Source organism: Acinetobacter sp. ANC 4558, from assembly GCF_002135375.1.
Taxonomy (GTDB): domain Bacteria; phylum Pseudomonadota; class Gammaproteobacteria; order Pseudomonadales; family Moraxellaceae; genus Acinetobacter.
On sequence record NZ_NEGH01000010.1, the window covers coordinates 115,343 to 165,297 of the forward strand.

Consider the following 49,955-nt stretch of genomic DNA (forward strand, 5'->3'; position numbering starts at 1 on the left):
AGAAACTAAAATACATTGTGTATTTATGTCTAAATATTAAATGAGACGCTTATGGATGAGTATAAAATGCAAAAAATAGCTTCCACCCCTAGAAATGTATCACAAAAGAAAGTCATTCTTGCAGGAACTGTAGGAAATGCAGTCGAATGGTTTGATTGGACAATATATGCAACTTTTGCAGTATTTTTTGCCAAACAGTTTTTCCCATCAGAAGATCCAACAGCTTCATTACTTGCAACGTTTGCAATATTTGCAGTTGGTTTTTTTATGCGCCCTTTGGGTGGTGTTGTGCTTGGGATATTTTCTGATCGTTTCGGCAGAAAAGCAGCACTGGCGGCAACGATTATTATGATGGCGGGCGGATCATTAATGATTGGTCTTTCTCCAACTTATGAAACGATTGGAATTTTTGCACCAATTATTCTGGTATTAGCACGATTATTACAAGGTTTATCTTTAGGTGGCGAGTTTGCTTCAGCAGCGACTTACTTATCTGAAATGGCGCCTAAAAATAAGCGTGGTTTTTATTCTAGTTTCATGTTTTTTAGTTCTGCAATTGGTATTTTACTCGCATCTAGCTTGGCATGGGCACTGACTACGATTTTGAGTGAAACTCAAATGAGTGAGTATGGTTGGAGAATTCCATTTATTCTTGGTGCTATTGGTGGTTTGGTTGGAATGTGGATTCGTAAGTCTGTTCCAGACAGCGAAATGACCCATCAAAAAGAAAAAGTGAAAAATCCACTGGCTGTATTGATAAAGAAACATCCAAAAGAAACGTTACGTATTGTCGGTATTTCAATTCTAACAACCTTCGCATTTTATATTTTTGTGGTGTATGTCCCGACCTATGCAATTAAAGTTTTAGGTGCAGATCCAAAAACGACCTTTGCGGCAAATACGATCGGGTTGATTATTTTCATGTTATGTCAGCCTTTATTTGGTTGGTGTTCAGATAAATTTGGTCGTAAACCACAACTGATTGTATTTGCTTTAGGTTATTTGATCTTTTTCTACCCAGTTATTAAGTGGATGGATGGTTCATTTACATCAATATTATTGGTTGAAATGTTTGGTTTAATTTTATACGCACTTTATACCTCAATTGGCCCTGCTGTAATGTCGGAACAATTTCCAACAGAAGTCCGTGCAGTCGGTATTGGTGCTCCATATAACTTAATGGTAGCGCTGTTAGGCGGAACAACACCATATGTATTGACATGGCTTCAAAGCATAGGTAAGCAAGACTATTTCTATTTCATGGTGTTAGTCGGTGCGGTGATTACCTTAATTACATTTATCAAGATGCCTGAAACGGCTGGGAAAGGATTGGAAGATATAAAATGAATATAATGAACTTATCTGCGCTTGAAATTGCACAAAAAATTGCAAATAAAGAGATAACTTCAGTTGATGTTGTACAATTTTATATTGATCGAATTCATGCATTGAGTCATTTGAATAGTATTTCTGAACTTTTTGAAACTGAGGCACTAGAACAAGCTCGACAAAAAGACCTCCAGATGGAATCTGGTATTTGTTTGAGCCCTTTTCATGGAATTCCTATTTTATTGAAAGATAATTTGGATGTGAAAGGGCACATCACACATGCAGGAACCGTATATTTAAATGATATTGCACAACAAAGCTGTGAACTTGTTCTGCAATTAGAGTGCTTAGGATTTGTCATTTTAGGGAAAACTAAAATGACAGAACTCGCATTTGGATTATCTGGACAAAATCCAATGCAAGGCACACCAATGAATCCATGGTCAGCGCAACAATTATCGCCAGGAGGTTCTTCTTCTGGTTCTGCTGTAGCTGTTGCAGCGGGCTTAAGTCCGCTTGCAATTGGTGGTGATACAGGTGGATCGATTCGAACACCTGCAGCGTTGAATGGCATTTTTGGATTTAAGCCATCCAGTCATAAAATTGCCGATCAAGGTGCGGTACCACTATCTGCATCTTTAGATACACTTGGTCCATTCTCACGCTTTGCAGAAGATATCACGGTACTTTATCAACTGTTAAGTGCAAGCTCATGTGAATCTGAGCAGGAAACTGATGTAATTTATTACTTAGATGAGGCTTCATTTCCTTTCCCACTTGAAGCACAAATCTTAGCAATTTGGAGAAATTTTTTACATCGATTGGAAGTACAAGGATTTAAATTACTGCCATGGGCAGTTCCAAAAAGTTTTGATTTTCAGGATTTATCCGATCGTACTTCAGATATTATTGCCTATGAAAGCTATTTATATCACGGAGAAAAAGCAGAAGACCTGCAAGCCACCATGTGGGAATTGGTACGTCAGCGTGTTTTGAGAGGTAAAGAGATCAGTCAAAGAGACTATGAAACATTGATTCAAGAGCGTGAAAAATTTCAACTGTTATTTAAACAGTCCCTGCATGGGCGAAGCCTATTATTTCCAGTCAGTCCATTTTTTGCACTTGTTTCGAGTCAAGAAGATACAGAGTTTACGCATGTTGGTGAGTATACTCGACCTTTTAATTATTTAGATGCACCCAGCTATGCTTTTCCTGTGGGTTCCAGTCAAGTCGGTTTGCCTATGGGTTTACAGCTTGTTTCTCATCAAGGGAATGATTGTGCCGTGGTTAATACAGTGCAAAAAATTGCACAGTCTATGACTATTCAAGCACCTGTTGCACCACTGTGTATTCATGAAGTTTGAAGGTAGGGATATCCAACTTGAAGTTCAACAAGTCATTTGCATGAAGATGTAATTTTAATTTGTTTGGCTTAATCGTTTAAAAAATGCGAAAGAACTCGAAGTCTTTCGCATTTTTAATTTAGATTTTAAATAATTAAAAGCCTAAAAATGAATGATATTATGCTTTAGAGATCAATCTTTTTATTCCAAGATTGCCTAAAATACCTACCTGTAAACAGAGGAAACTCAATAATAAAAGCTGCCAGAGTTGCTGTGGAATTTGTTTAAAGACATCTAAAAATAATGCAATAAATGCAACAATGAGTAAGGCTAAAATTGTTGAATGGATATATTTGTTGGATACGGCTTTTTGAGCCAGAAAGTAACCAATAATAGCAAATCCAATGAAAAATAGAGGCGTGATTAAACGCTCAAGCTGTTGTTTTTCTAAAAATTGATAACCAATCATGGTAATTAAAAATACAACTAAAATCATAGCAAAAAGTAAACTAATACCAAACGCAAAATATTTAAAACTCATAAGTCAGCATCATTATTTAGTTGATTGAAAGGAATATCGATGTAATGGCCCTCTTATAAAAGGAGGGCTATCTTTTATACTTTAAGTTGTTCTTTTAAAGCATAAAGTTGTTCAAGCGCTTGGCGCGGAGTGAGGTTATCTACATCAATAGATTGTAGTAATTCTAAAGCTGGAGATGTTTTTTCTATTTCAATAATACGTTCAAGGACTTCAGCTTGTTGCTCTTCTGCGAATAAATCATTTTGAACGGCTAGATTTATTCCTTTGTTTTGCTGGTTCTCTAAAATCTTTAAGCGATTTTGAGCCTCTTTAATGACATTGGCAGGTATTCCAGCAAGTTTAGCAACTTGTAAACCATGACTCTGACTGGCTGGTCCTGATTGGACTTTATGCAATAAAATTAAATTGCCATTCATTTCTTTGGCAGTCACATGATAGTTATCAATACCAGATTCTTTACTTAATTCAGTTAATTCAAAGTAATGTGTTGCAAATAAACATAAACATTTAATGCGTTTGGCTAAATCTAAAACACAAGCCCAAGCTAAAGATAGACCATCATAAGTACTAGTTCCACGCCCAACCTCATCCATTAAAACTAAAGATTGATTGGTCGCATGATGTAAAATTTGCGATGTTTCTGTCATTTCAACCATAAAAGTTGATTTACCAGTAGATAAATCATCTGCAGATCCAATACGGGTGAATATTCGATCAATTGGTCCTAATGTTACTGCTTGTGCAGGGACAAAACTTCCACAATATGCCAGTAAAGTAATTAAAGCTGTTTGGCGCATGAAGGTCGATTTACCCCCCATATTGGGACCCGTAATAATAGCCAAACGATGATTAAAACTGAGTGAGGTATTATTGGGAGTAAATGCAGTTTTGCTTAATAATTCGACGACTGGATGGCGACCAGCTTGAATTTGAATTCCCATTTCAGGGCTGAATTCTGGTCGAGTCCAGTTTTTTTGGCGAGCTTGAAAGGCAAAATTGGCAATTAAGTCGATTTGAGCGACTGAGCTGCTCATCATTTGAAGTTGTGCAATATCTTCACGTAATTCTTCAAGAAGCATTTCAAAAAGCATTTTTTCACGTGCTAGTGCGCGAGACTCACTGGAAAGTACTTTATCTTCAAATAATTTAAGTTCAGGTGTGATGTAACGTTCAGCATTTTTTAAGGTTTGACGACGAATATAATGTTCAGGTGCTTGAGAGGCTTGACCACGGGTCAGTTCAATATAATATCCACTGACACGATTATAACCAATTTTTAAATTATTGATGCCAGTGGTTTCACGCTCTTTTATTTCTAAATCAATTAAGAATTGCCCAGCATGATCCCGTATTTTTCGCAATTCATCCAATTCAGAATCAAAACCTTCTGCAATTACATTGCCATCTCGGAGTAAAACAGGTGGATTTTCAACGATGGCAGATAAGAGTCTTTGATGAAGTCCACCAAAGTCACCTAATTCATCATTAAGTTGATGGATTAATCCAGTTGTTTTATCCTTTAGAATGGGCTGAATCGCGTGCCGTAAAAATGGAATTTGTGCACAGGCTTGTCGAAGTTGCACTAAGTCTCGTGGGCGAGCGCTGCCTAATGCGATACGACTTAAAACACGTTCAATATCGCTTATTTCTTTTAATACGAGTCGTACAGGTGATTCATGGTAGCCTGCAATTAAAAGTTGGATTGCATCTAAGCGTGCATCTAAAATTGCGGTATCACGTAAAGGCTGCATTAATGTTCGGCTGAGTAAACGACCTCCCATTGCCGTTTGGCAGTCATTAATCAGTTGAAATAGTGATGTTCCATGTTCAAATAGCGGAACAATTAATTCTAAATTACGACGCGTGACAGGATCTAAGGCAATAAAGTCACTACTTTGTTCTAATTGAATAGATCGAATATGAGGCAAAGCAGTTTTTTGGGTTTCTTTTGCATAGTGAATTAAAGAAGCTGCTGCCGCTTTTGCAAGGGGGAGATGATCTATACCAAAACCAGAAAGCGTTGCTACAGACAATTGATCACATAAGGTTTTTTGTGCATTATTTAAGTTAAAATCGACATTGGGACGTTTTGTTATAGGACATTCGATTTGTTTTTTAATGCTTTCAATAATATTTTGATCGACAATATCTTCATCAATTAAGAGTTCACTTGGCATGATTCGAGCCAGTTCAATCATGAGCTGTTCTGGCTGGTATTCTTGTTGTTGAACTTTGAAAATACCAGCACTTAAATCTAATAACGCAATACCAATTTGATTTTGCTGAATACAAATCGCAACGAGATTTGAACTTTGATGCGCATTAAGTAAAGCATCATCGGTAAGTGTTCCTGGTGTGATAATTCGAACAACGCCGCGTTCAACAGGTCCTTTCCCTGTAACTTCTCCAAGCTGTTCACAGATAACAACAGTTTCTCCTTTTTTGACTAAACGAGCCAAATAGCCTTCAGCAGCATGAAAAGGGACACCAGCCATCGGGATAGGGTCACCATTGGCTTTCCCGCGATGCGTTAAAGTAATCCCTAAAAGTTTAGCCGCTTTGTGTGCATCTTCAAAAAATAGCTCATAAAAGTCACCCATACGATAAAACATTAAAGAATGTGGATGTTGAACTTTTACAGACATGTACTGTTGCATCATTGGGGTAAGCGTTGAAAAATCAGTCATGTGCGCAGCAAAGTTCATGTATGGAGAATCCTATAAAAATCAGCTTGATCAAGATTGAAAAAAGAAATGGGCATGCAATGCAAATATAGCATTCAATTAATTGCCGAATGATTTTAACAAAATAAAAAATAATGAGTTTGAAAAAATGCTAAATTTAATCATTTAATTGTTCTATATAGCATGAAATGATACATAGATACTATGTGCGTTATTAAAATGATGATACATGGATATAACACTTTTGAATTATTTTATCTTAACAGCTGATAGATCACGCGCAATGTAGTGTGTACAACATTACGCATGATTTGAGTATTATTTTTTAATGGTTGGATTAGTTATCGATTGTTGATTAAGCTCTGTTAGATGAAGTCGTAAAATTCTACGTAATTCTAATACCGCTTCAGGTGTTTCTTGAATGGAGTGTCCACCATGAATAATCTTTTCAGATAATGCGCCATCTAAATGAGCGCTGCTATAGGGCACTATTCCATCATTAATGATTTCAGGATCTGTACTATTGGTAATATTTCCCATAATACTGTGAAATTTAAGACCTTTACGAGGTTGAATATCTTTTGTTATTGCTGTGAAATCAGAATTTTTACTTAAATCACTGGGTCCATTTTGTATCAGTCCATATCCAACATCTTTACTAAAATCTTTAATATTAATTTCACCTTGTAACGTATCGGCAAACGCATTGAGGAAGGCAACAGGAAGACGAATCACTTTTCGTAATGCACGAGTGAACCAACGGTCTGCATAAGCCGTTCCTCTATGAGGCGCCGATAGAAATACAGCACGGCTAAAGTAAGGCAAAGGTTCAATTTCAAGTCTGGCTTGGAACAAAGAATCCGTTTCAATTTGCACTGTACGTTTTTTACTACTCGTCAGCTCCATTGCTTTATGTTTAAGATCTGCTTGACTCACCAGTAAACGAGAAATAATGCCGCCCATACTATGACCAACAAGAACGGCATCTTTATAGGCCGAGTCTTTTGCGTCGACCAGTTCAAAACCTTGTTGAATGATGGCATTAATTTGATAACGGCTTTCTAATATGGGCATATTGGTCGAATAAAATACTTGCCAAATTTGATAATGATCACGTAAAACACTATCGCCCATAATATCATTGGTTAATCGAATCCATGCTTCTGGACTGCTGGCTAAACCATGAATTAAAACAATGACTTTTTTATTGGGATTATAGGGCTCTAGCATATAAAGATGTGGCATAGTTAAATTTTCATCTCGATCGATGAGCGTTAAATATGCTGCTTTATTGAGATTATTTTCTGCAAGCCATAGTCCATAGGGTGCAGAAAAATTTGCTGCAAGCGGGTAGGTTTTACCTTCAATTTTGGTTTGATCATATAAATAGGGATTAAATATTTTTAATTGAAATTCAGTTTGATTCAGAATATCTTTTTGCGATGAAGGTTGAGTCGGTTCAGCCGTAATTGTGGTTGCTAAGTATCGAGCAGGATGTAAATTGGGGTTACCACCTTCAGGGTACTTATAATGTAATGGGTCCACAATATATTTAGTTTTATCGCCTAAATCATTTTTAGTTTCATCTGATAAAACAATGAGAAATTCTGAGCCAAATCCATCACGACGAATGATTGAGCGTAAGCCTGAAAAGTTCATATTGTAGCTAGGCGTCAGTTGTTCAATGGAATCCCCAGTTTTACTTTTTAGCATATGGGAGTGTTCATAATTGACTTTATACGTACTATCGCCAATTTTGAGTTCATGAATTGATTCTTTGGTGCTATGTCTCATCGTATAGACTTGAACTAATTCAGCGATCGCTTGATTGTAGAAATCGCGAATTTGAACTTGTCTGTTATCAAAGATACGATCTTCGGGTTGACGTTCAGTTTTAAATAAATAGGCATAACTATATCGAATACTTTGATCAAGCATCGCGAGTTCTTCATCTAGGCATTTTTCATAAATTTCTTTTTCAGCTGCTTGTTTTTCTAAAGATTTATGATGACTCAAAATGCTAGTTTTACAGTTTGATGAAGCTTTAAGCGCTTGTGCTTTTGCAAGATATAATTCACTTGCGGTAGAAAGCATCATTTCGTTGGGGATTTCAGAGATACCTTTAATTTCATCAACACAAGATTTAGGCTGATCTGAACAAATCTTAGCATCTTTACCTGCCATAGAAAGAACGTTTAAACTTGCTTCACTGAGCTTATTACGTGAAATAATGCTCTCACGTTCATTGGCAATACTGACATTGAAAGCTTGTTGCTTTACGCTAACGACCTGACATCCTGCGCTGAAAATAATCGTGCCAAAAAGACTAAATAATGTTAGTTTTTTTATGGAATTCATTATGAATTTATCTAGATGACTGCTTCAATCCATAATACGATGATTCTTTTAATTTTCAATTATAAAAATAAAAAAAAGATCGATAAACGATCTTTTTTTTGAACACTATTCTCGTTATTTAGGCGCTAAAACTTGCCAAACATTCCAACGATTTTGAGTTTGTACCTCTTTAATCAAACGATCGGCAACTTGTGCTTCTTGAGGAAATTTGATTTTGTAATTATTGAGCATTTGAATGGCATTTTTCTTTTGTTCTAAGGCTAAATAATTATTGACTGAAACTAAATATGCCTCTTGAACGCCACCACTCATTGCTTTATCTAAGTATTGAATCGCTTCACGTTGACCGCCGCCTTCGGAAAGTCCAAAACCAAACCAAAAGTTCGTTTCAGGATCATTTCTATCTATTTTTAATAGGCGTTGCGCATAAGTCAAAGATTTCGTGGTATAAGCGGCACCTAAATCTAAGTTTCGGCCTAATACACTGGCTTTGAATGCGCGTATTAATACATCATAAGATGCATTATTGTTTGCGGCTAACTCATCAAGTTGAGTACTCACTTGTCTGAGTTTTCTTTCTAATCCACGACGTTCTTGGCGATTAGTATAACGAGGCGGATAGTGGCGTGCTTGACCTTCTAAAGTTTGCAAGAGCTCATCAATCTCTGTCACATCCAATTCATTGGCAGTGGCTAAAACAGCATATTTCATTGAACGAGTTTTGCTATTAACTGTTGGAATAATTAATAGATTTTTATCTAATGTAATTTTCTGCGATGGATTACTTGGATTTGCAACTATCATTTTCGCAACAGGCTGTATTGACGCTTTTAGAAGATTGGCTTCAAATACTGGTGGTGCACTGTAGTCGAATGGGTTATATGCGTAAAATGGTGCTGAAAGATCTGGTTCTGTAAATATAATAGAGTCTTTGGTGATTACGGCAGGCGTATTATCTGGAGCTTTAGTCGCACATGCAGTTAAAACAGAAACGCTAAGTAAGGCTATTGCCAAAGGCTTAAGCATAGTAATGATCTTCCAATAATTTTTTCTTGAATATAGGGTTTTGCACATTAGCCAGTCTAAAAAATGTCTGACTAACATGCAAGTAATAGGATGTTAAATCACGTGAAAATCTTTCACGCTTTAGATTGCTGACTTTGCGCTTCGCATTCACGTCTGACATCTTCAATAATTTTTAATTCTTCTTGGCTAAATGGATGTTCATTTAACACTTGCTGCGTAAATGTCGGATCTAATAACGACAAACGCTGACATAAATTATTCATACGTTTTTCATTATATTGAATTCGATCGAGTAAGACACGCATACCTTCAAGCATCGGATCAGATTGATCTTGTGTTGCTGCATAGGGTTGGAAGCCAATACTTTCAGCATAATCTCGACGACGTGATTCTTCATCATCTTTCGGTTTATCTTTAGTAATGAAACGCGCAGGATTACCAACAGCTGTGGTGTTAGCAGGCACGCCTTTGGTGATGACAGCATTTGAACCTACTTTGGAGTTTTTTCCAATCGTAAAAGGTCCTAATATTTTGGCACCAGCACCAATAACAACGCCATCTTCAAGTGTTGGATGACGTTTGCCTTTATTCCATGTTGTACCTCCTAAGGTGACACCATGGTAAAGCGTAACATCATCACCAATTTCAGCAGTTTCTCCAATCACGACACCCATACCATGATCAATGAAAAAACGTCTACCAATTTTTGCACCAGGATGTATTTCAATGCCTGTTGCAAAACGGCTGAAAGAGGATAATAAGCGTGCAGAGCCTTTACAGTCTTTTTTCCATAACTCATGCGCCACACGATGCATAAGTAATGCGTGAATGCCTGGATATGTAGTTAAGACTTCAAGAGTATTTCGTGCAGCGGGATCGCGCGCGAAGACAGCTTGGATATCTTCTTTGAGCTGTTTAAGCATTATTGATGATCCTTTTCCTGACCAATTTTTTCAGTTTTTTTCCACGTACCGTTATTGAGCGCTTGTACACGACTAAAAATTCCGCGGAGTAAATGATATTCCATACGATCTAATTGTATACGTCCAAAAAGGCGACGCAAGCGTAATGGTAATAATCTTGGATTTCTAGGATCTAAAAACTCAATTTCGGCTAACATTTTTTCAATATGCGGATAAAATTGTTCCATTTGTTCGTGAGTAACAAGTGGTTCATCCCATTGCATATCTTCAGTTTCAGTGACATGCATATTGGCATTAGAATCAGTTTCTTTACCAATAATGTCAATAGCTGACATGCGTAATTCATAACAAATCACTTGAATAGCTTGAGCAACATTGAGTACACCGTAAAGATCATTGACTGGAATGGTCAGATGATAATTCGCCAAAGCCAATTCTTCATTGGTTAAACCACGATCTTCACGACCAAATACAATTGCAATTTCTTGTTGATGATTTACCACAGCATCTAAGGCTTTTACAGCAGCAGGGCGGACATCTAATAATGGCCAAGGAATGGTTCTGCTTCGTGCACTGGTTCCAAAAACCAGATGACAGTCTTTAATTGCTGCTTCAAGGGTTTCAACGATTTGAATATTTTCAATTAAATCTGTTGCACCTGCTGCTAATGCATCAATATCTGGATGTGGATAAGTTTTTGGGGCAACGAGTGTTAATTGAGATAACCCCATGGTCTTCATCGCACGTAATGCACTACCAATATTGGCAGGTAAGGTGGTATTCACCATGACAATACGCACATGGGAGAGATGTGCAGATACAGCTGCATTGTCAACTTGACTCATAATGGATCCAAAAATAATTTTTAATTAGGAATATTGATTGATATCCGCTTGATAGAGGTCCATGGCATCATCCATAGAAACACCTTCAGGCGGAGGTGGAATATAGGTCGGCTTAGCTTCGTCATAGCTGACTGCTTTAGCGGCTTTGGATTTTACGTGATATTCGACATGAATAGACTCTTTTCCAAAATAATCGCGTAATTTAGAAAGAACTTCATCGAGTGGTGCAATTTTCCAAGCTATACCTAACTGTATTTCTGCTGATGCATAAGGGAAGTCGACACTAAGGAGAACTGGAATATGCGTGCTCATATCAACATTCGTATAGGGCTGAAGAATTTTTACTAAATCTTTACTTAATGTTTTACTTAGATGTTCAGTGGTCAGTTTAATACGAATACTATTGGCTCTTTTTTGACGTATTTCATTGATACTAAATGCTTTTGTTAAACGACCTGAAGGGCGGTCAAAACCTTCTCGTTCATAAATCTCACCTTCAAGAACAATGACTTCTTCATTTTTGATGATATCTTTGAACCGTTGAAAGCGTTCATGATTAGATGAGACTTCAATACGTGCAGTACCATCATCTAACGTGATCATCATGCGATTGGGGAAGTTTGCAACATCAACGACTAATCCAGCAAATACAGTGGTCACCCCACGACGTGTTGGTGTTAATTCATTAATACGCTGCGAAATAAAAAATTTTAATTCAGGGCGATAAACATCAATTGGATGACCTGTTAAATATAAGCCTAAGGTATCCTTTTCACCTTTTAATCGAACTTCATCTGACCATGGTTTTACAGGTTTTGCAGGTTTACGCTGGACCTCTGCAACTTCACCAAACAAATCCATGATGCCTGTTTCACGGTTTTGACGCGCTTGATCTGCAGCTTGTACCGCTTCAGGAAGTTGTAGCATTAAACTTGAACGTTCAATGCCTAAGCAATCCAGTGCGCCCGCACGAATTAAAGCTTCAAGTGTTCTTTTATTAATTTTCTTCAAATCAATACGATGGCAAAAATCAAATAAGTCTTGATATGGTCCATCTTGAATACGTGAATCAATTACAGATTGCATGGCTGCTTCACCCACGCCTTTAATTGCACCTAAACCATAGACAATGGTGTGAGGATTACTGGCATGGAAATGATATAAGGACATATTGACAGATGGGGGTAAGACTTCAAGTTTATTGTTACGACAGTCGTCAATCAAAAATACAACATTATCGGTATTCTGCATTTCCGATGACATTACTGCAGATAAAAATTCAGCAGGATAATGTGCTTTGAGCCATGCAGTTTGATAAGCAACAAGAGCATATGCAGCAGCATGGGATTTGTTGAATCCATAGCCTGCGAATTTTTCCATATAGTCAAAGATATGATTGGCAGTATCTGTGTCAATATCTTTGTGAGCTGCACCTTCAATAAAGATCTGGCGCTGTTTCACCATTTCTTCGGGCTTTTTCTTCCCCATCGCACGACGAAGTAAGTCTGCGCCCCCTAAGGTATAGCCCGCACAGAATTGTGCAGATTGCATGACTTGCTCTTGATATACCATAATGCCATAGGTTGGCTCTAATACTTTTTCAAGCAATGGGTGTAAATATTCAAACTCTCCACCATGCATACGATGGATAAAGTCTGGAATAAGGTCCATTGGACCTGGGCGATATAATGATACAAAGGCAATAATTTCTTCAAATTTACTTGGGCGAGCTTCTTTAAGCATCTTTTTCATGCCCACGGATTCAAACTGAAATACCGCAGTCGTATTTGCTGTTGCAAATATTTCATAGGCTTTAGGGTCATCTAAAGGAATATATGAAATATTAATTGCTTCTTTTGTATCTGGGCGTGCATTGATATGTTGAATGGCATCTTCAATAACGGTTAAATTTCGAAGACCTAAAAAGTCAAATTTAACTAATCCAGCAGATTCAACATCATCTTTATCAAATTGAGCAACGCGTGATGTGCCATCAGCCTCACAAAGTACTGCAGAATAGTCTGTAAGTTTGGTCGGTGCAATGACTACACCACCAGCATGTCGACCTGTATTACGTGTAATCCCTTCAAGTTTCAGGGCCATTTCCCAAATCTCAGCAGCATCATCATGATCTGGATTGGATGGGTTGGTAACAATGTCTTTAAGCTGAGGTTCTGCTTCAATCGATTCTTCTAAGCTCAATCCCAAAGGTTTCGTTGGGATCATTTTTGAAATACGATCTGCTAAACCATAGGATTTACCTAATACACGAGCAACATCTCGAATGGCACCTTTTGCTGCCATGGTACCAAAGGTTGCAATTTGTGAAACTGCTTCTCGACCATAAGTGCGTGCAACATAATCAATCACACGATCTCGACCCGCGATACAAAAATCGACATCAAAATCGGGCATAGATACACGTTCAGGATTTAGAAAACGTTCGAAAAGTAAATCGTATCGTAAGGGATCAAGGTCGGTAATTTTTAAACTATAGGCAACTAATGAACCCGCACCTGAACCACGCCCAGGTCCGACAGGCACCTCATTATTTTTTGACCACTGAATGAAATCCATGACAATCAGGAAATAGCCAGGAAATCCCATATCTAAAATAATTTTAATTTCAAATGCTAAACGTTCATCATAGGGTTGGCGAATTTCAGACCAGTTTTCACTGCGCTGCGCAACAGGGAAAAGAAATGCTAATCGTTCTTCTAAACCTTCTTTGCATAGATGTGCAAAGTAAGTTTCAATGGTGTGCCCATCTGGAATTGGATAATCGGGTAAATCGTGAAAGCCTAAACGTAGTGTGACATTACAGCGCTGGGCGATATAAAATGTATTTTCAATCGCTGTTGGAATATCTTTAAATAATTCAGACATTTCTTCTGCAGATTTGAAATATTGTTCAGGACTATAGCTTTTAGGGCGACGGTTATCACCCAGTACATAACCATCTGCAATACAGACACGCGCTTCGTGGGCTTCATAATCATCACGGACTAAAAAGTGTACATCGTTATGGGCAACGACCCCAATATTATATTTTGTAGCCAGTTTTACTGCTTCAAAAATAAAATCTTCCTCACCAGGGCGATCTGTCCGAGTTAAGGCTAAATAAACGCGATTTCCGAATTTCTCGATCCATTCCTCAAGCAAAGGTTCTGCTTTTTGCGGGTTGGATGTACAGAGCATTTTACCGACATCACTTTGCATTCCTAACAAAACGATTAAATCTTCATGTTGTTTTAGAATCCATTCTTTTTGCACACATGGAATATCAAGTTGTTGTCCACTGATATAGCCTTCAGAGACTAATTCAGTTAAATTTCGCCAGCCTTGATTACTCATAGCAAGTAAACTAATACGGTGCTCAGCATCATTGAGACGAATAGCTGATCCTAAAATAGGTTTAATCCCTTTATCTAAGCATTTTGTATAGAATTTTACCGCAGCATGTAGATTTGATAAATCTGTGAGCGCTAAAGCAGGCATCGCATCATTCGCAGCAGCTTTAATTAAACTCGGTATCCTTACGATAGATTCCGTAATTGAAAATTCTGAGTGAATACCAAGATGTACAAAGTGCATAAATGAGTTCCTGAGATAACTATTGTTATTTTAGCATGCTCTACGTCAAGTCATCGGCTAAAATTTGGCTGATCCAATCTAAATGTTGGTTTGACAACAAAAAGAATCATCAGCCTGATTCAAAGAGGGCAGTTATGCCTGATGATTTTTCTTATTTTCAGCATAAGGCTTATGCTCAAGTTCTTTGGCGAGGAAATAATTTAAGAAGGTACGAATGACAGCAATAATTGCAAGTTTAATTAAACTATCTAAATCTGGATCTACTGTTGTTGCTAAAATATCTGCAGCCAATTGAAACTCTAAAGCAGTTGCTAGCCAGTCTCCAAAACAATAACGAGCAGAGCGGCTTGATTTAAAACGAAAAAGTACAATCAATGTTTTGATTAACCCAATCATCACACAAATGATCGAGATAGCTTCTAATGATAATTGGAAAACGTGAACAAACGAAATTAATAATTCACGAAAAAAACTGATATCTAACATTATAGGTCCCAATCATAAAATTTAAATTTCGCTGACTTTGGCAATCATGCAATTGAATGAATAAATTCTTAAATAATTTTAGCGTAGATTGTTCATAAAGTACTTTCTTAATATTTATTGCGGTTGTTTGTACGTGTTTTTGCACTCACATTCAATACATAAAAAAGAATCTGAGAATTATCCTGCGAATAACGAAGAGAATACAAGGATAAATCTTGTTTAAAAATAAAAATAATGTTTTATAGGTATTATTTTAGAGGCTAAAGTCTGTTGATTGAATGTTTAAATAAAAAACCGAGTCATTTAAAACTCGGTTTTTACTGAGATGATTAATGATGTTATCTCAAACGTGATAACCACTCACCAATCATTTGCACAATTTGAACTAGAATTAACAATACAATGACGGTTAAAATAACGACGCTAGTATCAAAACGCTGATAACCATAAGAAATTGCTAAATCCCCAATACCGCCAGCACCAACGGCACCCGCCATTGCAGTTGCACCAATTAAGCTAATGGTCGCAGTGGTTAAGTTGAGAATGAGAGAGCTACGCGCTTCAGGAATAATAAACTTAAAAATAATTTGTAGCGGTGTCGCTCCCATTGCCTGAGCAGACTCAATAATTCCTTCATTAACTTCAAGTAGTGATGTTTCAACGAGACGACCAATATATGGTCCTACATAAATCGTTAATGGAACAATGGCTGCCCATGTACCAATGGATGTGCCAACAATGAATTTAGTCAACGGAATGACAGCAATCAATAAAATAATAAATGGCAATGAGCGCAGAGCATTTACAATCGGGTTCAATCCATAATAAATCACTTTATTGGGTAAAATGCCTTGTGGACGAGTCACCACTAAGGTTACACCTTGTATAATTCCCCAAATGCAGCCAAACAACATCGCAAAAAAGACCATATTGAATGTTTCTTGCAATGCAGTCACAAACTGATCCATCGATAAGGCACTGTTCCAAAATGATGAGGTCACCTGAGTCAGCCATTGGACAATTAAATCTCTCATTGCTGTGCTACTCCTGACTGTTCAACTGAAACACCATGATCTTTTAAAAACTTAATGGCATTTTGTAGGGTAGGAGCATCGCCTAATAATTGAATGAACATTTGACCAATAACCGTACCATTTATTTCAGTCATATTTGCAAACAGAATATTTAAACTGATATCAAACTGTTTAATCACAGCTTGAATAACCGTTTCTTGTGCAGAGTTTCCTAAAAATTTTAAGCAATAGATGCTGTTATGGTTTTGATTTTCCAAGTTGTTCAAAATATTGAGTGGTAATTGTTGTTGTAGTACCGTTTGAATGAATGTTTTTGTCGTTGGGTGCTGGGGTTGACTGAAAATTTCAAGCGTTGAGCCTGCTTCAATGACCTGACCTTGTTCCATGACTGCGACATAATCACAAACAGATTCGATCACATCCATTTCATGAGTGACCATGACAATAGTGATGCCTTGTTCTTTATTAATTTTCTTTAATAAGGCTAAAACAGATTTAGTGGTTTGTGGATCTAACGCAGAAGTTGCTTCATCGCAAAGTAAAATTTTAGGATGATTTGCTAAGGCACGTGCAATACCAACACGTTGTTTTTGGCCGCCAGACAGCTCATCAGGATACGCACTGCATTTATGTTTTAAGTCAATGAATTCTAAAAGTTCATCTAAACGTTTTTCACGTTCAGCTTTACTATAGCCTAAAAGTTTGAGGGGCATTTCAATATTATCAGCTACTGTTTTTGTCGCTAACAAATTAAAGTGCTGAAAGATCATTCCAATGTTAGATCGTTCGTTACGTAATTCCTTCGCATTTAGTGCTGTAAAATCAGTTTGATTAATGATCACTTGACCATGGTTTGGTCGCTCTAATAGGTTAATTAGGCGGATCAGTGTACTTTTACCAGCACCACTATAACCAATAATCCCGAAGATACTGCCTTCAGGGATTTGTAAGTTAATATCATCAAGAGCACGGATTGTTTGACCGTTCAATTGGTAATGTTTAGAAATATTTTTAAATTCAATCATAACGTCAAAGCTAACCAAAATTTAAAAAAACAGACAAAGGGAATAATCTGTTTTAAAGATAGGGGTAATTCTATATTACTATTTAGATTCTGTTAAATAGTGATGTGTTTATTTAAGTCAACTTAAGGCGTTGACAAGTTTTATTGGTAGAATATTGAACAATTTAAGCCTCATAGGAAAATTGATTATATAAATATATATGTCAATATTATTTTAGCTAAAATGATGTGACGATAAAATACCCATAATTTGAATAAATCGAGATAAGTAAATTCAATTAACTTAATTGTCGTTTAAAACATAATCTGCATCGAGAATGTAAACAGCATAGATTATTTTAATTCAAAAGAAAAAGCCTGCATAATGATGCAGGCTTTTCAGTCTCTTTTTTAAAAATGAAACTTATTTTGCTTGAGCAAACTCACTTACAGGTTTGTTTACTTCAACTTTTGTACCATCAAATTTTTCTGTAATAAATTTTTGTACTTGAGGTAAATGATAAAGTTCACCGAGTTTAGCTAATGTTGGATCATTTTTATTTGCTTCATTTGCACCAATTAAATTGACATAAAGTGCAGTACTTTGATCGATAGGCTCACGGAATATAGAATCTTTCAATACGTTTAAGCCACCTTCTAGTGCAAGTGTATTACCCAAAACAATTGCATCAACATCGCCTTTAACACGCACTGCAGTGGTCATTTGAACAGGTTTAAGCTTTAATTTTTTCGGGTTTTCAATCACATCATTGGTTGTACCGCTCCCTAAGTTAAAATCAGGTTTTAACTTAATTAAGCCAGCAGATTGTAACAATGAAAGAGCACGTGCTTCATTTGCTGTATCATTCGGAATGGCAATTGTTGCGCCTTCAGGAAATGCATCAACAGACTTAATTTTATCACTTGCATAAATGCCCATAGGCTCTAAATAAGTGGTTGCAATTGCATAAACTTGATCTTTATTTGATGCATTATAAGCGGCTAAATAGTTGAACGATTGGAAGGCGTTCACATCCATTTCTCCACTCGCAACTGAAGTGTTTAACACAACATAGTCATTGATTGTGTTTACATCTAAATCGATTCCAGCTTCTTTGGTCTCAGGTAATGATGCAACATATTTCCAAATATCAACATCTGAGCCTGTAGAAGCAAGGCGAACTTTACGTAATTCTGAAGTAGTTGTAGTATCTTTTGTTGCTTCTTGAGAAGTTGGCTGTTTTGAACAAGCGCTGACAAGAACAACGAAAAAAGCTAAGCCTAAACTAAGTAGTTTTTTCATTTAAAAATCCTATGTAAATTGATAAGAATAAATTTACAATCAATCGTTTCGAGAGAATTTGGGCTAAATTAAATAGTGATATTAAAAGCTTAACAGATAAGACTTTTTCAATAAGCAAATATTTGTGAACTCTAGTTCACATCTCTATTTTTAAGCCAATGTACGACAAAGAGCTGCTTTGGACTATTTATTGAAAATATCATATCAATAAATGATTATTCGATATAGTGAATAAAAATAGTTTTCTTTTCTTAAATTGACATAAGTGGAAGGTTTTTATATTTAAAATATAGAATAAACAAATGGTTAGGTTTTTTTATGTTCCTTGTATTAAAAACAATATTTATTTTTACGCCTATAACTTTTTTCTGATCTAAATATAAAAAAAAGATATATAAAAATCTTGGTTATTTATCAAATCATGATGACATTCGAATTTGAATAATGAGTTGATGTAAAAATGCTGTTTCAAATCAATAAATTCTTTAATTATTTATAGAAGGTCTGCTGAAGATGTAAAACTCAACAGACCGTTGTACTTCATTTTATTTACTGTGATTGATTATGGGAGATTGAATTTCACTTTAGGTTAAAATGGTCCCCAATGAATAGCAACTCCTATAATTAACATTATAATGCTAATGACAAACCATATTGCAATGACCGGTGAAATAAAACGTACCCATTGACCAAATGGTATATTCGCAGTTGCCAATACCGCCATTAAAACACCAGAGGTTGGATTAATACAGTTTACGATTCCTTCACCCAGTAAGACAGATTGCACCATGACTTGTCGAGTCAACCCAAGATTATCACCTAAGGGCGAAAAGATAGGAATAAGTAACGCAGATTCTCCTGAACCAGATGAAATTCCAAAATGTAAAAGTGCCGCACTAATAAACATTCCAATTGAAGCTATTGTTGGAGGTACAGCCACAAGGAGTTCAGACATTGCGCCAACAATTGGATCTAGAATTTTGCCATGCTCTAATACAATAGAAATAGCACTTGCCATACCAACAATAAAGGCACCTTTTACGAGTTTTGAACAACCTTGGAGAAAAATATTTGCAATATTCGAACCTGATAATTGTCCAATAAGCCCAACTATAATCGCTAATATAATAAACATTGAGGACATTTCATTAATTCCCCAGCGATATTGTACTGCGCCTGTAAGAAATATGAGTAAAGCTAATGCAACCATTGTGAGAATAATTTTATGGCGCCAAGTAATTTTCGAGATGTTTTCAACTTTTTCTCTATGTTGCGGGCGTATATGTCCTTGACGACGTGCACGGCGTACTGAAAATATAAGAAATATGACAACAACCAGCACAAAGAAAAAACAGGTGAAGCCACGTAATAACATACCTGAAAACAAGGGGAGTTGTGCTAGATGCTGGGTTAATCCTGTGGTTGCTGGATTTAAAATTGCAACATTGAAACCAGCTGCGCAGGTTAAATATACAAGAGAAGCACCTAAAATAGGGGGCAATCCCATAGAGCGAGCGACTAAAAGACCAATAGGAATAAATGCAATGATGGCATTAACAACAACTCCAGTTGTACCTAAAATTGAAAATATCGCAGCAAAGATAATAATGATCCGTGTATCACTTAAATGTGTACTTTGTGACAATGTATTTAAAGCAGTTTCAATTGCGCCAGTTGCCTCTATGACTGCAAGCACACCTCCCGTGAAAAGGATTAAAAAGATAATAGGTGCGGCTTTAATCATTCCTTGAGTAATTGCAGAAAAAATATCTAGTGGCTGTGTACCTACTTGTGGAACCATATGAAGACTATTTTTTACAGCAAACTTAATTCCATCTTTGGTAATATAGTCGAACTCACCAGCGGGAATAATCCATGTTAAAATTGCTGCAACAATAAGAATAATAAAGAGTAAGAAATAAGGGCTAAATTCACTTTTCTGAGCTAATGTATGCTTTGTATTATGTGAAACATCTAAATCAGACATGATGTTTCTCCTTTGTCGGCATTCTGTTCTAAAATCATGCCAGCAAGCAAAGCCGTTCGAGGAACAATATTGGCAACGAGAATGTGCTCATGTCTAGCATGAATCCCAGAACCTGTTGCTCCTAAGCCATCTAATGTAGGAAGACCAAGCGCGGCTGTAAAATTACCATCGCTTCCACCTCCGACTGTTTTTGCCTCAAGAGAAAAACCCAGTTTTCTTGCAATACTTTGCGCTTTTGAAAACAAGTGTTCTGAGTTTTGAGTGATTTGCATTGGTGGGCGTGTTTGAGTCCCCGATATTTCAAGTTTAATTCCCGTAGTAACTGCTGAAAGCTGGTGAATAGCCTGATCAATACGAATCGCTTCATTTTCACATGTCACTCGAGTATCAATACCGAGTTCAGCATAGTCAGCAACAACATTAACACGTCCACCACCATGTGCAATTCCAACATTGACTGTAGTGCCGAGCTCAGGTGCATTTAAGGCATGTAAACTTAATATTTGATGCGCCATTTCTTGAATTGCACTTATGCCTTCTTCAGGATTATTGCCTGCATGTGCAGCAATACCCGTAATTTTAATTTGATAACGTCCTGATCCTTTTCGTGCAATTTTTAATGCACCAGTATTTGCAACAGCGGGCTCAACAACCAATACTTGGGTTGCACCTTGAGCATTAAGATTTAACCAATCTTTTGAACTAGGACTACCTAATTCTTCATCACTATTACAGAGAAAAATAATTTGTTTATCTTCTAATTGTCCAAAGTACTTTAATGCACGAACAGCCCAAATAGCTTGAATTAATCCCGCTTTCATATCAAGAATGCCTGGTCCATAAAACTTACCATCTGCTTCGTAAAGCCGAAGCTCGCCTATATTCCAAACGGTATCAAAATGTCCCAAGATAATTGTTTTTTCCCCTTGGCTTCCGACAGTAAATTTTAATTGATTTCCATATTTGTGCTGATGATGAATATCGACTGTGGCATCCAAACGTAATTTAAAAATTGTTTGCAGAACTTCTCCACAACGATCTACTGCATCTTTATGATTTGATGGAGATTCTGCAGAGACTAACTGCTTAATATCTTCAATGATATCTAAGGAATGTCGATGTAAATATTCAGTGATATTTTGCATACAATTTTCGTCCTTTAAAATTAGATGAAGCAGTATAAGAAGAAAAATTGATTTGAAAAATGAACACAAATTGATAGTATTGTTGCCTTTAAATCAACAATATTTGTATAAATATATGACACTTTCTCATTATCCAGAAAAATCTATCAGTTATTTATATGAAGTTTCAATACAAGGGGGAGTACGCCGTGCTGCTGATGCCTTAGGTATTAATGCATCAGTCATTAGTCGACAAATTGCAGCTTTAGAACGTCGATTGCATTTACCTTTATTAGAAAAAAGAGGGAGAAATGTAATATTGACTGAAGCTGGGAAGCTCTTAGTTGATGATTACGCGAAAACTAGCTTACAAAGAAAACAACTCGATAGACAGCTCAATAACTTATTACATATGCGTGGTGGATCAATTACATTGCGGGTTGGGCAAGGAATGGCCGAAGAAGTCATTAAATTTGTCATAAAAGAGTTTTCTCAAGCGTATCCAGATGTATTTATTCATATTACATCTGGGGATATGCAAAGTACTATTCATCAAATTGCTCAGGGAGAAGTCGATATGGCAATTAGTTTTGGTCCCTCAGGTCCACCTGGTTTTAAATGTTTAAGTTTTAGTCGAGGTCCTATTTGTGCGATAGTACAACCAGAACATCCTATTGCTCAACTTAGGCAAGTCAGTGTCGCGGAGTTGAATCAATATAGACTGATCGGAATGAATGATAGTTTTGGATTACAGCATTACATTAATTTAATATTTAAAAGTGAAAATCTTAGTTTTCAACCTTCATATAGTTGTAATTTATTTTCCAATGCCATAACACTGTGTCAAACTGGTTTAGGTGTTGCTTTTATGACTGAAAAATCGGTTACATCGTTCTTAAAACAAAAAACACTGGTTGCTATTCCTATTGATCATCGTATTGCGAGAGACAGTTTTGGTTATTTGCTGCGAAGTATGGATCATCGTTTAACACCTGCTGGGCATTATTTGTGGCAGCTTTTAGAAAATTTATTTAAAAATACGATGTGAGAATTTAATCATGCAAGTTTTGGGTTATGGTCTGTTTAGAAATAATATTATTTACTTTATCTATATTCCTATAGAGATCTGAATCTCTATAGGATAGTTCAGGGAACTTAAACTATTTCAGGCTAGCTAAAAGGGTAATAAGTCAATTGAACTGATTTTCATTTTGATGGTTGAGCATTTATTTACTGGAGGATTTAACGCCACCCCAATTAAACTTTTGAGCACAAATACCTAAACCTACAATCAGTAATGCTAGAAGACTAGTATAGGTGACTTCTTGGAAATAGGTTCCTTCAATGACCATGGTAATTAAAGCACCAATAATGAAAATAATAACTAGATAAGTTAACCAAGGGAATAACCACATTTTAAATGGAATTTCCTGACCTTCTGCTTGTAGTTTTTTACGCAGTTTTAATTGTGAAATGGCAATTGCGAGATAGACATATAAAGATACGGTACCTGTTGCCAGCATTAAGACGTCATAGACATTCATACTTTCGGTTGCCGTGAGATAAACAGCAACCAGTGAAAAAAGACTTGAAAAAACAACGCCAACCCACGGGCTATTATTTTTATTGGTAAAGGCAAAGCTCTTCGGAGCATCACCACGTTTAGAGAGAGAATACATCATCCGTGAACAGGTATAAAGTGCAGAGTTAAAGCAACTACAGACAGAGGTTAATACGACAAAATTCACAATATGACGTGCTTCTGGAATGCCTAAAGCTGTAAGTGTAACGCTATATGTACCCCATGTTGGATCTTTTAAAAGTGGATTATTGTGAGGAATCAAGCAAACAGTAATTAACATCGAACCGACATAAAATAAGATAATTCGCCATACAATTGAATTCGATGCTTTACGAATTTCCTTGGCTGGATTTTTGGTTTCAGCTGCTGCAACCGTGACAATTTCAGCACCCATATAGGCGAACATAACGCCTAACAGTGCTGTAATTACGGAAGAGAAACCATTTGGCATAAACCCTTCAGCGGTCAAATAGGTAACTCCACCAACCATTGATGCATCACCCCAAGGCCAAAGATGAAGAATAGCTAAACTACCAGCAACTAAGAATAAAATAATGGCAATGACTTTAATTAATGCAAACCAGAACTCAAATTCACCATAGTTTTTTACATCTCGAAGATTAATCCAAACCAACGCGAGAACAACAAATAGCATATAAGCCCAGATTGGAATAAATGGAAACCAATTATTGAGGATTTTACCTGCAACAAAAGCTTCCCATCCCATGAGCAGCGTCCAGAATGACCAATATAACCAACCAATTGAAAATCCAGCCCAACGACCAATTGCACGATCTGCATAAGTAGAAAAGGAGCCACTATCGGGATTAAGTACAGCCATTTCGCCCAACATGCGCATGATTAGAAGGACTAATAAGCCACCTAGGGTATATGCGATGATTGCAGCGGGACCTGCGTTGTAGATAACATTTCCTGAACCAACAAATAATGCACCACCAATTACACCAGCGATCGAAATCATGGTGAGATGGCGTGATTTAAGTCCAGTTTTTAGGCCATCTGATGAATCAGAATGAGAGGGAGTTTGACTATCAGTCATATTATTTCCATTAATATCAATGATGTATTTTTAAATCAGATTCACATGATTTGAATGTTACGTATCATCGAAACTGCAACTGAATTATTCAATATGTAATTAAATTTAAGTAAGCTAAGAACGCATTGATGTATATATCAACATCTAAAAATCATATTTTAGTTACTAAACGATTACATACTGTTTGTAGATGTCGCTAATTTCTCTTTTTTGCGCTTGAGTAACGAGAGCCATTTTTTATGTATTCAAAGGAGCCAATTGCTATAAATACGCCACAAAAAGAGCCGTGATTATTTACATAAAAAGAAAGACTCAATAAAATAGCCATGTTCGGAACGTGCTTGATAAATATAAAGCAACAGCATTTCTAATTTTTTTAGAACTGAAAATTTCTTTATTTTTATATAGAAAGTAGGTTGATCTTAGACTTAAGTATGAGTGAAAATTATAATCTATTTCCTTTGTTATAATTTCAAGATAAATAATAAGAAAAGGAAAAGAATCATTTTTATCGATGTGTTATTTCAAAATCTATTAAAAAATCAGCTTCAAGTGTTTATTACGTTGTTCATATTGAAAAATAACAGAGCACTGAAGCGATAATCATGATGAGCTATTGTTATGTCTGACGCGTTGGGATACCGGCATCCCGTAAACATTTTAATAAGACACCAAATGCAATTAATATTTCTTGTTCACTCACACAAGCAAATCCCATCAATAAACCCTTTTGTCGGGTTGAATAATGTTTCGCATAATATTGAGATAAGGCTCGGACTTTGATGCCTTGGTCGAGTGCATTTGAGGCAATTAGAACATCATCGCTGTGACTAGGTAGTTTGAGCACCAAATGTAATCCTGCGGCAGTATTATATTCATGCAGAAAATCTGGCCCTAAATGACGATGAATTAAATCAATTAAAAATGAATGGCGTTTGCTATAAAGTAAACGCATACGTCGAATATGGGCGCTATAATGTCCTTCTCGAATAAATTCTGCTAAGACTTTTTGATCAAGTAAATGTCCACCTCTGTATAACTCTGAAGACACAATACGTAATGGTGAAAATAATTTTTTTGGTACCACCAAATAACCAATTCTTAACGCAGGATAGATGGTTTTGCTAAATGTTCCCATATAAATGACGGGAGAATCAGGTTCTAATCCTTGTAAAGATGGGTAAGGTTGACCTGAAAATCTAAATTCACTGTCATAATCATCTTCTACAATCCAACTTTGATGTTGATGCGCAATTGCAATTAATTGTTTACGTCGTTCTAGACTTAAATGTGCGCCAAGTGGATATTGATGTGAAGGCGTAACAAAAATAAGTTTTGGAGGTTGTTTAGGATTAAGGTCGGGAATAATACCTTCTTGATCTACGGGAAGTGAACGTAAATTAACACCATTCATTCGTAAGATATTACGAGCACCCCAGTAGGCAGGATCTTCTATCCACACTTCATCGCCGATATCGGTTAAAGTCCTTGAAACTAAATCGATGGCTTGGTGTGTTCCTTCAGTAATAATAATTTGATCTGCATCACATTGCACAGATCTCGCAATTTTTAAATATTCTGCAAGTTCTTGACGCAGTTCTAAACATCCACCAGCATTGCTATAAATTAATCGACTAATTTCTGGCTCGCGACTTAGACGCATTTGAATACGACTAAAAGTATGATGAGGAAACTCTGTGACGTCAGGCACACCGGGTACGAATGCACCCCATTGATAAGGTGAAGCGGCTGAATAGCCAATTAAATATGATCCACGTTGAGATAAGTTATAATTATTTAAAGGCTTTTTCTCTTGAATAGTGCGACTTTTATTTTCTGCTTTAATTAAGAATGATTCAGGTAATTTATCGACGACCCACGTACCTTGCCCAGTGCGTGCATTTACATAACCTTGCGCTTGTAATTGTTCATAAGCACTTAAAACGGTATTACGTGACACTTTAATTTCTTTTGCAAGATCACGTGAAGCTGGGAGGCGTGTTTTAGGTGGTAATACGCCATCAATCATGGCATTACTTAAGCAGCGAAATAGTCGAAGTTGTAACGTTCCTTCAATATCTTGCTGTAACCGTTGCAGTAAATAATCTCCAAGCAAACTACGCAATGAAGTTCTCCTACAAAATCAAAATTATGCTTGTGAAAGCAATATTAATATGTACACAGTTTTCTGTAAAAAATAATAATACGAGTAAAATAATTTTACGCTAAAAATATTAAGAAAAAGCAGTGTTGTTAATGGCTGGTAATATACACAGATCTCATTAAAATTAAAGTAAAAATATCGCTAAGAAGATTGATTTAAGATCAAATGTTTTGTCAAAATAAATTGATAGATTTAAATCATTTGATGCCCATGATTTATTTAATATGTCAATGAGTATATCAGATCGCTTCAATATCCTGATACCATTGTCATGTGAAGATGTTCTTAGGCATGCTTGCAGAATAATGGTTGTCATGATTCCATTATTATTTGAAATAAAAGCGAATTTGAGAGAATTACGCCTCTCATCATTGATTCGCGTAAATTTTTTGATTTTTACCAGAATTGTGCAATGGCACCTTCGTAAAACGAATCTTATTACAATTTTTTACATATAAATATAAGATTTATATGCTTTTATTAAAATTAGATGATTTTTAGTTATTTTTAAATGTTGAAATTGGCACTCTATATCTTATTTAAAGTGGCTCTCGTTTCATTTTAATTAAAGTGCAGAATGGTAAAAATCAACAAGTCATTTGCATATCATTGATCATATGGTATGGATGCCGAAATTTTATCATGTATGAATCAAGAATGAGGATACAAAATGGACAGTAAAAACTCTGCACTGAATGTACGTAAACAACAAGCAACACCTCGTGGTGTTGGTGTCATGTGTCAATGGTACGCGGAGAAAGCAGAAAACTCAACGATTTGGGATATTGAAGGCAATAAGTATATCGATTTTGCAGGCGGAATTGCAGTATTAAATACTGGTCATTGCCATCCTAAAATTATTGCTGCAGTTACTGAACAATTAACAAAATTTACGCATACAGCGTATCAAGTTGTGCCTTATGAGAGCTACGTATCTCTTGCAGAACGCATTAATGAGCGTGCTCCTATTGAAGGTACAGCAAAAACTTCATTCTTTTCTACAGGTGCTGAAGCTGTGGAAAATGCTGTTAAAATTGCACGTTCGCATACGGGGCGTCATGGTATTGTGACTTTTGGTAATGGCTTTCACGGTCGTTCATTTATGACGATGGCAATGACAGGAAAAACAGCACCTTATAAACGTGATTTTGGTGTTATGCCAGCAGGCGTTTTTCATGCACGTTATCCTGTTGAGTCAAAAGGTATTACGGTCGATGATGCGATTCAAAGCATCGAAGATATTTTCGCTGAAGATATTGCTGCACATGATGTTGCTGCAATTGTACTCGAACCTGTACAGGGCGAAGGCGGATTTAATGTTGTTCCAGCAGACTTTTTAAAACGTTTACGTACTTTATGCGACCAGCATGGTATTTTGCTTATTGCCGATGAAGTGCAATCAGGTTTTGCTCGTACAGGTAAGTTATTTGCCATGAATCACTATGAGACCAAAGCAGATTTGATTACGATGGCAAAAAGTCTTGGTGGTGGTTTCCCGATCTCAGGTGTGGTTGGCCGTGCAGAAGTAATGGATGCTCCAAACCCAGGTGGTTTAGGTGGTACTTATGCAGGTAATCCAGTTGCTGTTGCAGCAGCACATGCAGTGATTGATGTCATTGAAAGTGAAGATTTGTGTGAACGTGCAAATGTACTTGGTGCAGAATTAGTATCTGTATTAAATACTTTTAAAACAACGACAAATGTAGTGACTGATATTCGTGCAATTGGTTCAATGGTTGCAATTGAATTGGAAACAGCAGATCAAGCGAAAGCAATACAAAACTTCGCAATGGAAAATGGCTTGCTGATTTTAACATGTGGTCGTAACGGTAACGTTATTCGTTTCTTATATCCATTGACTATTCCAACAGAGCAGTTCCACGAGGGACTTGATATTCTTAAACAAGGATTCGCAACTCTTTTTGCATAATTGGAATAGGGGAATAAAATGCTTCAAGATCATTTGAAATATTTATTACAGCATCCTGATATTTACTTTGAACAGCCTTCAAACGAGGGGTATATCCAAGTAAATGATGCTGCAACAAATGAAGTATTGGCATGGGTTAAATCACATGATCGTCAGGCTGTAGAACATGCAATTGCACGTTCTCAAGCCGCACAAACTCTATGGAAAGCACAAACAGCTTTGCAACGTGCTGACATATTGTGGGCTTGGTTTAATCTGATATTGCAAAATAAAGAGCAACTTGCACAGATATTAACCGCAGAACAAGGTAAACCTTTAGCAGAAGCACGTGGCGAAATTGCTTATGCTGCATCTTTTATACGTTGGTTTGCAGAACAAGCTCGTCGTATTGATGGTGATGTGCTGACGCCAACACTATCCAATCAACGGATGCTTGTGCTTAAACAAGCAATTGGGGTAACTGCAGCAATTACGCCGTGGAATTTCCCAGCAGCGATGATTACACGTAAAGCAGCACCTGCCATTGCAGCGGGTTGTTCAATGCTGGTTAAGCCAGCTGAACAAACGCCGTTAACCGCTTATGCCTTAGAAGTTTTAGCTTTACAAGCAGGTTTACCGCAGGATGTACTCCTTCATATTAGTGGTGATGCGATTGAAGTCGGTCAAACACTATGTGAAAGCGATACTGTGAAAAAGCTTAGCTTTACAGGCTCTACTCAAGTTGGTCGTATTTTGATGGCGCAATGTGCACCAACAATCAAAAAGCTTTCGCTTGAATTGGGTGGCAATGCGCCAGTACTTGTTTTTGATGATGCAAATTTGGAACAAGCTGTTCAAGGGATTATGATCAGTAAATTCCGTAATAGTGGTCAGACTTGTGTATGTGCAAATCGTATTTATGTTCAAAATGGCATTTATGATGCACTTGTTGAGAAGCTGACTGAAGCAGTTGCTCAATTAAAAGTGGGTGACGGTCGTCAAGAAGGTTCTACACAAGGTCCTTTAATTGATGAAGATGCTATTGCAAAAGTACAATCGCATATTGCTGATGCACAAAGCAAAGGTGCTCAAGTTAAAATTGGCGGACAACGTTCTAGTTTAGGTGGCACATTCTTTGAACCAACCGTATTAACTGAAGTGACTCAAGAGATGAAAGTCGCGAAAGAAGAAACGTTTGGTCCATTGGCTCCATTATTCCGGTTTCATACAGAAGAAGAAGCTATAGCAATGGCCAATGAAACGGAGTTTGGCTTGGCAACTTATGTATTTACCCAAAACACTGCACGTCAATGGCGTGTGGGTGAAGCATTAGAATATGGAATGGTCGGTATTAATACGGGTGCTATTTCAAATGAAGTTGCGCCATTTGGTGGTGTAAAACAATCTGGTTTAGGGCGTGAAGGTTCTAAGTTCGGAATTGATGAATACCTTGAAATGAAATATATGTGTATTGATTTATCGTCATAATTTAAATCATACATTAATCAGTTAAAAATCAGCTTTGCCCATTCAAAGCTGATTTTTAATTTAAGGTACTGTTTTATTATAAAAATTGACTCTATGATTCTTCAAATATTTTAAAAGACAAACTTCAATTTAATCATAATAAAATGAATGGATTTCAGTCAATTCATTGTGTAAATCCATATTTTTTGGCTTTCCAAATAATTATGAATGTGACAATGAGTAAAACAAAGATGACAGGTGGAAGTACTTGAACCCCAACTTTCTCTAATAAGATTCCTCCTAAAATACTCCCTATGGCAATTGCAATATTCCATACAGTGACGAGCATGGCTTGAGCGACATCCGTTGCATCGCCAGCAGTTTTAGCAAGAGCTGTTTGAAATAGAGTACCTGCACCGCCAAAAGATAAACCCCAAAATGCAATTGAAATATAAACGACTTGTGGCGTATCGGCTGAAAAAGTCAGAGTAAGCGCTGTCGCTGCAAAAATGGTGGTGCTGATGAGGGCTAATACACGTAAATATCGATCAATCCATAGCCCCATTATCCAAATACCAATCACTGAACTGAGCCCAAATATGAGTAATATCAGGTCGGTTCGTGCTGCGAGCTGTGCAAGTGATAGAAAAGGAACAATAAACGTATAAAGAATATTATGTGCCAATACGAAAATTAGGACGACAGCTAAAACTGAACGAATACCTGCAAGGGTAAAAACTTGGTGAAGTGAAAATCGGTGCTTAGTTGATTGGGGTGCAAAATCTGGAATTTTAAATCGAATAAGAAACATTAATAAAAGTGCAATCAGGCTCATTATGCCAAAACAGATTCGCCAACCGAAGAGATTGCCAAGAAATGTCCCAACAGGCAAGCCTAATGATAATGCCAATGGAGAACCGACCATAGCGATTGCAATAGCTTTACCTTGCTGATGTTTAGGAACCATACGGGCAGCAAATCCTGCTAATAAAGCCCATACTAAACCTGCCGAAACACCCGCTAAAAAGCGAGCAATTAGAATAATAATTAAACTATCGGATAGCGTTGTAATGGTATTGGCAATAACAAAACCTGCGATAGCAGTTAATAATAATGAGCGTCGACGAATTCCTTGCGTGGCAGCGACCAGTGGAATGGTTGCGACTAGAGAGCCAAGTGCATAAACCGTAATGAGTTGACCTGTGAGTGATTCAGAAATATTTAAACTTAAGCTAATTTGAGTGAGTAAACCAGCAGGCATCGCTTCGGTTAAAATCGTAATAAATCCTGCCAATGCCAATATTAATAAAGAGAGCGTCGGAAGTTTGGAGGGAAGATGGGAAGTTTCTAAATCCTTTTGAGGATTAAAAGCAGTGGTCATAAGCTTGCCTATTTTACCAATCTGAAGAAAAAATGAATGTGTTTGATGAAGAGAGCATATTGAGATTGATTGTGATATAAGACAATAAGGCTAATGTTCAAAACATATCGGACAAATTTTCTTTAATGGAGCTAAAAGTGGAATCACTGAATGGGATTGCTTTTTTTGTACAAGCGGCTGAGATGCGAAGTTTTTCAGAAGCTGGACGAATATTAGGTGTTTCTTCATCAGCAGTGGGGAAAGGAATTGCACGACTTGAACAGCATTTAGGAGTACGTTTATTTCATCGAAGCACACGAAGTATTACTTTAACAGCAGAAGGTAGTTTATTTTTAGAGCGTTGTCGACGTATTCTTTGTGAATTAGAAAGTGCAGAGTCTGAAATATGTGCGAGTAAAAAAACACCGCAAGGACGTATCCGACTAAGTTTACCGATTATCTATATGTTTGTCATGCCAGTACTTATACAGTTTATGAGGCAATACCCAACCATTGAGTTAGACATCGATTTTTCAGACCGGGTTGTGGATATTATTGATGAAGGCTTTGACATTGTGATGCGCACAGGTGAGTTATCAGATTCACGATTAAGATCACGTTTGTTGGGACATTTTCATTTGCAGATTGTGGCATCTCCTGAATATTTGACACAATATGGCATACCCGAAACCCCAGCCGATCTATTGCAGCATAAATGTTTAAAATATAAGTTTCCTACGACAGGAAAGTTTGAAGGCTGGCCTTTAATATTTTCTGAGGGTGATAAGGAGTTAATACTTCCCACGACAATGTCCTGTAATACGGTGGCAGCATTGTTAGATGCTGTGCAGGCAGGATTGGGAATATCATGTTTGCCTGATTTCATTGTAAAGGAGTTCATTGAGCAGGAGAAACTGGTTGTTGTATTAGAGCAATATACAGTGCATCAGGGTAATTTAAGCTTGTTATGGCCATCGAGTAAGCATTTGACACCAAAGTTACGTGTATTTATTGATTTTATGGTTGAACATTTATGTAAAGACTGGAAATAATAAATTTCCGTACATGAAATAATTCACAGGCTCAATTTAAGCCGTATTTTCATCGTCATTTAAACGTAATTTGTGGTGAATTTTATTAAAAAAATTACAGACTTATTAAATTATCTTTAATAAATCTGTTGTTTTAGTCATTCTATGGTTTTTAAGGATATTTTGTTGTTGATGTCACACGTTTTTTTGAATAGATTAATATAAAACGTATTTAAACTGTTTTTGGGTTTTTTATTGCATGTAAATATCTACGGTTGACTTCTTCCCAATGGATCACATGATAAAATGAAGAAATGTATTCTGGGCGGCGATTTTGAAATTTTAAATAATATGCATGTTCCCAAACATCTAATGCGAGAATGGGAATATGACCATGCATAAGGGGTGAGTCTTGATTCGCACTGCTTTCAACAATCAATTTTTGATTTGGCGTGACACTCAGCCAAGCCCAACCGCTACCAAAACGACTAATTGCGGCTTTTGTAAATGCATCTTTAAATTGTTCAAAGCCTCCTAATTCTTGTTCAATAGCAAGAGAGATTTGTCCAAAAGGTTTACCACCACCTTGGGGGCTCATAATTGTCCAAAATAATGAATGATTTGCATGACCACCACCTTGATTAATGACTGCACTTTTTAAATAATCAGGAACACGATTAACTTGAGCAACTAAATCTTCGATAGTAAGATCCGCCCATGCAGTGCCTTCGATGGCTGTGTTGATATTGTTAATATACGTTTGATGGTGTTTGCTATGATGTATTTCCATGGTTTTTGTATCTAAATGAGGCTCAAGTGCATCATAAGAATAAGGTAAGTTTGGAAGGGAATACGCCATAATAAATATCCTTTGAAAAGGTAATAAAAGAAGTTTCAAAGAGTTTAGGCGAATAATAAATTTATGTAAATGATAATCATTATTATTTGTGTGATTGAGTTGATATTTTCCATTCGATTTTCATAAGATTGATCTACAAAGTCGATAGCACATAATGTTGCACTAGCGACTGAGATGAATAAGATGATCAATAAATTAGTTTTTCTTTGGTTCAGTTTGCTTGGATTTAATTTCAGTTTTTCCTTTTTCAACTTTAATGGTTTTTTCTTGCGATGAATTAGGCACTGTTTTTTGCGTATTCACAGCTTTAGTTGCGACTGGATTGTTGGATTTAGAGTTGCTTGATGGTTTTTGTTGCTGACTATTTTTATCGATAGGGATACAGGTGCCACCTTTATGATTAGGTCCAGTACCACCACTTAACGTTGTCCCTTTGGGGCATGCAAATGTTGTTGAACTCAGCGCCATAAACATACCTGTAATACATATTGTTGTTAATTTTTTCATTATAATTATACTGCAGTAAAGGCATTAGTGCCTGATTCTAAATTACGCTTAAAAAATGTAATGAGCTAAGCGTTAAAATAGATTGCTTACTCCTTTAACGCAGTATAAGTTAATTATTTATTTAATGGGCGATGCCAAGTTAAATGTTTGATCTGTTGGAGATGAGTATTTACTTTTTTAGGTTCATTGCCATTAATGAGATTTGGATATTTACAATTGATGAGAATAGGGTAGTCATCTTTGATATTATCACTATAAGATGCTAACCAAGGCTTTTGAACGTTTAATAAGCTTAATCTTCTTACTTTTTCATTATGCCAACACCGTGAAGTTGCAATCCAACCACCAAATTTTTGTTGAAGTGGCGTACCTACAATTTCAATTTGAATATTAAGAGATTGCAATAAGAAAATTGCAAGCATTTCTGGTGATGCTGTTGCCAAAATAACACGGTGACCTGCGTTTAAATGATTTTGTAATTCTAAAATTCCTTCAGAATACCAATATAATGAAGGAATTTTATGCTCTTTAATATGTTGAGCAAAACATTTAAAGCTTTGCTCTAGTTCAGATTTTGATAATCCATACGTTGCAATCCAAGTAAGTAAGGAAATTCCAAATATTCGGTATTTTCTAAAAAATAATAATAAAAGAACAAAAGGAGAAAGTAGAATTAAACATATAAGGCGAAGAATATTATTTTTAAATTGTATAAAAAACCATGTTTTCATACTATCTTTAGATAAGAGTGTTTCATCAAGATCGAAAACAACAACTTTTTGTATCATAATTCTATTAATATAAGCATAAAATAAAGATTGATTATTCTAAACGAGTTTAGCGATATGTATTACTATAATAATGAATATTCAGTTTTGAATCAGCAAGAAATAAATAAAACAAAATTTCACTAGATAAATAAAAGCCCCAGCGATTAGGGCTTTTACTTTTACATATACGACTTAAACGTTAAAGCGGAAATGTAAAACATCACCATCTTGAATAATATACGTTTTACCTTCTAAACGCCATTTTCCTGCTTCTTTCGCACCCGCTTCACCGTTGTATTGGACAAAATCTTCATAGGCAATACATTCTGCACGAATAAAGCCTTTTTCAAAATCAGTGTGAATGACACCTGCACCCTGTGGCGCTGTTGCACCAACTTTAACAGTCCATGCACGTACTTCTTGTACACCAGCAGTGAAGTAAGTTTGTAAACCTAAAAGACTATAACCTGCACGAATAACGACATTAAGACCGGGTTCTGCCATACCTAAAGCATCTAAGAATTCTGCACGGTCTTCATCTTCAAGGAGTGAAATTTCAGCTTCAATTTGGTTACAAAGTGGAACGACAATAGCATTTTCTGATGCCGCTAAATCGCGTACTGCATCTAGATGCGGATTATTTTCAAAACCATCTTCAGCGACATTCGCAATGTACATTGTTGGTTTTAATGTAAGTAAACCGAAACCACGAACTAATTTGCGTTCATCGTCATCTAAATCTGCAGCGCGAGCAGGTTTACCTTCATCAAGAAGTGGCAAAATTTTATCTAATACCGCTTTGGTTGAAATGGCTTCTTTATCACCACTTTTTGCAGATTTTGCTAAACGGGTGATTGCTTTACTTACCGTTTCTAAATCTGCAAGTGCAAGTTCTGTATTAATTGTTGCGATATCATCTAAAGGATCAATTTTGCCATTCACATGGATGACATTTTCATCTTCAAAGCAACGAACCACGTGAGCAATAGCATCTGTTTCACGAATATTTGCGAGGAATTGGTTACCTAAACCTTCACCTTTAGAAGCACCAGCGACTAAACCAGCAATGTCTACGAATTCCATTGTCGTTGGTACAACACGTTGTGGTTTAACAATTTCTGCTAATTTATCCATGCGTAAGTCAGGAACTGGAACAATACCAGTGTTTGGTTCAATCGTACAAAATGGGAAATTTTCAGCAGCAATAGCAGCTTTTGTCAATGCATTGAAAAGCGTAGATTTACCAACGTTTGGTAGACCAACAATACCACAATTAAAACCCATGAAATGACTCACAAAGTGTTATATAAAAATTATGGGTGATTTTACATGAAAGCCGTGACAAAGTCAGGTCTAAGCATTTAAGTTTCGTGCGAATGCAATATCGAGATTTAAATGAGATGGGTGAAATATCAAATACAGCTCAAATTTAAAGTCATTGTTTATTTATACATAGCTACAACGTTATGTTGTAACTATGTTTATTTCAGATTTTTTGTATAGTAATTATATGTTTTAAACTTTTCGTTTATCCAAATGCGCAGAAAAAGTATCTCCAATTGCTTGCACAAACATGACTAATACAACTAAAACTAAAATCACTGCAAGCATAATTTGCATATCGAAACGTTGATAACCATAGCGATAGGCAATATCTCCCAAACCACCTGCACCAATTGCGCCAGCAATTGCTGATGAGTTAATCATGGTCACTAAGGTTACGGTAAATCCAGCTACAATTCCTGACAATGCTTCAGGCAATAGAACATGCCATACGATTTGTTTGCGGTTACAACCAATTGCTTGAGCCGCTTCAATTAAGCCCGTGTCCACTTCTCTTAAACTTACTTCTGCAATGCGAGCAAAGAAAGGGGTTGCAGCAATTGTTAAAGGCACGATCGCTGCCCAAACACCATAACTTGTACCGACAATGAGTCGTGTAAAGGGAATAAGGGCAACCATTAAAATTAAAAATGGAACAGAACGTGTAATATTAACGATCCAACCTAATGTTTGATTAATTCCTTTAGAGGGATAAATGCCATGTGCAGAAGTACAAACAAAAATAATAGCCAGTGGTAAGCCAATAATAAAAGCAAAAAAAGCTGAAACACCGACCATAAGTAAGGTATCAATTGTACCTGTTATCAGTAAATCAATGAGTTGGTTGTACATAGCCAAGGACCTCAATTTGTGCAATATGGTGTTTAAGTTTATCGCTGATGAGATGAATATCTAGCTGAGGATTATTGACAGAAACAATTAAAGAACCAATTAAATGTCCTTGAATGGAATCAATATGACTTTGATAAAGATGAACAGATTGGTCAAAGGCAGCGAAGATTTCTTTTAAATTGGGTGATTGATCGATTTGTGCTTCATATCGAAGTTTTAAAATAATTTGACTGTTTTCTTGCGCAATAGGGTGGAGATCAAACGGTAAATCAAGCTGTTCGAGATTTAATAATTCACGAGTAATCTTTTGTTGGGGTTGAGAAAATACAGACCATACAGGACCAGATTCTACAATCTCACCTTTATCAATAACCACGACTTGATCACAAATCTCACGAATCACCTGCATTTCATGTGTAATTAAAACAATGGTTATCCCTAATTTTTGGTTAATCTCTTTAAGTAAAGATAAAATAACGGAGGTACTTTCAGGGTCTAGAGCAGAAGTTGCTTCATCGCATAGTAAAATTTCTGGGCGATGGACTAAAGCACGTGCAATACCAACGCGCTGTTTTTGTCCACCTGAAAGCTGAGAAGGATAGTGATCTGCTTTATTGTCTAGACCAACCAATGCTAAAACTTCATTTACACGTTGTTGTATATCTTGCTTAGAATGATTTGAAATTTTTAAAGGTAAAGCGACGTTTTCCCAAACTGTTTTCGATGACATTAAATTAAAATGCTGAAAGATCATCCCAATACGTTGACGTAATGCAATTAAATCTGCGTGAGATAGACGAGAAAGTTCATCCTTGTGAATATGAATAGAGCCATCAGAAATACGTTCTAGACCATTTAAAGTTCGAATTAAGGAGGATTTACCTGCACCACTTTTACCAATAATGCCAAAAACTTTTCCCACGGGAATATCGAGATTAATGTCTTTTAGTGCGTGAACTTGTGTCTCTTGCACTTGATAATATTTATTTAAATTACGAATTGTAATATGCGGTACAGCGAAATCAATTTGAGAATTAAAGCTAACCATTGTATTTCTCCTTACTTCCAACCTTCAAACCATAGACCCTGACCAAAATCTTTATCTAAAATTGTTCGCACTTTTTCAGAGTTTTGGAAAGTTTGTACGAATGTTTCAAGTTTCTTATCTTGATCTTGGTAGTCTTTACGGGTCACAAAAAGAATGGCAAATTTTTTATTCACAGGATCGATAAATAATGCTGAATTTGGATCAGCGACTTTTGCCAATTTTAAGTAATGTGGAAAGCCTAAAATTAAATCTGCTTCGTGATATGCATGAGCCGTTTGAGGTCCTTCAACTTCAATTAGTTTAAGATTTTTAGGGTTGCTGGTAATATCTTCTAAAGTGGTTAATTCATTGTTAACATCTTTCACAGAGAGTAAACCTGCACGAGCTAAAAGTGTTAAGCCACGTGAAAGATTAACAGGATCACTTGGTACAACCACTTTGGCGTTATTTGGAATATCTTTTAAAGATGAATGTTTTTTTGAATATAAACCAACATGACTGCCTGAACCTTTAGCAAATGGATGTAAGTCGTAACCTGTTTCCCGAATGGCATTGGCCAAAAATACACTTTGTTGGAAAAAGTTAGCATCTATATCGCCATTTTGCACAGCAACATTAGGCGCTTGCCAATCTGAAAACTCAATCAATTTGACATCAATTCCTTTGGCTTTCACTTCTTTTGCGACGCTTGCAAGTAGTTCAGCATAAGGTGGGCTAATTCCAATTTTAAGAACATTTGTCTGTGTTTGGTGGGTGAGCAAACGATAGCCCACCAAACCTGCAACAATGGCAACAGCAACAACTGAAATCGTGATTAATTTATGATTTTTTCTTTTCAAAAATGACATACCTTAATCCTTTGTCCAGCCTTTAAACCAAAGGTTTTCACCAATTTCATCATCTAATTGTTGTTTAACTTTGTCAGAATTTTGGTAAATATCGATAAACTTTTTCAATTGCTCAGCGCGTTCTGGAGATTTCGTTTCATAGTCATCGCGAACTACAAATAAAATAGCGTAGTGTTTATTATTTGTTTCACTTAAAACTAATGCATCATTTGGATCAATGGTTTGTGCTAAGCGAAGATACATGGGATAGCTAAAAACCAGATCTGCATCATCCACTGCACGTGCGGTCTGAGGTCCTTCAACTTCGATAAAGTTTAATTTTTTTGGATTGCTGATAATATCTTGTAAATTGGATAAATGATTCTGTGGATCTTTTAAACCAATCAAATCAGCTTGTTGCAGTAAAAGTAAGGCACGACCTTGATTTACTGGATCATTAGGAATTACGACACGTGCACCATTTGGTAGATCCTGAATTGATTTATATTTTTTTGAATATAACCCTACACGTGTACCAGCACCCGCAGCAAATGATTTTAATTTAAAATTCGTTTCTTTAATCGCATTCGTTAAAAAAGGCTGATGTTGAAAATAGTTAGCATCAATATCACCATGATTTAGCGTAATATTTGGCGTATTCCAATCTGAAAATTCAACTAATTTAACATGAATTCCTTGTGCTTTTGCTTCCTCGGCTGCAACCTGTAGTTGTTTTGCAAATGGTGGACTAATTCCAATAACAAGTTCATCCGAGCCTGATTTTTTCTGTGTAGACCAAGCAATTAAACCTGCAATGACTGCAATGACAATAATGCCTAGCACAATAAATTTTGTTTTCGATTTTTTAACAGCAGTTGTCATAATTTTTCCCGACCTATTGTTGATTAAGCGGTATGTGTATTAAAAGAAGAGTTGTCTAAAGTTTGGGTACGCTGATGACATCGGAATTGTTGTACTGGATGACGTTGGGGAAGTCGATCACCCTGTTGAAACAGCTTATGACGTAAACTACCAGAGCTGTATTCAGTTTTATAACGACCGCGTTGCTGTAACTCTGGAATGACATAACGAATAAAATCATGATGTGATTCTGGTGCGACTGTTCGGGTGAGGTTAAAACCATCAATGCCGGTATCATCTATAAAATCAATGAGTTGCTGGGCAATAGAAGCCCCACTACCGATAAAGAGTGGATAACGACCACCTAAGGCGTGTTGATTTTTGAGATCAGCAATCGTAATTTTATTTTCTTTAAATCGATTGTTTACCGATACAATGCTATTACTTTGTTTATAAGGGATGGTGTCCTCATCTTTGAATTGAGCTAAATCAAAGCCAATAGAACTTGAAAAATGCGCAATTCCTGCCTCTGGACTTGCATAATTTAAATATTCTTGTAGCTTTTCTTGTGCAAGCTCATCGGTTTCAGCACTAATGACTGAGATACCCACCAATATTTTAATATCATCCGCTTGACGTCCTTGCATAACAGCTTGTGCACGAATTTTATCTACTTGGGCTTTGACTTTTTTAGGTTTATCTGCACCGATAAACATCGCTTCGGCATGTTTTGTTGCAAATTCAGATCCTTTCGGAGATGCACCTGCTTGGAATAAAACGGGTGTACGTTGAATCGAAGGAGAGACTTGAAAAACGCCTTGGCTTTGATAAAATTTTCCATGATGTTCAACGGTGTGTACTTTATGGGGCTGGGTAAAAATGCGATTGATCTTATCTATAATCACTGCATCATCTTCCCAAGAACCTTCCCAAAATTTATAACTTAGTTCAAGAAACTCTTCAGCTTGTTCATAACGTAGATCATGGTCTTTTAAGCCATTTTGCCCTACAAGTTTTGCAGCGCTGTCTAAATAACCCGTCACAATATTCCATCCAATACGTCCTTGCGTGAGATGGTCTAAACTTGCAAATCGACGGGCAAATTGATACGGAGATTCATAGCTTAAATTGACGGTGACTCCAAAACCTAGATGTTGTGTCACAGCTGCCATTGCAGACACTAAAGTACTTGGATCATGGCTTGGAAGTTGAATGGATTCTTTCAAGGTTAAGTCAATACCGTTTTGATATACATCATAAACACCTGTAATATCTGCAATAAATAAACCGTCAAAGAGACCTTTTTCTAACGTTTGGGCAAGTTCAGTCCAATAATTAAGTTGATTAAAACGATAAGACTCATCACGCGGATGTGCCCATAGTCCATGATTAATATGACCCACACTATTCATATCAAAAGCATTGAGAATAATTTTTTTGGGTTGGACATGAGTCATTACAATGTACCTCTGCGTGGTGGAAGCACACCATTTAAAATATAATTAGCAATAAAGAAATATTTCCAGCGTGCGGCATCATGTAGGGTATGTGTGCGTGCATTACGCCAAAATCGATCTAAGCCATCGATGCGCTGACTACCACGACTCCCAGCCAGTTCTATGAGTTTTGAGGATGCTTTGAGTGCAACATCAGTGCTTAAAGCACGAACTTTTGCAACATCAATAGAGGCTTTAGCAATATTTTCTATTGTTGGGTGTGGTTTTGCTTCATCAATTGATTGAGCTGCACGTTTTAATAAGGCTTCTGTTGCTTGAACATCTACCACAATTCGGCCTAATTCAAATAAAGTGAGAGGGTCTTGTGTGGCATGCTCCACACCTGCATCAATCCATGCACGCGCACTGCGAACCCTGCTTAATGTTTCTTCAAAGGCTGCTCGGGCAATGCCAGTTTCAATGGCAGCATGAATAATTTGTGCAAAAGGACCAATCAGTGTGGGCTGACTAAACCCAATATCGAAAGGGATAACATCTTCAAGATTGACATGGACATCTTCAAATTTAACGGTACCACTTCCTGTTGTTTTCTGACCAAAACCTGTCCAATCATCTTTGATGACTACACCAACAGACTCACGTGGAATAAATGCTAAAAATTCGCGTTCATTTTCATCCTTAACTAAGGTTGGAATACGATGGGCAAAAATACTTCCTGTGCAATAAAACTTTTCACCATTGACGATATAGCCTTGTTCAGTTTTTCGAATGATCGTTTGTTTTAGATGAGCGGCTTTTGTTTTAAATTCAGCTAATGCATTTCCAAAGCGTGCACCTTTTAAAACCTCTGCATATAGCGTTTGCTTTTGTGCTTCTGAACCAGTATTTCGAAGCACTTCGAGTGCATAAAAATGGTTTTGCGGAATTTGACCTAAAGAACCATCAGCACCACTAATTAGAGCAATAATTTTTGCCAAGGTATGGGTAGAAACATCTGCTCCGCCGTATTGTTTTGGAATCGTAATTCCCCATAAGCCAGATTGACTAAATGCTTCAACTTCTTCAAAAGGAAGAATACGTTCAGCATCACGCTGAATAGCATGTAGTTTAAATTGTTCAGCTAAGTTTTGTGCAATCGCGAGTGCTTCATCATCATTTTGAATAATGTGTGCAGATGTCGTTGCTTGTACATTAAATTGATTTAGATTTTGATAAAAAGTCATGATGTACTCCTTAAATCCAAGCGTGTTTTGCAGGAGCTTTTTGATTGAGATAATACTCACCAAGCGCATGTAGTTTCCAACGCACTGGGTCATGTAAGGTATGCACGCGTGCATTGCGCCAATGTTGATCCAAATTTAGTTGTTGTAGGCTGGCTCTGCTACCACCAAGCTCAATGAGTTTTTCAGAAATGTGTAGGGCAGCATCGTTGGCATAGACTTTAGCAGCTGCGACCAAAATAGATGCTTTAGCAATGTGTTGTTCTGTAATGTTTGAATATTGATCGAGCTCATCTAAATATTCTGCGGCTTCGTCTAATAAAAGAATTGCGGCATCTAAAAGGATATTTAATTTTCCAACCTCTTGTAAAATATAGTGTTCCTGACTTGCTAGTTCTACGCCAGAGTCAAGTACAGGTCGTGCTTTACGAATGGTTTCTAAGGTGTCAGAAAATGCAGCTTCAGCAATGCCAACATCAATGGCTGTTTGCAGCAACTGAGAGAATGCACCACGATAGTTGGGTTGTACGTGAGTATTCCGCTCATCTAAAATCAATAAAGGATTAACCAAAACCTGATTGAGTTTTACCGTACCACTTGACGTCGTACGCTGACCAAAACCATCCCAATCATCGATAACCTCTATTCCAGCAGAATCTTTTGCAACGATTACGAGTACGGTATGACCTTCTGGATGAAGTGCTTTAATCGCAAGCCAATCTGCGAAACTACTGCCTGTAGAATAAAATTTTTCACCATTTAAAAAATATTGATCATTTTCAAAGGTTAGCGTGGTGTTTAATGTTGTAATGCTTTTGGTATAGCGCTCTGGTCCGCCATTAGCTAAGCGTTTTCCATTTAATATTTCATTAAAAATAAACGTTTTTTGTTCTTCAGTGCCAATAATGCTGATCAGATGAAGCAAAGCAATTTGATTTTGTGGAATTTGACCTACACATGCATCTGCTTTATTGATGATACGAAATACATGAGCAAGTGTTTTGTTTGAAACAAAAGCACCGCCATACGCTTTAGGAATACGAATTCCACCTAAACCGCGTTGGCTAAATAACTCAATCTCTGCGAAGGGCAATAAATGTTCTTGATCACGTTGGTTTCGTCCTTCTAAAACGAAGTCTGCAACTTGATATGCTGCATTAATAGCTTCTTGATCATTTTCAATGACCTGTATATTTTTCTTATTTAAACGATACATAGCAAGTGACACATTAAAATAGTTATGTCTAAGCTATCGAGCTTTAAGTGAATTTTTAAATTAAGGATTTTTATTTAGTTATCAAAAAGTATGAATAGTAGAAAAAGATATTAATTAATATGAATATATAATATACTAACCTATTGTTATTTATTAATATAATATAAATACTTATGCATATAATGATGTAATAATGCTCTAAGATATCAGTTTTTAAGATATACAAGCTAAAAAATGATATAAAAGCAAATCCCATGATGAGGGAGATTTAATGTTTTTAACATTTGGATTTATTAAACTGATGAATCAAGATATTTAGTTTAAAAGAAGATATACATTTGGGAATATCCCGATAAGGCAGATTATTTATGCGTATTTTGTACCAATTTCCGTTGTCTCACTTTTGCGAAAAAGCAAGATGGATGCTTGATCATAAAGAGTTGGAATATGTGGCACAGAATTTAGTTCCTGGTGTACATAGAGCTTTTGCTAAGCTAAAAACAGGACAATATAAATTACCTATTTTATTCGATCATCAGGTTTGGACAGCGGACAGTACTGAAATTGCATTGTATTTAGATTTAAAATATCCAGAACATACTTTACTGAGATCTGATCTTAAACATCGAAAACAAGCTTTGGAAATAAATACCTTATCGAATGAACTTGGTAGACATGTGCGTCGTTGGGTTTTATCTCACGTATTAACGAGCAATGAAGAAACACTCGATGTATTGATTGGTGAAAAAGGTTATTTACGTCAGTTTGAAAAATATTCAAAACCTTTAGTGAAAGCATTATTGTCAAAAGGTTATCATCTAACCTCAGATAAAGTTTTAGACTCAAAACAACAGATAGATGTCATGATTGAAAAATTAAATCAAAAACTGATTGAAAATCGAGGACAGTACTTAGTGGGTGACCGTTTAGGCTTAGCTGATATTGCCGTGTGTTCAATGTTGGCACCGTTGTTAGAAATAGAAGGCACTCCTTGGGAAAATGAAAGCAATACGAATGTAGACAGCGATTTTCAACAATACAAAGCTTATTTGACGGATTTACCTTTGGGACAATATGTATTACGGATTTATCAAACCGAACGGAATGCACGTGTAGATTGGCGAGGTGTATAAAAGAGCTGATTTTTTCTATTTTTAAATTTGATAAATATTGAAGAGATAATTATTAAATGTTGAATTATTTTCTAAGATATGTGGATAATAAGGAAAATATATAGCTTTATAGGTAAATATATGGAATTAGATCGTTTTGATAAACATATATTAGAAATTTTAACTTTTGAAGATCTAAATCTGAATGAATTATCTGAACGAATTAATTTATCGGTCAGTTCAGTACACCGTCGTATTAAAAACTTAATTGACTTAAAGATTATGTCAGGCATAAAACGTGACATTAATTATCAAAAGTTAGGTTTTAGTTTACATGTTTTATTACAGGTTTCCTTAAGTAAGCATGATGCAGATACATTTGAAAAATTTTTAGCGGAACTCGAAAGCATTCCTGAAGTGATTAATGCATTTTTAGTCACAGGGCAGTCGGCAGATTTTATTGTCGAGGTTGTGGCTAAAGATATGGAAAACTATAGTGATATTTTACTTAAACGTATTGGTAAAATAGAACATGTTGTTGCTTTGCATTCTAGCTTTGTCATTAAGCAATATGACGTTTTGAATTGTAGTGGGTTGTTAAATCGAATATAGATATACTTTGATTAAATAGGCGCATTAAAAAACGCACTCTAGAGTGCGCTTTAAAGAAAATATAGGCTACATGATTAAGCATCTAATTCTGTCAAAACATCATCTGTAAATTCAACATTGGTATAAACATTTTGAACATCATCTAAATCTTCAAGCATATCAATCATTTTCATAATTTTTTTTGCTTGATCAATATCTGTAATTTCAGCTTTAGTCGAAGGACTCATAACAACTTCAGCATTATCAGATTTCAGCCCCGCCGCATATAATGCATCTTGGACATCACCAAAAGACTCTGGTGTCGTAATGACTAAAATTTCATCTTCACTGATTTCAATGTCTTCAGCGCCAGCTTCCAATGCGATATCCATAATGCGGTCTTCTAAAGAGATATTCTCAAAAGTGATTTCACCACGCTTTGTAAATAAGTAGGCAACTGAACCTGTGGTTCCAAGATTTCCATCTGTTTTAGAGAAACAATGGCGGACATCTGGTACTGTACGGTTTAAGTTATCCGTCATTGTTTCGACAATAACAGCAACACCACCAACACCATAGCCTTCATAGGTGATTTCTTTTAAATCATCATTATCTTCACCACCAGCACCCCGTTGAATTGCACGATTAATAGTATCGCGTGTCATGTTCACAGAGAGTGCTTTTTCAACAACAGCACGAAGTCGTGGATTACTTGCAGCATCTGCACCACCGAGTTTTGCTGCCGTTACAATTTCACGGATATATTTAGTAAAGACTTTACCACGACTAGCATCTTGTCTGGCTTTACGATGCTTAATATTGGCCCACTTGGAATGACCCGCCATGCGAAATTGCTCCTTGTAGATTGGCTTTATGCCTATCAAATTTTGCAAATTCTACCATAAGCACTTTTTTATTAAAAAGAGTTCGCTTTTTTATCGGTAAGAATATGAGCAAAAAATAAGAAATTTAAAATAATAATTACAAATTTTAGGTTAAAATAATCATCAATCTAACCATCTTCAAGACATAAAGACAACATCTCTTGATTTAATCAATATCATGATAAACAAGTTTATTGAGGTTCTGGGATAATAATATCTAATCCTGTATGCTCTTTATAAAGTTGTTTGATTATTGCAAGATCATGATATAACTCTGTTGGGTAAATTTTACCAAAAATTCCGCCTTTTTTTGCTTTTGAATTCGCAAACATGAGCACAATAGGTACATTTGCTGCTTTAGCAATATGCCAAAAACCAGTACGAATTGGTCGACGCTCTTCACCATTTTTAGCGCGAGTTGCTTCTGGGGCTATCACTAAATTAAAATGTTCATTTGCTTCAAAGAGTTCCACCATTTGAGCAACAATATCTTTACTGGATTTTCGGTCTACGGGGATACCGCCAATGTTTTTAAGCAATGGTTTTAGCGGGCCTTTAAAGAGTTCTTTTTTAATAAGGATATGAATTTTAATTTTATATATTTGAAAAAGTGCTAAAGATAAGACAGCATCCATCATAGATGTATGTTCAAAGCCAATAATAACTTGCTTGTTTTCAAGTGTATTTGGCTCAACAGCATAAGTCCATCCTGCAGCTTTAAACGCAGTTTCGCCAATTAATTTTTTAAACATATGAATAAAGTCATGAGATAAAACAAATTGCGCTACTTTGTTCTTATTTTAATATTACGTCAATATTTATCTTTAAATTAATTTTATTTAATACGATAAAACGTAAATTAAAGAATAAATATTGAATCAGGGGTTATATGCTAAATTTAAAGATTATTGGATGCAAACCCAATATTTAAATAAACCCATAAATTTTATTATAGGTTTATTTTAAAGCTTTTAGGCTCAATTAAGCTTACAAAATTACTTTTGTTTTTTAAGCTTTTTTTGAAGTTTTGCCAATTTCCCTTCATGTTTTAAAATCTTTTTAAGACGAGCTTTGATTTTTTGTTTCAGAGACTTTACTTGTTTAGACACAATATTACTCCTTAGTTTTGTTATCCGCTGACTGATTTTTTTTAATGAAACTACGGATGAATTTTCTTAATTCTCTAGCAGCACTTGTATCTAAACATTCACATAAATGAATAAATTCATCACGTTCTGTTGTACTGATACGAATTAAGAGTTGAGCATCTTTTTTATTAACTTTTATTTTTTTGGAAATATCAGTCATTTTGTTTAATTTCCAATAAGTTAATAAAATAAATGTATATACAAAGTATATGCTTTATTTTAAAAAGTCAACTTTTTATATGAATAAGAATTTAATAAAGTTGTGGATTGGTATCTAAGCTAAGTAGTTGTTCTACTAAAGTGCAAAAATGTACTCTATCATTTATGTGTAATCAGCCAGTTTTACTCAGCATTATATAATTGAATAATTTGATTAAATAAACTCTGACTAAAACAGTATTAGATAGTGTGTCGGTGTTATCATTTCTATGTTAAAAATTGAATGTTATAATAAAAATGATCACAAATATCTTTGAGATTCTAGACTAAATAAGATTAGGCACAGAGTGTCGTACATTACATGTGCAATTTTTAAATACAGAAATCAATCATCAAGTCCTGTTACAACATATTGATGGTCAGCATGCCATTAATGAAGAGCTGCCTACGAAATTAATATGCCTATCTAGCAATTTTTATCTTTCTCTTAAGCAATTTGTTGGTAGTCAAGTCGCAGTTGATTAAGGCACGGATTTAGGACAATTGTTTAGAACCACAGGGATTATTACCTAAACGGGTTCAAGGTCAATCAGAGGGTGCTTTAATTATCTATCGTTTGAACATGCAAGATGGAGTCTCACTTTGGCATAAACGACGAAATAGTCGTGTATTTATGAATAAAAATGCCATTAAAATTGTTGAAATTATTTTCAAAGAGAGGCAAGAAAAAGTCCACTTTTCGAAGCAATCCTACAACTTAATTTAGCAGGGCTTCAACATTATTACGATATTTGATCATTCTCCATGCAATCTTAAGATGAGGTATTAGTAAGACTAATTCTAACGTTGGAAAGGATAGTAATGATGGAAAAATTTAAGTCCTACTTTTATTTTATCTTCATATTCGGTTTACTTCTTTTTGGATATCAGCCAAGCACAAAAAATAAAGAAAACAATGTGATGAATCATTAATTTTATCTTCTATGTTTGTGGCCCCACAAGGGTTTAAAGATTTTGCTCAATATAATCAAGGAAATGTAGATAATCATCCAGTAACTAGTTTTCGAGAATTAGATTTTTCACCACCTAGCTTAGGTCAAATTAAGATTGAAAATGGTACGAGTCATTTAGTGATTGATTAAAGTTATATTTTTACTTATGAAGAATGGCAAAAAATAATTAGTATAAGAAGAAGTAATTCATTTGGTTATCGCTTATATGCCGATGGGCTCCTTTTAAATATAAGAATAAAACAAACAAAAAACAGATGATGGAAAAGAGCAATATATGGTTCGTTATGCGTTTGACACCATTCGTTATAATCAACGAAATTTAATGGATGATTCAGAAAATAATATTAATACTTATAAAATGATACCAGTTGAATTAGAACAAGCATTTAAAGATCGTGTGAGAAGATATAATAGATTAAGAGAACAAAGGGAAAAAGAGGCGATAACATAGGGTTACCATATCGATGAGAATTATGTTGACCCTGATATTTGGCAATATGTGGAATAGTAAATTTAGCATGTATAGCATTGATCAAAACGTAAGAAATCAAGTTTTTTATTTATTAAAGAAATATACCAGTTAGCGTGATTTATATGCGATCTATGAATTAGAAAAGGATTTTGTTAATGCCTATGAGAAGCAACTTAGACATCCACAATTGGCTGTTTAAAAATAAACCGAAGGTGAGAAAGAGAGTTATGAGAAAGAGTTTTTATACTATTTAAATGACTTGGATTGTTCTGAGAAAGGGCTAAAAAAGCTACTTAAAACAGACTTTAGGAAAGATGCCTATACGAAATTTTTTGAAGGAGATATTCAAGGTCAAATTTTTGTGCGTTGCGTTTGTGCGTTGCGTTATAGTGATGAACATGGATTGGTGGGAGATATTTTTTATCAAAACATGGGTTTAGGAGAAGGATATGCGGAAATATTTAATCAAAATTATTCCAAATATATATTAAAACTATGAATAGCCAGTGAAATGATATTTGCAACATCGAATACATTATTGAATGGTGACTATTATATTCTTAATCAATTTGGCAAGGACTATAGAAAATGAAGTTATGCGTCTTTATTGAGTCATAAGAATGGGTCTGTATATAAACAGATTGTAGAGAGCCTATAATGCCTTGCCCAACATATCACCATGATGCAGAGGGTGAAATAAAATTTGGAGAAGAAATACAAATTTCAGGAATTTATGAACCTTAGTTTGATCAACCTGTATATGAAAAACTCACACAGGATTCAAATTATAATTCATATGTAGGCTGTCCAAATTACTTTTTAGAAGGTTCAACAGCAACCCAATGTAAGCTAGAAGGTACCGAGCAAGATTATGATGTAAAGTGGCGCTTAATTTGGCAAGATCAACGTTACTTAAATGGAAAAATATCAGAAGAAGAACAAACACATTTATTTTTTAATTTCTGCTAGAAATATTTACATTATTAAATAATATCTTAGATAAATAAGATGAATAATAAAATTTAAATAAGAGTGTGATATTTAAAATGAAGATGTAAGATTAAAATATTTCAATAGTATTAAAAGCTATTAAACCAAGTAATTTTATTGTATTGATAATTATAAATTATAAATTATAAATTATAAATTATAAATTATAAATTATTGATATTTATATTAAATTAACATCATTTTTTGTTAAATTATATTAAAATAATTTATTTAGAAATATTAAAATAAATTTTATCTCATTTTACGAAATATTACATGGAATGTTTATGTGTATATATGAGCTTGTGTTATAGATATTTCTGTAATTATTTAGATATTAATTAATCAACTAATTACGAAATTTATTTACTTAAATAAATGTAATAAATAATACACAATGATATTTATTTTGTAAATTTGTTCTATTAAACAAGGAGAGATCATGAGTAATAAGTCATTAAATTCAGAATATAGTGAACTAGACGACATATAT

General features: G+C 35.7%; 38 protein-coding genes and 3 pseudogenes. 11 read left to right on the forward strand and 30 right to left on the reverse strand.

What is annotated here, in order from left to right; all coding sequences use genetic code 11:
* Window positions 1-51 precede the first annotated feature (51 nt).
* Both B9T31_RS12850 and B9T31_RS12855 read left to right on the forward strand, forming a co-directional pair.
* On the forward strand, window positions 52-1,347 hold the full coding sequence (locus B9T31_RS12850; protein WP_086182346.1) for an MFS transporter: 1,296 nt from the start codon (window positions 52-54) through the stop codon (window positions 1,345-1,347).
* Complete coding sequence (locus B9T31_RS12855; RefSeq protein WP_086182347.1) at window positions 1,344-2,693, forward strand: amidase; 1,350 nt, start codon at window positions 1,344-1,346, stop codon at window positions 2,691-2,693. The genes B9T31_RS12850 and B9T31_RS12855 overlap by 4 nt, the downstream gene beginning before the upstream one ends.
* 157 nt (window positions 2,694-2,850) lie before the next feature.
* On the opposite strand, the gene B9T31_RS12860 is transcribed toward B9T31_RS12855, so the two are convergent.
* From B9T31_RS12860 to B9T31_RS12920, 13 genes are all read right to left on the reverse strand, one after another.
* Window positions 2,851-3,213 (reverse strand): hypothetical protein, encoded by a 363-nt coding sequence (locus B9T31_RS12860; protein WP_086182348.1) that lies wholly within the window; start codon window positions 3,211-3,213, stop codon window positions 2,851-2,853.
* A 74-nt stretch (window positions 3,214-3,287) separates the two neighbouring features.
* Window positions 3,288-5,918, reverse strand: coding sequence for a DNA mismatch repair protein MutS (gene mutS / locus B9T31_RS12865; protein WP_086182349.1), 2,631 nt, complete (start codon window positions 5,916-5,918; stop codon window positions 3,288-3,290).
* A gap of 297 nt (window positions 5,919-6,215) precedes the next feature.
* Entirely contained in the window at window positions 6,216-8,255 is a 2,040-nt protein-coding gene (locus B9T31_RS12870; RefSeq protein ID WP_086182350.1) for an esterase/lipase family protein, read from the reverse strand.
* A 114-nt stretch (window positions 8,256-8,369) separates the two neighbouring features.
* Window positions 8,370-9,281 carry an ABUW_2363 family tetratricopeptide repeat lipoprotein gene (locus B9T31_RS12875; protein ID WP_086182351.1) on the reverse strand — a complete coding sequence of 304 codons (912 nt, stop codon included), beginning with the start codon at window positions 9,279-9,281 and terminating at the stop codon, window positions 8,370-8,372.
* Between the two features lie 113 nt (window positions 9,282-9,394).
* Window positions 9,395-10,204, reverse strand: coding sequence for a serine O-acetyltransferase (gene cysE, locus B9T31_RS12880; protein ID WP_086182352.1), 810 nt, complete (start codon window positions 10,202-10,204; stop codon window positions 9,395-9,397).
* The gene (locus B9T31_RS12885; protein WP_086182353.1) at window positions 10,204-11,049 is read right to left on the reverse strand and encodes an RNA methyltransferase; all 846 of its coding nucleotides are present in this window, start codon (window positions 11,047-11,049) and stop codon (window positions 10,204-10,206) included. The genes cysE and B9T31_RS12885 overlap by 1 nt, the downstream gene beginning before the upstream one ends.
* A gap of 24 nt (window positions 11,050-11,073) precedes the next feature.
* Complete coding sequence (gene dnaE, locus B9T31_RS12890) at window positions 11,074-14,643, reverse strand: DNA polymerase III subunit alpha (RefSeq protein WP_086182354.1); 3,570 nt, start codon at window positions 14,641-14,643, stop codon at window positions 11,074-11,076.
* A 132-nt stretch (window positions 14,644-14,775) separates the two neighbouring features.
* The gene (locus tag B9T31_RS12895; protein WP_086182355.1) at window positions 14,776-15,129 is read right to left on the reverse strand and encodes a DUF1622 domain-containing protein; all 354 of its coding nucleotides are present in this window, start codon (window positions 15,127-15,129) and stop codon (window positions 14,776-14,778) included.
* A 338-nt stretch (window positions 15,130-15,467) separates the two neighbouring features.
* Window positions 15,468-16,163 (reverse strand): methionine ABC transporter permease, encoded by a 696-nt coding sequence (locus B9T31_RS12900; RefSeq protein WP_086182356.1) that lies wholly within the window; start codon window positions 16,161-16,163, stop codon window positions 15,468-15,470.
* Window positions 16,160-17,188, reverse strand: a complete 1,029-nt coding sequence (locus tag B9T31_RS12905) for a methionine ABC transporter ATP-binding protein (RefSeq protein ID WP_086182357.1) — start codon at window positions 17,186-17,188, stop codon at window positions 16,160-16,162. The genes B9T31_RS12900 and B9T31_RS12905 overlap by 4 nt, the downstream gene beginning before the upstream one ends.
* Window positions 17,189-17,590: 402 nt before the next feature.
* Entirely contained in the window at window positions 17,591-18,469 is an 879-nt protein-coding gene (locus tag B9T31_RS12910; protein ID WP_086182358.1) for a MetQ/NlpA family ABC transporter substrate-binding protein, read from the reverse strand.
* 589 nt (window positions 18,470-19,058) lie between these two features.
* A complete protein-coding gene (locus B9T31_RS12915; protein WP_086182359.1) occupies window positions 19,059-20,456 on the reverse strand; it encodes a YfcC family protein in 1,398 nt (465 codons plus the stop codon).
* Window positions 20,444-21,601: a M20 family metallopeptidase gene (locus B9T31_RS12920; RefSeq protein ID WP_086182360.1), complete on the reverse strand. Its 1,158-nt coding sequence runs from the start codon at window positions 21,599-21,601 to the stop codon at window positions 20,444-20,446. Before B9T31_RS12920 ends, B9T31_RS12915 begins: the two co-directional genes overlap by 13 nt.
* Window positions 21,602-21,716: 115 nt before the next feature.
* Between B9T31_RS12920 and B9T31_RS12925 the strand changes: the two genes are divergently transcribed.
* Window positions 21,717-22,628 carry a LysR family transcriptional regulator gene (locus B9T31_RS12925; RefSeq protein ID WP_086182387.1) on the forward strand — a complete coding sequence of 304 codons (912 nt, stop codon included), beginning with the start codon at window positions 21,717-21,719 and terminating at the stop codon, window positions 22,626-22,628.
* A gap of 178 nt (window positions 22,629-22,806) precedes the next feature.
* Here B9T31_RS12925 and B9T31_RS12930 read toward each other — a convergent pair whose 3' ends face one another.
* Together B9T31_RS12930 and B9T31_RS12935 are read right to left on the reverse strand one after the other, a co-directional pair.
* A complete protein-coding gene (locus B9T31_RS12930) occupies window positions 22,807-24,222 on the reverse strand; it encodes an amino acid permease (protein WP_086182361.1) in 1,416 nt (471 codons plus the stop codon).
* Between the two features lie 619 nt (window positions 24,223-24,841).
* A complete protein-coding gene (locus B9T31_RS12935) occupies window positions 24,842-26,347 on the reverse strand; it encodes a PLP-dependent aminotransferase family protein (RefSeq protein WP_086182362.1) in 1,506 nt (501 codons plus the stop codon).
* A 709-nt stretch (window positions 26,348-27,056) separates the two neighbouring features.
* Between B9T31_RS12935 and gabT the strand changes: the two genes are divergently transcribed.
* Complete coding sequence (gabT, locus tag B9T31_RS12940) at window positions 27,057-28,316, forward strand: 4-aminobutyrate--2-oxoglutarate transaminase (protein ID WP_086182363.1); 1,260 nt, start codon at window positions 27,057-27,059, stop codon at window positions 28,314-28,316.
* A gap of 18 nt (window positions 28,317-28,334) precedes the next feature.
* Entirely contained in the window at window positions 28,335-29,783 is a 1,449-nt protein-coding gene (locus tag B9T31_RS12945; protein ID WP_086182364.1) for an NAD-dependent succinate-semialdehyde dehydrogenase, read from the forward strand.
* A 163-nt stretch (window positions 29,784-29,946) separates the two neighbouring features.
* Here B9T31_RS12945 and B9T31_RS12950 read toward each other — a convergent pair whose 3' ends face one another.
* Window positions 29,947-31,143: an MFS transporter gene (locus B9T31_RS12950; RefSeq protein WP_086182365.1), complete on the reverse strand. Its 1,197-nt coding sequence runs from the start codon at window positions 31,141-31,143 to the stop codon at window positions 29,947-29,949.
* Between the two features lie 137 nt (window positions 31,144-31,280).
* Here B9T31_RS12950 and B9T31_RS12955 point away from each other — a divergent pair, with 137 nt between their 5' ends.
* The gene (locus B9T31_RS12955) at window positions 31,281-32,174 is read left to right on the forward strand and encodes a LysR family transcriptional regulator (protein ID WP_086182366.1); all 894 of its coding nucleotides are present in this window, start codon (window positions 31,281-31,283) and stop codon (window positions 32,172-32,174) included.
* 211 nt (window positions 32,175-32,385) lie between these two features.
* Here B9T31_RS12955 and B9T31_RS12960 read toward each other — a convergent pair whose 3' ends face one another.
* The 11 genes from B9T31_RS12960 to B9T31_RS13010 all read right to left on the reverse strand — a co-directional run bounded on the left by B9T31_RS12960 (window position 32,386) and on the right by B9T31_RS13010 (window position 43,093).
* Window positions 32,386-33,012: a superoxide dismutase gene (locus B9T31_RS12960; RefSeq protein ID WP_086182367.1), complete on the reverse strand. Its 627-nt coding sequence runs from the start codon at window positions 33,010-33,012 to the stop codon at window positions 32,386-32,388.
* A gap of 195 nt (window positions 33,013-33,207) precedes the next feature.
* Window positions 33,208-33,519 carry a hypothetical protein gene (locus tag B9T31_RS12965; protein ID WP_086182368.1) on the reverse strand — a complete coding sequence of 104 codons (312 nt, stop codon included), beginning with the start codon at window positions 33,517-33,519 and terminating at the stop codon, window positions 33,208-33,210.
* A gap of 113 nt (window positions 33,520-33,632) precedes the next feature.
* Entirely contained in the window at window positions 33,633-34,307 is a 675-nt protein-coding gene (locus B9T31_RS12970) for a haloacid dehalogenase-like hydrolase (RefSeq protein ID WP_228146043.1), read from the reverse strand.
* 174 nt (window positions 34,308-34,481) lie between these two features.
* Window positions 34,482-35,573: a redox-regulated ATPase YchF gene (gene ychF, locus B9T31_RS12975; protein WP_086182369.1), complete on the reverse strand. Its 1,092-nt coding sequence runs from the start codon at window positions 35,571-35,573 to the stop codon at window positions 34,482-34,484.
* Between the two features lie 231 nt (window positions 35,574-35,804).
* Window positions 35,805-36,464, reverse strand: a complete 660-nt coding sequence (locus B9T31_RS12980) for a methionine ABC transporter permease (RefSeq protein WP_086182370.1) — start codon at window positions 36,462-36,464, stop codon at window positions 35,805-35,807.
* Entirely contained in the window at window positions 36,445-37,512 is a 1,068-nt protein-coding gene (locus tag B9T31_RS12985) for a methionine ABC transporter ATP-binding protein (RefSeq protein WP_086182371.1), read from the reverse strand. The genes B9T31_RS12980 and B9T31_RS12985 overlap by 20 nt, the downstream gene beginning before the upstream one ends.
* 11 nt (window positions 37,513-37,523) lie before the next feature.
* A complete protein-coding gene (locus tag B9T31_RS12990; protein WP_086182372.1) occupies window positions 37,524-38,360 on the reverse strand; it encodes a MetQ/NlpA family ABC transporter substrate-binding protein in 837 nt (278 codons plus the stop codon).
* 3 nt (window positions 38,361-38,363) lie between these two features.
* Window positions 38,364-39,221 (reverse strand): MetQ/NlpA family ABC transporter substrate-binding protein, encoded by an 858-nt coding sequence (locus B9T31_RS12995; RefSeq protein ID WP_086182373.1) that lies wholly within the window; start codon window positions 39,219-39,221, stop codon window positions 38,364-38,366.
* A 23-nt stretch (window positions 39,222-39,244) separates the two neighbouring features.
* On the reverse strand, window positions 39,245-40,657 hold the full coding sequence (locus B9T31_RS13000; protein WP_086182374.1) for an LLM class flavin-dependent oxidoreductase: 1,413 nt from the start codon (window positions 40,655-40,657) through the stop codon (window positions 39,245-39,247).
* Window positions 40,657-41,880: an SfnB family sulfur acquisition oxidoreductase gene (locus tag B9T31_RS13005; RefSeq protein WP_086182375.1), complete on the reverse strand. Its 1,224-nt coding sequence runs from the start codon at window positions 41,878-41,880 to the stop codon at window positions 40,657-40,659. The genes B9T31_RS13000 and B9T31_RS13005 overlap by 1 nt, the downstream gene beginning before the upstream one ends.
* A 10-nt stretch (window positions 41,881-41,890) precedes the next feature.
* On the reverse strand, window positions 41,891-43,093 hold the full coding sequence (locus B9T31_RS13010; RefSeq protein ID WP_086182376.1) for an SfnB family sulfur acquisition oxidoreductase: 1,203 nt from the start codon (window positions 43,091-43,093) through the stop codon (window positions 41,891-41,893).
* A 368-nt stretch (window positions 43,094-43,461) separates the two neighbouring features.
* Between B9T31_RS13010 and B9T31_RS13015 the strand changes: the two genes are divergently transcribed.
* The gene (locus B9T31_RS13015; RefSeq protein ID WP_086182377.1) at window positions 43,462-44,226 is read left to right on the forward strand and encodes a glutathione S-transferase family protein; all 765 of its coding nucleotides are present in this window, start codon (window positions 43,462-43,464) and stop codon (window positions 44,224-44,226) included.
* Between the two features lie 120 nt (window positions 44,227-44,346).
* Window positions 44,347-44,817, forward strand: a complete 471-nt coding sequence (locus tag B9T31_RS13020) for an Lrp/AsnC family transcriptional regulator (RefSeq protein WP_086182378.1) — start codon at window positions 44,347-44,349, stop codon at window positions 44,815-44,817.
* Window positions 44,818-44,891: 74 nt separating this feature from the next.
* On the opposite strand, the gene B9T31_RS13025 is transcribed toward B9T31_RS13020, so the two are convergent.
* The 3 genes from B9T31_RS13025 to B9T31_RS13035 form a co-directional block, all read right to left on the reverse strand.
* A complete protein-coding gene (locus tag B9T31_RS13025) occupies window positions 44,892-45,641 on the reverse strand; it encodes a YebC/PmpR family DNA-binding transcriptional regulator (protein ID WP_086182379.1) in 750 nt (249 codons plus the stop codon).
* A gap of 230 nt (window positions 45,642-45,871) precedes the next feature.
* Window positions 45,872-46,432: a 1-acyl-sn-glycerol-3-phosphate acyltransferase gene (locus B9T31_RS13030; protein ID WP_086182380.1), complete on the reverse strand. Its 561-nt coding sequence runs from the start codon at window positions 46,430-46,432 to the stop codon at window positions 45,872-45,874.
* 361 nt (window positions 46,433-46,793) lie between these two features.
* Window positions 46,794-46,988, reverse strand: a complete 195-nt coding sequence (locus tag B9T31_RS13035; protein WP_086182381.1) for a hypothetical protein — start codon at window positions 46,986-46,988, stop codon at window positions 46,794-46,796.
* Between the two features lie 329 nt (window positions 46,989-47,317).
* On the opposite strand from B9T31_RS13035, the pseudogene B9T31_RS13040 reads away from it, so the two are divergent.
* The 3 pseudogenes from B9T31_RS13040 to B9T31_RS18250 form a co-directional block, all read left to right on the forward strand.
* A pseudogene (locus B9T31_RS13040) lies at window positions 47,318-47,779 on the forward strand (phage late control D family protein); the annotation flags it as partial.
* A 69-nt stretch (window positions 47,780-47,848) separates the two neighbouring features.
* Window positions 47,849-48,451: pseudogene (locus B9T31_RS13045) on the forward strand (hypothetical protein).
* 816 nt (window positions 48,452-49,267) lie between these two features.
* Window positions 49,268-49,441, forward strand: a pseudogene (locus B9T31_RS18250) (Imm72 family immunity protein); the annotation flags it as partial.
* Window positions 49,442-49,955: the final 514 nt, after the last annotated feature.

Bases quoted from the DNA above. Each gene is read 5' to 3' on its own strand.
- B9T31_RS12850 (WP_086182346.1), top strand. From the start codon at position 52: ATGGATGAGTATAAAATGCAAAAAATAGCTTCCACCCCTAGAAATGTA.
- B9T31_RS12855 (WP_086182347.1), top strand. From the start codon at position 1,344: ATGAATATAATGAACTTATCTGCGCTTGAAATTGCACAAAAAATTGCA.
- B9T31_RS12860 (WP_086182348.1), bottom strand. From the start codon at position 3,213: ATGAGTTTTAAATATTTTGCGTTTGGTATTAGTTTACTTTTTGCTATG.
- mutS (WP_086182349.1), bottom strand. From the start codon at position 5,918: ATGAACTTTGCTGCGCACATGACTGATTTTTCAACGCTTACCCCAATG.
- B9T31_RS12870 (WP_086182350.1), bottom strand. From the start codon at position 8,255: ATGAATTCCATAAAAAAACTAACATTATTTAGTCTTTTTGGCACGATT.
- B9T31_RS12875 (WP_086182351.1), bottom strand. From the start codon at position 9,281: ATGCTTAAGCCTTTGGCAATAGCCTTACTTAGCGTTTCTGTTTTAACT.
- cysE (WP_086182352.1), bottom strand. From the start codon at position 10,204: ATGCTTAAACAGCTCAAAGAAGATATCCAAGCTGTCTTCGCGCGCGAT.
- B9T31_RS12885 (WP_086182353.1), bottom strand. From the start codon at position 11,049: ATGAGTCAAGTTGACAATGCAGCTGTATCTGCACATCTCTCCCATGTG.
- dnaE (WP_086182354.1), bottom strand. From the start codon at position 14,643: ATGCACTTTGTACATCTTGGTATTCACTCAGAATTTTCAATTACGGAA.
- B9T31_RS12895 (WP_086182355.1), bottom strand. From the start codon at position 15,129: ATGTTAGATATCAGTTTTTTTCGTGAATTATTAATTTCGTTTGTTCAC.
- B9T31_RS12900 (WP_086182356.1), bottom strand. From the start codon at position 16,163: ATGAGAGATTTAATTGTCCAATGGCTGACTCAGGTGACCTCATCATTT.
- B9T31_RS12905 (WP_086182357.1), bottom strand. From the start codon at position 17,188: ATGATTGAATTTAAAAATATTTCTAAACATTACCAATTGAACGGTCAA.
- B9T31_RS12910 (WP_086182358.1), bottom strand. From the start codon at position 18,469: ATGAAAAAACTACTTAGTTTAGGCTTAGCTTTTTTCGTTGTTCTTGTC.
- B9T31_RS12915 (WP_086182359.1), bottom strand. From the start codon at position 20,456: ATGTCTGATTTAGATGTTTCACATAATACAAAGCATACATTAGCTCAG.
- B9T31_RS12920 (WP_086182360.1), bottom strand. From the start codon at position 21,601: ATGCAAAATATCACTGAATATTTACATCGACATTCCTTAGATATCATT.
- B9T31_RS12925 (WP_086182387.1), top strand. From the start codon at position 21,717: ATGACACTTTCTCATTATCCAGAAAAATCTATCAGTTATTTATATGAA.
- B9T31_RS12930 (WP_086182361.1), bottom strand. From the start codon at position 24,222: ATGACTGATAGTCAAACTCCCTCTCATTCTGATTCATCAGATGGCCTA.
- gabT (WP_086182363.1), top strand. From the start codon at position 27,057: ATGGACAGTAAAAACTCTGCACTGAATGTACGTAAACAACAAGCAACA.
- B9T31_RS12945 (WP_086182364.1), top strand. From the start codon at position 28,335: ATGCTTCAAGATCATTTGAAATATTTATTACAGCATCCTGATATTTAC.
- B9T31_RS12950 (WP_086182365.1), bottom strand. From the start codon at position 31,143: ATGACCACTGCTTTTAATCCTCAAAAGGATTTAGAAACTTCCCATCTT.
- B9T31_RS12960 (WP_086182367.1), bottom strand. From the start codon at position 33,012: ATGGCGTATTCCCTTCCAAACTTACCTTATTCTTATGATGCACTTGAG.
- B9T31_RS12965 (WP_086182368.1), bottom strand. From the start codon at position 33,519: ATGAAAAAATTAACAACAATATGTATTACAGGTATGTTTATGGCGCTG.
- B9T31_RS12970 (WP_228146043.1), bottom strand. From the start codon at position 34,307: ATGATACAAAAAGTTGTTGTTTTCGATCTTGATGAAACACTCTTATCT.
- ychF (WP_086182369.1), bottom strand. From the start codon at position 35,573: ATGGGTTTTAATTGTGGTATTGTTGGTCTACCAAACGTTGGTAAATCT.
- B9T31_RS12980 (WP_086182370.1), bottom strand. From the start codon at position 36,464: ATGTACAACCAACTCATTGATTTACTGATAACAGGTACAATTGATACC.
- B9T31_RS12985 (WP_086182371.1), bottom strand. From the start codon at position 37,512: ATGGTTAGCTTTAATTCTCAAATTGATTTCGCTGTACCGCATATTACA.
- B9T31_RS12990 (WP_086182372.1), bottom strand. From the start codon at position 38,360: ATGTCATTTTTGAAAAGAAAAAATCATAAATTAATCACGATTTCAGTT.
- B9T31_RS12995 (WP_086182373.1), bottom strand. From the start codon at position 39,221: ATGACAACTGCTGTTAAAAAATCGAAAACAAAATTTATTGTGCTAGGC.
- B9T31_RS13000 (WP_086182374.1), bottom strand. From the start codon at position 40,657: ATGACTCATGTCCAACCCAAAAAAATTATTCTCAATGCTTTTGATATG.
- B9T31_RS13005 (WP_086182375.1), bottom strand. From the start codon at position 41,880: ATGACTTTTTATCAAAATCTAAATCAATTTAATGTACAAGCAACGACA.
- B9T31_RS13010 (WP_086182376.1), bottom strand. From the start codon at position 43,093: ATGTATCGTTTAAATAAGAAAAATATACAGGTCATTGAAAATGATCAA.
- B9T31_RS13015 (WP_086182377.1), top strand. From the start codon at position 43,462: ATGCGTATTTTGTACCAATTTCCGTTGTCTCACTTTTGCGAAAAAGCA.
- B9T31_RS13020 (WP_086182378.1), top strand. From the start codon at position 44,347: ATGGAATTAGATCGTTTTGATAAACATATATTAGAAATTTTAACTTTT.
- B9T31_RS13025 (WP_086182379.1), bottom strand. From the start codon at position 45,641: ATGGCGGGTCATTCCAAGTGGGCCAATATTAAGCATCGTAAAGCCAGA.
- B9T31_RS13030 (WP_086182380.1), bottom strand. From the start codon at position 46,432: ATGTTTAAAAAATTAATTGGCGAAACTGCGTTTAAAGCTGCAGGATGG.
- B9T31_RS13035 (WP_086182381.1), bottom strand. From the start codon at position 46,988: ATGACTGATATTTCCAAAAAAATAAAAGTTAATAAAAAAGATGCTCAA.